Origin of the sequence: Empedobacter sp. UBA7248 (genome assembly GCF_002472945.1) — a bacterium.
Taxonomy (GTDB): Bacteria; Bacteroidota; Bacteroidia; order Flavobacteriales; family Weeksellaceae; genus Empedobacter; species Empedobacter falsenii_C.
Window position 1 is genome coordinate 115,344 of the sequence record NZ_DKSU01000002.1, and the last position, 57,671, is coordinate 173,014.

Here is a 57,671-nt window from a genome sequence, read left to right on the forward strand (position 1 = left end):
TGGTGGAATAGATGACGATATGTACGAAGTAAAACGTTCTGCAAAAGTAAAAGTATATGATTACGCAAACGGAAGCGATGCATCGGAATCTACCTTTTTAACGTCGAAAAATTTTGTCAACGATTACGAGGTTAATACATACGATTACAAACAACCAATGTATAATTTCTTTACTATGTTACCTAATATTGGCTACAATCCTGATGACGGAATAAAAATTGGTTTATCGCCAACCTACACTGTCAATGGTTTTGATCGTAAACCATATTCGCAACGTCACAATTTGCAATTAAGTTATTATTTTGCGACAGGCGGTTGGGATGCCAAATACAAAGGAACGTTTACAAAAGCGTTGGGTAAATGGAATTTAGATCTTAATGCAGCTTACACTAGTCCGACTTATAGTACAAATTTCTTTGGTTTAGGAAACGAAACCGTGAATAATCAAGAAGAAATTGGAATGGATTATAACCGTGTTCGATTAGAAAGTTATAGTATTGGACCGTCTATTTTCAAAATTATGAATAACAATGGTCGTTTAGATTTTTCTGCGATTTATAGTTACAAAAAAATTGAAGAGAATAAAGATCGTATCGTCGAAGATTTACCATCAATTAATAGAGACGTTTTCAAAGGACAACATTTCGGAGAAATTGGAGCCAAATATTTGTTCAAAAATTACGATAACGAATCATTACCAAAATTAGGCATGACATTTTTAGCTAATGCGAAATGGATTTCTAACTTGACAGATTTTGAACGTAATCATTTTTACACAGAACTTAATTTAGGTTTTACGCACAAAATTTCTGCAAATGGAAGATTAACAGTTGCTTCTATGCTAAAAGGTAAAGTAGTTTGGGGTAATTTTATGGAATTCTACCAAATGGCTAATTTAGGTGGAGATCAAGATTTACGTGGTTATCGATTAGGTCGTTTTGCAGGAGACAAAGTTTTCTTACAAACGTCTGATTTACGATTTGATGCTTTACGTTTCAAAGCCGTTGTTCCATTGCGATTAGGCGTTTTTGTTGGAGCTGATTATGGACGAGTTTGGTTAAACGGAGAAGACTCAAATAAATGGCATTCATCTATGGGTGGCGGACTTTGGATAAACGGAGCACAATCTATTACCGCAACAGTTTCATACTTTAAAGGTGAAGATCCAGGGCGAATCGTTTTTGGATTGAATTTCGGATTTTAACATACAAAAAAAATAACCTTCAANNTTGAAGGTTATTTTTTTTGTACATATTTCTTAATTGCTTGCATCATATTTATCCACACATTTTCTGAATGTGAGCGTTCAAAATCATCCGCAAAATCTTTTCCTTCAATTGATAGATAAGTAAAATTACCTGAGGATTTTAGATTAAAAATCACTTCAATCTCATGGTTTGTATTTTGTTTTTTATAATTATATCGCAAACGTTCATTCTCCATAATAGATGTAATCAAAGCTTCATCTACCAACGTTTCATTATTTTTTTGCGATACAAACTTTATCTTCTCTCCTACTTTCCATTCGTTACAAGTCATTTTTATGTTTTCAAAACATTCATTAAACGCTTGTTCATCTGTCAAAACTTTCCAAATATTTTCGGCAGTACTATCTATCGAAATATTAAGCAATACATCATCTTTTTCCATTCTTTATTCTTCTATTTTAGTATATTTTTCGAGTTTATTTTTATAATTAATCGAAACTCTAATTGCTTGCAAACCACTTATACCTTGCAAATCATCAATTTCCAGATATTCAACATCTTTTTTCAAAAAGTTCTTATCAATTAATAAATTGATATAATTTGTATATTCTTCTTTTAGAATATCTTCGGTATAAATAATACAAATTTTGTGTGGCAAATTGATTCGTTCATTTGTTCCCTTCACAAAAGCTTTACTCAATCTTTTCTTAATTATTTCATATTTTGCATTGTTATATCCATTAACATCAAAACGTTTCTCATCTAATTTGAATAAAATATCTAAAGTTGTATTCGTTGCAAAAACCAACGAAGCAACCTCAACTTTTAGCGGTGTTTTTTTCTGAATTTCTTTGTACGATTGTTCCATCGAAATCATCGCCTGTAGTTGCCAATATCTAATTTCACGAATATTTTGATAAGAAAATTTCTTGAAAGGCGCAATACTCCGTCCTACGTACAAATTATAATCAATTCCATCTGTCTTGAAACGCTCATAGTAATGCGGAAATACATCTTGAGCATCTTTCTGAAAAGTATCTAATTTGTTCGACAAAAGTGAATTTGTCATTACAATTGTTTGGTCAAATTTTTTACGTTCTACGTAAAACAATCCCGTTGTAGAATCTAATTTTTTTAGATATTCTTCGATAATTGATTTCTCATCCTCCTTTACATATTTGGGAATTTCAGGATGAATATGCAACGTAATGTAATCAAATAATTCGCTTTCGAAATAGATTTTATCTACATTATCTATTCGTTGCAAAAAATCAGTCAAATCGTCAATATAATCCAAAAATTTATTCTTTTTTGTACGATTATATAACTCGTTACAAATCAAAATCAAGTAATTAATCTGATTCGTGTAATCCTTTTTTAAACATTGATTTCGAATCACTGACGAATTTCTCACATCCAATTCACCATAAATTGGATATACATTTTGAAAAGAAATCTGCGATTTTTGTTTTGTGTTTCCCGGATGCAATATATGTTCGCGAGCTTTTTCTCTAAATTTCCAATCTACACTTGGATGCAACGACGTATATTCGGTTTGTATATAAGCATTGATTTGATTCTCAAATTCTACTGTATATCGATAAATAGATTCTTCTAAAAGAGGCGTGATTTCGCGTAAAAGGTTTGCATTAATTCGATTGAAAACTCCAGCTTCTTTCGAGCCTATTTCTAAAATACCTAAATGAGATTTTCCGTTTTTCAATGGATAAAGAATCAAACTTTTCAGACCAGATTCATTTGCCATTCTCAACATTTTATCTTGCGGAAACTTCTCCAAAGCTGCGTCAATATTAGAAACAACATAATAATCTGATTTCGATATTTTGTTCTCTAAATCAGCACAAAAAACTTCATTCAGTTTTATTTTTTTATGATTATCAATCAGTAAACTATCATTCAATTGTAATAAATGACTAATTTCTAATTGATTTTTATCCGAATTATAAGCTGAAAAACCGACTTCTAAATTATTGATTCTAAAAATAGATTTTAATGCAGAAATAATATCATTTCGAACAATATTAAAAGGTTCTCCATAAGATAATAATTTAGATTTTAAGTTAGAAAGTGCAATTTCAGTCGTATTATCAAAAAATGAAACAAGATTAAATCCTTTTGCAATCCAAGATCCAATTGGAATTTTTCTCATCCACAAAGCTGTATCTTCATAATTATTCAACAACTCTTCAATTTCATCTTCAGTCAATTTAAATTTATCTTCAGATGGATAAATACGAAAATAATCATGGTTTATATCAGTACCAAGATAAGTTCTGTAGCCATTTTGATTGTCTATCACCAACTGATTTGATAGATTAAAATCTAAATTTTTATGATAATATTTTGATAAGATGAAGCAACAACAAAACTTATATAATGTATCATAATCTAAATCTTCGAAATTGAATTTTAATCGCGATTCATTATTATTAATCAATTCTTTAAGTCGATCTGTTGCAAAAATAAATTTATCTGAAAAGGGAAAAGTTATCGCTTTTAAATTATATTTTACAAATGGTTTTGGAATAATTTTCTCAATAATTGGCTCAACATCTTTGATAATTTTCTGAAAATCTTCAAATGTTTCAACACCATCAATCAACTCTGGTCGAGTAGCTTTCAGGTATTCTATAAAAGCTTTAAACTCTCCAAAATTGTATTCAGATCGTTCTAATTCTTCAATCAGAGATTGGAACGAGTAAATAATTTTGATGGGTAATTTATCGATAAAATTTTCTTTCATATATTATTTAAAAATAACAAAAGACTACTAATAAAGCAGTCTTCGAGTTATTATTTTTTTTAGTCATTATCTTGTAAATACCAAAATTTCTTCGGTAGAAAGGTTCTCATCAAAACGATAACCATCCACGTCAAATGCTTTCACTTGATCCAAAGTTTCAACTTTATTTTCTGCACAATAACGCGCCATTGCACCACGAGCATGTTTAAAATACATCATGATTTTTTTCAATTCACCGTTCTTGTAATCTTGAAACTCTACATCAATCATCGGAACTTTTAACGATTTTCTATCCAAAACTTTTGCATATTCATTGCTTGCTAAATTTAAGATAAACTCGCCTTTCTTCAATTTTGAATTTAGAAAAGGTGTCAAAATTTCTTTCCAAAAACCATACAAATTTTTCGAACCATGAACATCTAATTTAGAACCCATTTCCAAACGATACAACATTACTTTATCAGAAGGACGCAACATCCCATAAAGTCCAGATAACAAAAATGCATGTTTATTAAAGTAATCAAATGCTTCATCATCTAAAGTTTCAGCATTCAAACCTCTATAAACTTCACCTTTGAAAGCTAAAGCTGCTGGAATAGCTTGTTTCGCAGTAGGTTTAACATTCCAAACCTGATTACGCTCCACATTCATTTCTGCAATGTCTTTCGAAATTTTCATTAATTTTTCAAGATCAGTTGTACTCATTTCTTTCATAACATCCATAATTTCTTTCGAATGTTCCAAAAATTGAGGTGTCGTTGCTCTCCATTTAGCATTCGTTTCCAAATTCATCATCTTCGCTGGAGAAAGTAATATTTTCATTTATCAAAAAATCTTAATTAAAAAAAAAAGTATTCTGTTAGAATAAAATCTAATTCAACTTTTCTTTAACAAAGATAAGAATTGTTTGCTTTAGAAAAAGTGTAATTATATTGATTAAAAATATTCATAGATTACAAATAACTATTACTTAATATCAAAAAGGATTTAATTAAATTTTCGGTTTTCTTCGTCAATCATTTTTTCGAAATCTGACTGATTTATCTCTTTTCCTCTACTTGGTTTATTTATTCTGTTATAAAATTTTACTATAAAGTTAATCTTTATCTACTCCTTGATATTCATTCGAACTTTGTTGGTTATAATCAGCTTTCAGCTTTTCAAATTCTGCTTTAGAAATTTCCTTAGCCTTGAATAATTTCTTAAATTCTAAATGATCTTTTGTTGTAACAGAAGTTGCTTTTAAAGAATAAGATGGATCAATAATTCCATTTCGAATAGATTCTACTTTTAATACCAAACCTGGAAGATTAATAAATTCTTTTGGACCAAAACGTTTGGGTAAACTTGGTGCATACCAAATAATTGATTTGTTATTATCATCATATTTTACAACTGCTTGTTTAACATCAAAACCCAAATAAGTAGATTTTACTTGCGTTAACTCGTATTTATAATGCGTAGAAATGGTATCCGAAACAATAAATTTCTTATGTTCTATCATCCATTCTTGTTTCATTTTATTTTGATTAAAATCTAATGAAATATTATAAGAAAGTAATCCAAGCATAATTACAGATTCTAATCCTTGTTCATTATTCACTCTTTCTATCAATGTAAAAACACTTTTGCCCTTATTTATTTGTAGCAAATAATTCTTGGGAAGTGCAAAAACTTTCACAACCTCAGAAGAAAGACTTTCTTCCTTTCCATCTTTTCCTATTATTCGTGGAATAGAAACTTCTTCGTATTCAATCTCTAGAGCTTCTTGTGCTTGAACTAAACTACAAAAAAAACTAATGAAAATTACTAAATATTTCATGTTTATTGGTTTACTTACGATCCACTTTATTTGACAATTCTTCATTAATTTGTTTACGTTTATCAGACTTAATCTGATCAAACTCTTGAGGACTTATAATCTTTACATTTGTATCTGGTTTTACAATAACATCTTTTTTCTTTGGACTATAAATCTTATCTACTACAAAAACATGGTAGGTATTAGTTACATTTCCAAGAGGATAATAAGCTTCAAGTATTAGACCTGGCAAACCATTAATCAAACGTGGACCTCCTTGAAAAGGCAAATCAGGAGCATACCAAGCAGTTAGCTTTTTACCTTTCAAAAAAGCAATTGCTTTTATTACTTTATAATCTTTTATAGTTTTTGTTTCATCAGTAATTTGCCAATCGTACTTTTTCAAACTATCTTTTATTACATAATGCCCAAAAATCGAGTTTGTTTCATCTAAGTAATAATTCTCTACATAGTTTTTGTAATAGATATTTTTACTATCTCCAATACTAATTGTGTTTTGATTTCCTTGATTGACCAATCTAGGGACTGGATATGAGGTAGATTCGTTTTTAGTTACAATCATTTTCATCAAAACAGGTATTGATTCCATTTTAAAACTACTTTGTTTCCCTTCTGATTTTCTTATTGAATCTAATTTTTCATAATTTAACCTTGCTTCATATAAATACTCAACAACAATTGACTCTTGTGCAAAACTAAAATTCGAAAAAAGTAAAAATCCGTAAAGTAAAATTTGTTTCATGTTGTTTTATTTTTTGTCCACTCCTATCAAAAAAGATTCTCTCATTTTTTGACGAGATTCATCTTGCAATTTTTTAAACTCTTCTTGTGTTATTTCTTCACCTTTTATAGGTTTAGTTTTAGACATTTTCTTAGGGTTTAAGGTAATTTTATCCGCTTCATAAGTCATAATCGAACCAAATTTACCACCCGTTTCGCTCACCGTTTTCAGAATCAAACCTGGTAATCCATTCACTTGATTTGGCCCTGCATCAACCTTAATGTCTGGCGCAAACCAAGCTGCTATTTGCTTACCTTTATCATTACCAATAGCTTTTTTTACTTTGTGACCCAAAATCGTATCTTCAATATCTGTAATTTTCCATTCATAATCTTTATATGGCGTAACCACAATAAAACTTTGTTTATCTAAAACGACTTCTTGACGAAAGGCTTTCTTACTTGTTTCATTAATCAGATCTTTATATTCTCCTCCAATATTAATTGAAAAAGTACTCATAGAATTACCATTTTGATCATTATTAATGGTTTCTATTTTTTTGTAAATAGACTGATGATCACTATATTCTAATTGATAATAAATATTTGGAGACCCTCCAATTTTTATTGTACCTCCTCCTTTTTGTGCTTGCTCTCTTTCAAACTCCTTTATTTTTTCTTCATCATGCTTTATATCGTATTTATAATCGACAATAAACTTTTCTTGCCCAAAACCAAAATTCGAAAAAAGTAAAAATCCAGCTAGTAATAATTGTTTCATTATGTTGTAGTTTAAAATTAATACTCTAAAATAATTTTTATTTTTTAATTCTACAATAATAGAATACATAATTAACACAACATTGTGAAAAGAAAAAAATTCAACTAAATGGTTGAACTTTTATATAACTCCTAGTAAATGCTTATACTCCCAATTCCAAATAAGTGATATAATTAAGAATTAAATTTAGTTTCCTTGATAAATCATTTCACTCAAAATGAAAAACGATTAAATAAATATCAATCTTTTTATATTATAGGTTTAACAAATCATCTTTCCTTTTATCTCCTAAAATAATATCATATCTTACATTAATACCTGTTGTTCATTTGGATAATTTTAGCAATTAAACCGTCAATTCGAGTGAAATTCTGTAAGAATTTTTATTCATTTCATTTCTAAAAATCACTCGAATTGACGAATTTTAATTCAAAATGCACAACAAGTACATTAATTTATTTCTCTATAAATGGATCTTCTAACAATTGTAAGTTTTGTGTTAAATAACATAGCAATTGTTCTCTATCTAAATAGTAATCAAATAAAATCCCTATACGTAAATTACTCTTCAAAAGTAAAAAAAAATTAGACTGTACTTTACCAAAACGATCTTTAGTGTAATGAATAAAATAACCTGAAATTTCGTGATTATAGATTTTTTGCTTCTTAAAACCAAACCTACTAATTAACTCGAAATAATTATGGTAGATATTAATTTTATAAATTTTTTCAAAAATCAAAAAATAAAATAATATCATAATAGATATTGGTAATGAGATAAATAGTTTTATGAAAAAATTTTCTCCTTTAAGTTCTAAAAGAAAATATACACCAGCCCCTAATGAAGCAATAATAATTAAAATTGCCAGTAATATACTGGCTAAATTAAATTTGGTTATGTAAATTGGTTTCATTGTAGATTTTATAGCTTTCTAAATTATCTCAAAGTGTTTCAGCGCATTCCATATTCCGTGATTATCCGCAGAAGTTGTATAATAATCAGCGGCTTCACGAACATTCTCCTTCGCATCGCCCATTGCTACACCAATTTTGCAGCCTTTCAACATACTAATATCGTTACCGCCATCACCAAAAGCCATTGTTTTAGATAAATCTAAATTATCGCGATCAGCCATTCGTTCTATTCCGCGCATTTTACTAATATCTTTCGGATTTATATCGGCGAAATATTCTATCCAACGTGTTCCTACACTGTTTGTCAACACATTTTTCATCAAATAATCTTCTTGTTCTTCGTTCACAAAAAAGTTCATTTGCATAATATTATCTTTCGGTAAAGTTCGAGGATCAACAACTTCTGGGACTTGCATTCCGAAATAAGCAAACGATTTTTCTACATTATCATTCACACGATTAATACTAAACGCTTCTTTCGTCATATACGAAAATGAAAATGGATTTTCATCATCATATTGCAACAAAGCCTCTATATCATTAGGATTAATGTAATCTACAAAAAATGATTGACGATTTTCATCCGAGCACATTCCACCATTATTATTGATATAACCATCAAAACCGTAATCAAAAATATGTTCGGGCATATCCACCATATTTCGTCCAGTTGCGATGTATATTTTTTTATTTTTTTGTTTTAATAATTTCAACGCTTCGATTGTCGAATCACTGATTTCGTGGTTTTCAAAACCTTGTAATGTTCCGTCAAAATCGAAGAAAAAAGAATCTATCATACTTTAGTTTTATCTTTTACAAAATTAAAAAAGCAACCTTTGTTTGGTTGCTTTTGCTGTTTATTTTAACGCTAATTTAATAATTTCTATTGCTTTATTGGTATCTTCTTCAGAAATATTGAGATGAGGGCGCATTCGCACAGAGTTTTCACCACAAGGAAGAATAATCATGTGATTTTCGAAACATGTTTTGATGAACTCTGAACGATCCAAATCTGATGAAAAATCAAACGCAATGAACAATCCCAAACCACGAACCGAATGAATTTTCTTCGTTTCTTTTGCGATTTCATTCAATTTTGATAAAATATATTTTCCTTTTTCTGCCGCATTTTCTACTAATTTTTCTTGTTCGATCACTTCTAAAATTAATTTGAAACGCAACATATCAATATAATTTCCACCAAAAGTCGAATTAATACGGCTTGATTCCTTGAAAACATTATTCGGAATTTGATCTAACTTTTCTTTATTCGCTAAAATTCCACAAACTTGCGTTTTCTTTCCAAACGAAATCACATCAGGAATCACATCATAATGCTGAAAAGCCCACATTTTACCAGTCATTCCCATTCCTGTTTGTACCTCATCAAAAATCAATAAAATCTCTTCTCGATCACAAATTTCTCTCAATTTCTGAAAGAATTCTTTTCGAAAATAATTATCTCCTCCTTCACCTTGAATCGGCTCAATAATAATACAAGCAACTTTATTTTTGCGTGTTTCTAAAGCATTTTCAATTTGTTCAATCGCTCGTTTTTCAGCCTCAACAACCTTGCATAAATTATCTTCTGTAACAGGATAAATTCGTTTTGGATTTTCAATTCTTGGCCAATCAAATTTTGGAAAATATTCGTATTTACGAGGATCTTTCGTATTCGTCAGCGATAATGTATAACCAGAACGCCCATGAAACGCTTGCTTAAAATGAATGACATCACTTGCTTCTTTTTCAATTCCTTTCAAAAAATTTAATCTTGTTTTCCAATCAAAAGCCGTTTTCAATGCATTTTCTACTGCTAATGTTCCTCCAGAAATAAAGAATAAATATTGCAATTCTTTCGGCATCGCAACACGCTCAAATGTATCAATTAAATCTGCATAATCTTTTGTATAAATGTCTGACATCGCAGGTTTATTAACTGCATTTCGACCTAAAAAATCAATTTTCGCCATCAAATGTGGATGATTATAACCAATCGCCGTCGAAGCAAACATTGAAAATAAATCCAAATATTCAACACCATTTTCGTCTACAACATAGGAACCATGCGACTTATCCATATCCATTACAATCGGATATCCATCTGCCAATATATGTTTTGCTAATCTTTCGTGTACTGTACTCATCTCTGTAATTTTTTAAAAATCAAACTTAATTCCTTGCGCCAATGGCACTTCTGTCGAATAATTAATTGTATTCGTTTGTCGTCGCATATACGCTTTCCAAGCATCCGAACCCGACTCACGTCCACCTCCAGTTTCCTTTTCTCCACCGAAAGCTCCACCAATTTCAGCACCAGAAGTTCCGATATTTACATTTGCAATTCCACAATCAGAACCTTGTTGACTCAAGAATAATTCAGCTTCGCGAAGATTATTTGTCATGATAGAAGACGATAAACCTTGCGCTACATTATTCTGAATTTCGATGGCATTTAACACATCTCCAGAATATTTGATTAAATATAAAATTGGAGCAAAAGTTTCGTGTTGAACAATTTTATAATGATTCTCAACCTCAGCAATTACAGGTTTTACATAACAACCACTTTCAAAACCATTTCCTTCTAAAACTCCTCCTTCAACAATAATACTTCCTCCTTCTTGATTGATTTTATCTAAAGCATTTGAGTACATTTCAACCGCATATTTATCGATTAATGGGCCAACATGATTTGCTGTATCCAACGGATTACCTATTTTAATTTGTTTGTAAGCATTTACCAACGATTCTTTTACTTTATCGTAAATCGATTCGTGAACAATCAAACGTCTTGTTGTTGTACAACGCTGTCCAGCCGTACCAACCGCACCAAAAACAGCTGAAGTTAACATAATTTTTAAATCTGCATCAGGTGTGACAATAATTGCATTATTTCCACCTAATTCTAAAATTGTTTTACCCAAACGTGCTGCAACAACTTTATTCACTTCGATTCCCATTCGCGTAGAACCTGTTGCAGAAACCAAAGCCACACGAGCATCTTGCGCAATTAATTCACCAATTGCTTTATCTCCCATTACCAAAGAAGAAACACCTTCTAAAACATTATTTGCTTTTAAAACTTCTGCTAAAATATGTTGACACGCAACCGCACACAAAGGTGTTTTTTCACTTGGTTTCCAAATAACAACATCACCGCAAACCATCGCTAAACACGTATTCCAAGACCAAACCGCAACTGGAAAATTGAACGCAGAAATCACGCCTACAATTCCGAGCGGATGATATTGATCGTACATCCGATGCAAAGGTCTTTCAGAATGAATTGTCGAACCATATAATTGACGAGATAATCCAACCGCAAAATCACAGATATCGATCATTTCTTGCACTTCACCTAAACCTTCTTGATAAGATTTTCCCATTTCATATGAAACTAATTTTCCCAAAGAAGCCTTTTTCTCACGAAGTTTCTCTCCAAATTGACGCACAATCTCTCCTCGTTTCGGAGCAGGAATCATTCGCCATTCTTTGAAAGCAACTTGTGATTTTTTTATCACTTCTTCATAATCATCTTTGGTTGATGACTTAACTTTTCCAATCAATTTTCCGTCTACTGGCGAGTAAGAAGAAAGCTCTTCACCTTTTCCAAACCAAGTATTTCCTGTCGATGTTCCGAGATTTTCGGAAGAAATACCTAATTCTTTTAATTCGTTTTCTATCATTTTTTTGTGTTATTTTGTGTTTTTAACTTTTACCTAAATTAGTCAAAAGTTTCATAAATTAAAATTTTTAATAAATATTATTCAGAATAATTTTTAATTTAGTGAATAATCGTTAGATTTAATAAAATAAAACCGCATAAAATGAATTCAACTACAGATTATTTTAAGATTGATGATTTATTAACCGAAGAACATAAATTAATTCGTCAATCTGTTCGAGATTTTGTGGACAACGAAATAAAACCTGTTATAGATGATGCTGCGCAACATCACAAAGACATTCCAGATTTAATGAAAAAATTAGGTGCAATTGGCGCTTTAGGACCTTATATTCCTGAAGAATATGGAGGCGCTGGTTTAGATCAAATGTCGTATGGATTAATCATGCAAGAATTAGAACGCGGCGATTCGGCTGTTCGTTCTGCTGCATCTGTACAATCTTCGTTAGTGATGTATCCAATTTTTTCTTTTGGATCAGAAGAACAAAAACGCAAATATTTACCAAAATTAGCTTCAGGAGAATTTGTAGGAAGTTTCGGATTAACTGAACCAAATCACGGTTCAAATCCTGGCGGAATGGAAACTCGTTTGACTAAAAATGGTGATCATTATATCTTAAATGGAGCAAAAATGTGGATTACAAATTCACCAATTTGTGATATTGCAGTTGTTTGGGCAAGAGATGAAGAAGGAAAAATTCGTGGTGTAATTGTAGAACGCGATATGCAAGGTTTTACAACACCAGAAACTTTGAATAAATGGTCATTAAGAGCTTCAAAAACAGGTGAATTAGTTTTCGAAAATGTGAAGATCGAAGAATCTCATATTTTACCAGAAGTAAGTAGTTTACGTGGACCTTTATCGTGTTTAAATTCGGCTCGATACGGAATTTCTTGGGGTGTAATTGGTGCTGCAATTGATTGTTATGAATCTGCTTTGAAATATTCATTAGAACGAACACAATTTGGAAAACCGATTGCTTCTTATCAATTACAGCAGAAAAAATTAGCTGAATTTATTACAGAAATTACGAAAGCTCAGTTGTTATGTTGGCGATTAGGAACGTTGAAAAACGAAAATAAAGCAACTCCTGAACAAATTTCTATGGCAAAACGCAACAATGTAAAAATGGCTATTGATATTGCGAGAGAATCTCGTCAAATTATTGGAGCAATGGGAATTGTAGGCGATTTCCCTATGATGCGACATGCTGCAAATCTTGAATCTGTAATTACATACGAAGGAACGCATGATGTCCATTTATTGATTACTGGAGCAGATGTGACAGGAATTAATGCTTTTGTATAAGATATTTTTTCATACAATCAGATATTTTTATAGGTTTACAATTCGTTTGTAAACCTTTTTTATTTATCACACATGAAATTGAAATCAATTCTACTTATCATTTTTTGTATTCAGGCTATTTTTCTTGATGCACAAGAAACCTATAAAATTACGTATGAACGCTTTTCGAATGGAAAGAAAGTCGAAGAAAATAACCCCATACAAGTTATTGCGAATACAAAAGAAACCGTTATTGGAAAGCAACAAAGTTTTAGTAATTCTTCAAATTATCCTGATGAAATGTTTTATTATACCAAAACAAATCCATCAATTATTTCCTTGATTACACAATTTGACCCGACTAATTCTATTATTACAAATGATTCTGTCGCGTTTAATAAATCTGTTTTCACGATTTCTAAAGAAACAAAACGAATTTTAGGTTTACGTTGTAAAAAAGCAACAACAAATATTAATTCGAATACAATAGACGTTTGGTTTGTTGACAATATGGAATTGAATGCCTCTCCAACAATGGTTGGAATGAATTTAGGTTTTGTGTTAGAACTTACACGAAATAATAATTCAACGATTCGAGCTTCGAAAATAGAACGCGAAAAAGATTTGATTCCAAGTCAATTTATCCAAAAAGAATTGCATCAAAATAGAGTTGATTTGTTGACATATAAAGACATTATTTGGAAAAGTAAATTCGTTGATATTCCACTTTTATCACATCAACAAGTTAATTTTAGTAAAGATTTTTCTTCAAATGATTCAATTTATCGTTTTGCAAATGGAACTGTTGTAGTTCGAAAAATTAAAATTCCTCAAATTAAAGTAGGAAGCCAAGTTTTCTTAAATGTTTCGCAACAATCAAATGGTGATGCTTACGACAGAACAGGTTCTGTTTTTTTGATCCCGCGTGATTCTAAAATTACATTTATGGATGGTTTGCAAAAAGGAATCAATGAATTACCAATTTATACATCAGCAAATAACAAGAAATACCAAGGTTATTTTTTGACAGAAAATTATTCGCCAACGATAGAATTAATGCGATTTTTCACACCTTTTGGAATTAATAAATTCAATCATATTCAATTAAAAAATCAAACTTGGGAAACCGAAGCAAAATATCGTCAAGAAATCACAGAATTCCAAGGTTTATTATCTAATCAAGAAGTTTTGATTGGTTTCTTCATTGGAAATTATGATCAAGGTGGACATATTATTTCTGCCAATATTTCTGTTCATCCATCAGGTTCTACAACAATGCCAATTAAAAAGGCTTTACCAATTTTCAATACTGCAAATGTGATGGAAATGGCTGGACAAGAATACCCTACTTTGTTCGAAAATCCGAATGATTTTACAGTAGAATTCACGTTGAAAGAAGATTACAATAATGCTAAATTACGTTTTACAACAACTGGACATGGTGGTTGGGAAAATGGAGATGAATTTGTGCCGAAAGAAAATAGTATTTTTCTTGATGGACAAAAAGTATTTAATATAGTTCCTTGGAGACAAGATTGTGGTTCTTATCGCGCTTACAATCCAGCTTCTGGTAATTTTGACAATGGTTTATCATCATCTGATTATAGTCGTTCTAATTGGTGTCCAGGAACAATTACAAATCCTTATTTTATAGATTTGGGCAATTTAAAAGCCGGAAAACATAGTATACAAGTAAAAATTCCGCAAGGAAAACCTGAAGGAAATAGTTTCAGTTATTGGAATGTTTCTGGTGTTCTTTTAGGAGAATAATTTTTTTGGAGCAAAAAGATTTATTAAATGTCTTTTTGCTCTATTTTTTTATGATTTATCAAAACCGTTAACCAATCTACAATATCTTGATATACTTCATCTTTGATAGATTCATTCAATATTTCATGTCTCAAGTTTGGATATAGTTTCATTGTTACATATTGAAATCCATTTTGCTTTAAATCTTTATACGATTGCAAAACTCCTTTACCAAAATCACCAATTGGATCATCTGCTCCACTCACAAAATAAATAGGTAAAGATTGAGGTATATCTTTTGCCCAATTCTTTTTTGTTGCTTGTATATTTAAATTAATCAAAGTATAAAAACCGTTAACAGTGAAAGGTATTCCGCAAAGAGGATCTTTCAGAAAATTTAAACGATTTAACTCATCTAAACTAAGCCAATTAGTCTCATGAAAATTTTCTTCATTTTGAAAATGTTTATTATTCGATTTTGAAAAAATAGTATTAAGTAATTGACTTCTTTTATGAGGAATCAATTTATTTAGAAGACTTAAAAAACTACTCAATAATTTAATTCCAGGAATTCTACCTCCTGTTCCCATAATTATAGCACCATCAAAGTGATTTCCATATTCTTGAAGTAGGCAACGTGTTATAAACGATCCCATTGAATGCCCCAAAATAAAATGTGGTAATAAAGGGTATTCATTCTCTAACAAATTAGCTAACTCTTTTGCCGTCTTTATTAAATTTTCTTTTGGATTATCTAAGCAGAAAAAACTGTAATCTTCTTCTATTTTAGCTGTTTTTCCATGTCCTAAATGATCATATAACAAAACTAGAATTCCTTTGTCAGCTAAATACTTTGCAAAATTTTCATATCGCCCACTATGTTCTTGCATACCATGGACAATAAGTAAAGTAGCTTTAATCTCATCTTCTGGAAGAATTACTCTATAATAAACATTCTCTGGTATTGACATTTTTATTAAGATTTAATTATTAAATTACAGTTTTACTTATTCAAAATAAACATTTTTATAAATAAACCATTGACTTTTTCAACAAATTTCAAGCCGATAAATAAGATCTAAAATTTCTAATTTTTATAACTAAAAAAACGAGGTAAATAAAAATTAACCTCGTTTTTTTTATGATGTATGATAATTTTACTTTTTCGTTTTAATTGTATTCTTATAAATCTGACCATCTTTAATAATCACTAAAAAGTTTTTATCAGGATTAGCTATTAATGATAAATCTTTCAACGGATTTCCATCAACCAAAATCAAATCTGCTAAAGCTTGTTCTTCTACAACTCCTAATTTCCCTGGATATGGACTTCTTAAACCAGATAATTGCAACAGTTCTCCATTATCTTGTGTTATCATTTTCAGAATTTCAGCATTTGTAAACCATTTTTGAAGACGTAAAATATAACTATTTTGCTCATCATTCAACTCAGGTTCAAACAAGAAATCCGTTCCCCATGCGAGCTTCACACCAAGTTTTTTTGCTAATGGCCAAACTTTATCTTGACCATCCAAAACTGGTTTACGTTTTTCTTTTCGCTTCTCGTCCATGTTTTCATTATTATCCATCAAATTTTGAAGGCTTAACCAAACACCTTTTTTAGCAAGAATTTTCAATGTTTCTTCATCTAACATTTGACCATGTTCAATTGACTTCACTCCTGCTTCCACAGCACGTTGAACAGCTCTTGGCGTATAAGCATGTACCATTACATACGTTCCCCAATCTTCAGCAGCATCAACTGCAGCTTTCATTTCGTCAAAAGTATATTGCGTAACATCAATCGGATCATAAGCAGAAGATGTTCCACCACCTGCCATTAATTTGATTTGACTCGCACCAAAGCGTAAATTTTCTCTTGTTGCTGTCAAAACTTCATCTCTTCCATCAGCAATAAAAGTAGCTCCTAATTCCTCTGCTCGAGATGCTTTTCCAAAAAAACGACGCGAACGTTCATCAGGAGTTCTAAAATCTCCGTGACCAGCCGTTTGACTAATCGTTGCTCCTGAAGGCCAAATTCTAGGTCCTGCAACTTTACCTTTATCAATGGCTAGTTTCAAAGGAAAAATTGGTCCTCCAGCATCACGAACACTCGTAAAACCACGCATCAACATTTTGTGGGAAGCTTCGCCAACTTTATTCATTAACATTTCTTCTGACATATCTGGCGACATCATTTGCGCCATCGTCAATGAACCAAATACCATGTGTACATGAACATCGATTAAACCTGGCATCAACGTTTTTCCTCCTCCATTAATTTTAACAACATCTTGATTAGGTGAAGAAATTTTTGCAGAACTAATTTTTTCAATTTTTTGACCAGAAACCAAAACATTCATCGGTGATGTTAATGCTTGAGTTTCATGATCTAAAATTCTAACATTTTCAATCAGAATCTGTTTTGTTTGAGCAAAAGTAAAAGTGGTAGCGAGAAAAAAAAGTGCTATTATCGACTTTATTTTCATAATTTATTGTTTAATTGCCCTAAAGATACATTTAATCGTGTAATTTGAGGATAAAGTTTAGATTAAAAATATATTCCTTAAATCATTCAAACAATAACCAAATTTCCATTTTATTAAAAGAAAATACTATATTTGTTGACAACCAAAAGGTTTTAACTTAATTTTCCTTGCTGATAAAGATTTTCAACTATTTTGAATTAAAATAGACAAAATCTTGTTTTACGGTTTATCTTCTTCCGACTATAACCGTTTTTTAAGGAATAAAATTTAATAAAAAATTAGCAATCAATACACCTTTTCTACCCAAATAATCGGATAGAATTTTGTAAATTTGTAACCAATACATTAGAAAATTTAATGGAATATAATACACTTCGTTCGCAATTGATTATTCCAGAATATGGTCGTCATATTCAAGAAATGGTAAATCATTGCAAAACAATAACAGACGAAACAGAACGCAACGGATTTGCCGAAATTATAATTGAAGTAATGGGAGAATTAAATCCTCACTTGCGTGATGTACCAGATTTTCAACACAAACTTTGGGATCAACTTTTTATCATGGCAGAATTTGATTTGGATGTAAAATCTCCTTATCCAATTCCGACAAAAAAAGATACGGTAAATAGTAAACCAAATAAAGTAGAATATCCAAAAAGTATCTATAAATACAGATATTACGGAAATAATATTCGTAAAATGATTGATGTTGCTGTAACGTGGGAAGAAGGCGAAAAACGCGAAGGTTTGTACTTTGCTATTGCCAATCATATGAAAAAATGTTATTTACTTTGGAATAAAGATACAGTTGATGATCAAGTTATTTTTAATCATTTGTACGAATTATCTGATGGTAAAGTTGATTTGAGAAAAGTTGATGATCATTTGGTTTCACCTGATCGTTTGAATTCGAATAATAATCATTCAAACAATAATCAAAACAATAGAAGTTACCAAAACAATAATCGTAATCATCAAAATAACAACAATCGAAATAATAACCAAAATTCGAATAATCGTCAAAACAACAATAACCGAAATAATCAAAATAACAACAATCGAAACCAAAACGTTCGAAACAATAAAGGTTAAATCAAAACTATTTAATACAACTAAATGGCTACATTTCAAATAAAGGGAGGGAAACCTTTGAAAGGAGAAATTACTCCGCAAGGTGCTAAAAATGAAGTACTACAAATTTTATGTGCGGTTTTATTAACCAATGAACAAGTTCGTGTTAAAAATATTCCAGACATCCGTGATGTCAATCGTTTGATTGAAATTTTGGGTGATTTAGGCGTAAAAACACAAAAAAATGGAAAAGGAGATTTCACTTTTCAAGCTGACGAATTACGATTAGATTATTTAAAAGGAAAACAATTTCGCAAAGATGGTGCTGCATTACGTGGATCAATCATGTTAATGGGACCACTTTTAGCTCGTTTCGGAGAAGCTTTTATGCCAAAACCAGGAGGAGATAAAATTGGACGTCGTCGTTTAGATACGCACTTCGAAGGTTTCTTTGCTTTAGGAGCAAAATATCGCTTCAATCCAGACGAAGATTTCTACGGTGTAGAAGTGGACGAAAACGGATTGCAAGGTTCTTATATGTTATTAGAAGAAGCTTCTGTAACAGGAACTGCAAATATTATTATGGCTGCAGTTTTGGCGAAAGGAACAACAACTATTTACAACGCTGCATGCGAGCCTTACATTCAACAATTGTGTAAAATGTTGAACAGAATGGGTGCTAAAATCTCTGGAATTTCTTCGAATCTTTTAACGATTGAAGGAGTTGATAAATTAGGTGGAACTGAACATACATGTTTACCAGATATGATCGAAATTGGATCTTGGATTGGTTTAGCAGCAATGACAAAATCTGAATTAACAATCAAAAATGTTTCGTGGGAAAATTTAGGTGTTATTCCAGATGTTTTCAGAAAATTAGGAATCAAATTAGAACGACGCGATGACGATATTTATATTCCAGCTCAAGAACATTACGAAATCGAGCGTTTTATTGACGGTTCTATTTTAACTATTTCTGATGCGCCATGGCCAGGATTTACGCCAGATTTATTGTCAATTATTTTGGTAATTGCAACACAGGCAAAAGGAAGTGTTTTGATTCACCAAAAAATGTTCGAATCTCGTTTATTCTTCGTTGATAAATTAATCGATATGGGTGCGCAAATTATTTTATGTGATCCGCACCGTGCAACAGTAATTGGTCTTAATCACGAAACACCGTTGAAAGGAGCTGAATTAACTTCGCCAGATATTCGTGCCGGTATGTCTTTATTGATTGCTGCACTTTCTGCGAAAGGAAAAACTGTTATTCATAATATCGATCAAATTGACCGTGGTTACGAAGATATCGATGTACGTTTACGTGCTATTGGAGCTGATATAATTAGAGCTTAAAAAATAAAAAATGCAATCTATTATTGAGTTTATCACCAATTTTGTTCAACGCCCAGACAAGGTATTAATGGACATTATCAATAATTACGGTTATTGGATATATGTTATTTTATTCCTGATAATTTTCGCCGAAACTGGTTTAATTATCATGTCATTTTTAATGCCTTTTTTACCTGGAGATGCACTAATCTTTTCGATTGGAATGATTGCAGCAAGCGATGACCAAAACCATTTGCATATCGAATATATTATTCCGTTACTGATGGTTGCAGCAATTCTTGGTGATAACGTAAATTATTATGTTGGACGCAAATTTGGCGGTTGGATTTTAGGACGAAAAGACTCATGGTTTCTTAAAAAGAAGCATATCGAAAAAGCAACAGAATTTTTTAACGAAAATGGTAAAAAAGCAATTATTATTGCTCGTTTTATGCCTGTTGTTCGTACTATAATTCCGTTTATTTGTGGTGTTACAAACCTTAATTATCGCACATTTATTACCTATAGTTTTATAGGCGCGGTGCTTTGGGTTGGCGTTATTTCGCTTTTGGGACACACATTAGGTCAGTTTGACATTGTAAAAAATAATTTAGAGAAATTCATTTTCGGAATTATATTATTGGCGAATATGCCGTTGATCATCCGAATCATGAAAGCTCAATTCAATAAAAATAAAACAGAAGAATGAGACAATTTGGATTAATCGGAAGAAATATTTCTTATTCATTTTCTAAATCTTATTTTGCTGAAAAATTTAAAAACGAGAACATTGTAGACGCTGTCTACAATGTTTTTGATTTACAGCAAATCGATGAAGTAGAAAAAGTATTCGAAACCGAAGGTTTAGTGGGCTTTAATGTCACAATTCCTTACAAACAAGAAATCATTCCATTTTTGGACGAATTATCGCCAGAAGCCAAAGCAATTGGTGCGGTAAATACGGTTTTAATAAAAGATGGAAAACGAATCGGACATAATACAGATTGTTACGGTTTTCATCATTCGATAGAACCTCTTTTAGAACCTCATCACAAAAAAGCGTTGGTTTTAGGAAATGGAGGCGCTGCAAAAGCGGTTTTTTATATTCTTGATTTATTGAAAATTGACTATAAAATTGTTTCGAGAACAAAAACCGAAAATCATTATTCTTATGATGAATTAAATAAAGAAATCATTCATAATCATCAAATTATTGTGAATTGTTCGCCAGTTGGTACTTTTCCAACTATTGAAAACGCTCCACTTCTACCCTATCAATTTATTAACGAAAATCATCTATTGTACGACTTGATTTACAATCCACCATTGACAAAATTTTTAGAAAATGGTCAACAAAACGGAGCCAAAATAAAAAATGGCCACGAAATGTTGGTTCTACAAGCCGAAAAATCTTGGAAAATTTGGAATAATCGTACAAAATAGACTTGATATTGTCCTCAAATTTTATTAGATTTGAGAAACAAAACTTAATTTCTTATGAATACTGAAATGGATAACCTGCAAAATGCAGACGGAGAACAATTACCTAAACCTGCAACTACAAACGACTCTAACACGGAATCTTATAAAACGGAAGAGTTAACGAACCAAGAAAAAATAAGCGATATTTCGTTCAAAGATTACGAAACATTTAGTTTTGATGTTTTGATTAACGAAGCAAAAAATCTATTAAGTAAATATGATGTTCAAGAGATTCGCGAGCATTTTAATCAAATTCGTGATGCATTCAAAGCTAAATTAGAAGAAGATGAAGCTGCGAAAAAAGAAGCTTTCTTAAGTGAAGGTGGTGATGAATTAGATTTTAAATACGAAACATCTTTTAGAGCAAAATTTAACGCTGTTTACAACGATTTTAAAAATCAATTAGCAGTTTTTCATAAAGAAAACGAAAAAAAGGAATCTGATAATTTAAAAGAACGTTTAGAAATTATTGACGAATTGAAAGCCTTGTATCAAGAACCAAGTGATTCTTCGGCGGCAATGTTCAAGAAATTTCGTGAGTTAAAAACTCGTTGGCACAATGCAGGAAGAATTCCGAGCAAAAATGCTGAAAATGTATTCAAAAATTATTTTTTCCACTTAGATAATTTCTACACATATTTGGATATGAATAAGGAATTGCAAACATTGGATTATGCACATAATCTGGAAGTTCGTCAATCGATTATCAAACGTGCAGAAGAATTAATTGGAGAGCAAAACGTGCAAAAAGCCTTGAATGAATTGCAATATTTGCATCGTTTATGGAAAGAAGAAGCCGTTCCTGTACAAGAAGATTTGCGCGAACCAACGTGGCAAAAATTCAAAGAATTAACAAATAAAATTCATGACCGTAAAGGTGAATTGAATGAAAAAATAAAACAAGAGCAAAAAGATAATTTAGAAAAGAAGAATCAAATTATCGCTCGTATCAAAGAAATTTCTGAGCAAGCAACAACAAAATCGCATGGCGATTGGCAAAAAGCTATTTCTGAAATAAACTCTTTGCGTGAGAACTTTATCACAATTGGACGTGTTCCGAAAGATAAAAATTCTGCAACTTGGGAAGCTTTCAAAGAAGTGACAAGACAATTTAATCACATCAAAAATGATTTCTATAAAAATCTAAAATCAGAACAACAACTGAATCTTGAAAAGAAATTGGCTTTGTTAGAAATCGCAAAACAACATACGGAAAGCACAGACTGGAATGCTTCTGTACAAGTGATTAAAAAAATCCAAAATGATTGGAAAAAAATTGGTCATGTTCCGAGAAAAAATTCAGATAAAATCTGGAAAGAATTCAAAGATACATGTAATCAATTCTTTGATCGTTACAAAAAACGTCACGAACAAGCGAATCAAAAATTGGAACTAAATTTCGAAAAGAAACAAGCTTTCTTAAACGATTTCAAAAATCAAACGATTTCTGAAGACAAAGATGAGGCGTTGAAACAATTAGAAGAAATTCAACATAATTGGACAAATTTAGGAAAAGTTCCATCAGAAAAAATTTCAATCAATCAAGAATTTACAGATGTTTACCACAAAAAATTAGATGCTTTAAATCTTTCTAAAAATGAATTGAGCGATTATAAGTTGAAATCATTTGTCAATAAAGTAAAATCTGGAAATAATGGAAATTTATTGGATGATGAGATTAGAAAAACACGTAAAATAATTGAGGATTTAGAAAAAGAGATTAATCAATTGGATAATAATGTACATTTCTTTTCGAATGCAAATGAGAACAATCCTTTATTAAAAGATGTTTACAAGCAAATTGACGATAAACGTAAAAAATTAATTGAAGCAGAAATCAAACTGAAAACATTATTCAATATTGATTTTAATGCATAATTTTTGGGCATGACACAACAATCTATCGATGAGCAATATATGGCTCGTTGTATACAAATTGCAACAAACGGGTTAGGAACAACATATCCTAATCCGTTTGTTGGTTCTATTATTGTACATAACAACAAAATTATAGGCGAAGGTTTTACGTCAGAATATGGTGGACCACACGCCGAAGTGAACGCAATTAATTCGGTTAAAAATCAAGAATTATTAAAAGAATCTACGTTATATGTTACGTTAGAACCTTGTTCACATCACGGAAAAACGCCTCCTTGTGCGGATTTGATTATAGAAAAAGAAATTCCCAAAGTCGTAATCGGAACTCTAGATCCTTTTGCGAAAGTAAATGGACAAGGTTATTTGCGTTTGCTGAAAAATGGTGTTGATGTAACTTTAGGCGTTTTGGAAAAAGAATGCATCAAACTTAATAAACGTTTTATCACTTTTCATCAGAAAAAACGTCCGTATATTATCTTAAAATGGGCGCAAACTGAAGATGGATATATGGGGCGTGATGATGTACAATTGTGGATTACAAACCAATATACAAAACAGTTAGTGCATAAATGGCGAACAGAAGAACAAGCTATTTTGGTTGGAAAAAACACAGCTTTAATTGATAATCCGCAGCTTAACACGCGATTATGGGAAGGAAATAATCCGTTAAGAATTGCTATTGACAAAAACTTAGCTATTCCGAGAAGTTTCCATTTGTTTGATCAAACGCAACCTACTGTAATTTTCAATTCGATTGAAAATTGTTCTGAAGAAAATTTAGAACTTGTTCAATTAGATTTTACGCAAAAAATATTGCCGCAAGTAATGGATTATTTGTACGAAAACAATATTCAATCCTTGATTATTGAAGGTGGAAGTGATACCATACAACATTTTATTGATGCTGATTTGTGGGATGAAGCACGAATTTTGAGTTCGGATACTATTTGGAATGAAGGTATTTTAGCTCCTCGACTGAAAGGAACTCGAACTGAAAAGCATCGTTTTTTGAATGACGAATTAAATATTTTCGAAAATAGAATAGAAATTGAAGAACCTTAGATTTTAAGGTTCTTTTTTACATAATTAACTTATCCAAATTAAGATTTTTTCTTTAATCTTCCATTTTCCATTCACTTTTTCAAAAATATAAACTGAACTTTCTCCACATAACATTTCGCAATGTTCTGTTATTTTGATAAGTGCTAAATCAGAATTTGAGGATAAAATTGGTTCAGAAACTGAATAATAAAAAGTTGTTTTTTGATTCTTATTAGAGAGATTCTTAAACGCATTTCTACTTTTGTAATTTACCAATTCTTTTAAATTTGAAAATAGTAATTGTGTATAAACAGAAGGCTTGTCAATTAATGGAAATGATTTTAAATATTCTGAATCAAATTCTATATTATCTTCAGCCTCTGCTATATTATAACCAGAAATAATATTTGTATCAACCAAAATTTGCTTTATGACTGCATTTTTTTCATGATCAGAATGATATTGAAAAACCGAGTACGCCAATCCAATTAATAGAATTGCTAAAATAATTTTTATTGATTTTGAAAGTTTATTCTTTTTCATCACTCATAAATATAAAACCTTTTTTCTTTAAAAGTAGTATTTAAACTATCTTTGCGGTACTTTTCAATACAACATGACGGACAATTATCGTACAATCGAGAAAGCGGTGGAAGATGTAATTTTCAAAGAATTGGGTAGTAAGTTTATTAATTTTGCTTATCCAGTTGAAAATGAAGATGACATCAAAATTTATTTGGATCAATTGCACGAAATACATCCCGACGCCAATCATCATTGTTACGCGTACGCACTTGGAATTGATGGTAAAAATCATCGTGCAAATGATGATGGAGAACCAAGCGGTTCGGCTGGTTTACCTATTTATAATCAAATTTTATCAAGTGAAATCACCAATATTTTGATTGTTTCTGTACGTTATTTTGGCGGAACAAAATTGGGAATTCCTGGTTTGGTAAAAGCCTATAAATATGCAGCGCAAGTTGTGTTAGAAGAAGCGAATATTGTAGAAAAATTTGTTTCGAAGCGTGTAAAAATGGTTTTCAATTATGATCAACAAGGAATTGTAGAGCGCAATGTCGATCGTATTTCTGGAGAAATTAAAGACAAACATTTTTCTGATAAATGTATGTTTACAATTTCGGTAAGAGAAAGTAAATTGGACGAATTTATTCGCATGTTTGACGAATATTATCAAATGGAAATTAAAATTATTGACTGATGCTAAACAGCTTAACTTCTTTACGTTTTTTCTTTGCTTTTGTCGTTTTTTTAAGCCATTTAACGTTTGTAAAAACCGATTTAGCTTGGTATAATTATCTAAAAAATAACGTCTTTTTCGAAGGTTATCTTGGTGTTGGTTTTTTCTTTATTTTGAGCGGATTTGTTTTGGCGCTTAATTACGAAAAGAAAGTCATCGACAATCCAAATTTTGACAAAAAGAAGTTTTATATCGCGCGAATTGCTCGTATTTATCCGCTTCATGTCCTAACCTTTTGTGTTATGTTGCCGTTTGTTATCATCAATGTTTGGCAAGGTTATTTTCATTGGGATATTGCAGGTGCAAACTTATTTTTATTACAATCTTACATTCCGGTAAAAGACTTTTATTTCTCTATTAATAACGTTTCATGGAGTATTTCGACCGAATTATTTTTCTATTTAATGTTTCCTTTTTATGTGATTTGGTTGCATAAATTTCCGAAACTGAAATATATTTTATTACTAATTATTCCGATTATCATTTTTGCAGAACCTTATTTCAAAACAAATATGAAGTTGGAAAAAGCAATTTTTTACATCAATCCAATTGTTCGCAGTTTCGATTTTATTTTAGGAATTATTACCTGTCAAATCTATAAAAAGATAAAAGATACGCCTATCAATTTTTCAAAAGGAACTTTAATAGAAATCATTGCAATTACAGTTTTGGCAATCTTTTTTTACTTCCACAATGATGTTGCGAGAGCTTTTCGTTACGGAATTTATTATTGGATTCCGATGGTTGGAATTGTTCTAATTTTTGCATTACAAAAAGGTTTCTTTTCGAGAATTCTTCAACACAAAACCTTGGTTTATTTAGGTGAAATCAGTTTTGCGTTTTACATGATTCATATGATTGTGATAAAATATGGAAATCAATATTTACCTAAAATCAATGATTTTCAGAAAATTGGAATTTATTTTGTAATTGCTTTAATTCTAAGTGCATTAACGTTTGAATATTTTGAGAAACCCGTTGCGAAGTGGATCAAAAGTAAAGTGAAGTAGTAGCGAGCATTTCTAGAAAATTAATTTAAATAGTTAATTATAATTGAAATTGTAACAATGATAATTGAAACAACAATCAAAATATCTAAGTAATTTATTTTTTTCGAACCAAAATTTGTTGTTCGTTTGCGTTTTCGTGAATACACTATTTCTTTGTTCATTTTTTTAAAAGAAAATAAGCCGCGAGTTACCACGACTTATTTGTCAAATAATTAATAGTACATTATATAGTTAAAAGTTTTTAGTAATTCTATTATTGGTACTTGTAACAGCTTCCTGTTTTCTTTGCCGATTTACCTGTCATTTTATCAGATAATAATAGAATAAATGGACATCTAACTTCTGCAGCTTGTTGTTTCAAAACTTTTTCTGCACGTTCATCTTTTCCATTTCCAGTTCTGAAGTTAATCATACCTGTTTTAGATTTTAAATCATCTCCTTTTTTCAAACCTGCAACCAAAGATTTATCTTCCAAAATAATCACTTTCCCCCAATCTTTATCGTCAGTAATTTCAATTTTATCAGAAACATCTTCAATACGTGTACTTTTCCCGTAAAATACTTTATTAACAGAATATTTACTCAAAGACTGTATAGCATCTTCTCCATCATACGTATACTCTACCGTAAATTCTCCTACACGCTTAATCTGACCTTCGATAATCTCACCAGAATGTTTGTAAATTTTATCTACTTGTCCAAATGCTAGCGAAGCCATAAGACCTAATCCTAAAATAAAAATGTTTTTCATTGTTAATTGTTTTAAATATTGACTTAATTTTAATTGATTTCTAAAATACTTTCAGTTTCGTTGATTGTAATTGTGGTTTTTAGAGGACTAGATTCCAGTAAACCATAATTTTCTTTTAGATTGGTGGTCGGTTTTTTCAATAAATCAATTAAGTGATCAATTGATTCTTGATAGATTTTCTTTTTTGTTGAGCTCTTAACTAAAGAAATATAATACGTCTTATAGTTTTTCTTAATTGGAGCTTCTTTTTCTATTTCTTCTGCAATATTTTTAAAGAAACTAGTTCTATTTTCAGAATTTTTGACCACAATACGTTTTATATTTTTACCTTCAGTTTCTACCTCAATATTCAACGTATATGGTTCAATTTTTACTGAGTTGTACATTACTTTTTGATTTCCAAAATTATCTTCAACAGATGCAGAAGAAACTTTATAAAAATCCTCTAACTCATTTACTCGATTTCCAATAAATTGTTTTAAATTTTTATAATCCAAATTTTGAGAGAAACCTATACTACACAACAATAGTAATAAAGTAGATAAAATAATCTTCATTTTTATAAATAATTAGCTATTAACACTAGATTTATGTGTAAATAAATTCTTTGCAAATTTTAGGATTCAGTACTTAAATTCCTACTTTTGCAGGAGTAGTTATGAGGTAGTTTAATGATTACTACCTATGGGTAGTTGAGTTACTTTACTAAATATCAGTTATATAATAAAAATGAATAACAAAACACTTTTAATATTCTTTACTCTATTTTTCACCCAGGTAGGGATAGGAAATACAATAAATTCCGAAATTCTAAAAAAAGAAATTTCATCTTATAATGAAATCGGTTCATTTGATAAATCAATTATCAAATTAGATAGTATTATACATTCTAAAAACGTAACGAATTACGATTTATATAATCTGTATTTGTTAAAATATCTTACATATAAAACATTATTAAATTATCCAGAAGCAGAAGAAAATTTAAACGTTGCTGAAAAATATGGTTTAAAGAGTGCTAAATACAAATCCGAAGTTGAGACAAGAGTTTTGATTGAACGAATCTTTATCCAATTTGATTATTTAAAATATGATAAGGTTGAGGAATTGCTCCAAAAAGTAAATAAATCTAATTTAAAATATTTGGATGCCGAAACGTATGGCTTTTATATTTCTGTTCTAGGCACAATGAATAGTATAAATAAAAATTATATCCAGGCAGAAAAAGATTATTTGGAAGGTATAGAAATTTTGAAGCAAAAATCTCCCAAACATTTACCTAATATTTATAGAAAGCTTTTACACTTATATACAGAAACAAAAGACAATAAGAAGGCTTTAGAAGCTTTTAGCAAAGGGTTATATTATGCAAAACATTTTGGTATAAAACTTTATATTTTGAATATGTATGAATCTCTTACTTGGTATTATGCTCAGAATGAAGATTGGGAAAAAGCATATAAAACAAGATTAATTGTGAATGATCTTGCAACCGATTATGATGCAATTAATCAAAGTGGAAAATTGCAAAATTTAGAAAGAGAAATCATTAACAAACGAAACGATTTAGAAGTTCGAAATCAGAAAAATATCCGACTATTTCTGGTTATTATTTCTGCAATTTTGATCATATTATTAATTGTTCTTTATAAATTCTACAAGATAAACATCGAAAAAAGAAAACTTGTTGAAAATGAAAATGAACGGATGAGAAATAAACTTTCTAATTTGATTAATCATTCAAATAATGCAAATCAAGTTGAAAAGAAAATTATTTTAAGTGATTATAATCTTTCGGAAAGGCAATTGGATATCATCGAATTAGTAAAAAAAGGATTTACAAATAAAGAAATTGCAACTGAACTCTATATTTCTGAGAATACAGTGAAATATCATTTGAAGGTTATTTACAATACTCTGGGAATAGAGAGTCGTAATTCGTTGTAAATAAAAAAGTCTACTCATATAAAGTGAGTAGACTTTTTGTTAATTAATTATAATGCTATTTTATTATTTCTTTATAATTTTTTTAGTTTCAATACCATTTTCTGTTTCGATTTGAACAATATAAATACCAGATTTCAATCCTTTCATTCCAATTGTTGATTGATTGTTCACTTGTTTTACAACTTGTCCTAAAGTATTTAAAACCGTAACTTTATTAATCTTATTATTCAAATTAGTTCTCACCTCAAATTTATCTTGAACTGGATTTGGATAAATAGAAATATTCGAATTAGTGATGCTAACTTCTGATGTCATCAGATTTTCTTTTTCAAATTCAGTTTTGATATAATATAAGTTAGCCGTATCGCCTTTTGTAATTTTATTTTCACCAATAGGAACGTCATTTATAATTACAATACCATCTTTTGCCACATAATTTACGCTATTAAGCTTTATCTTACCATTAAAACTTGGATCAAGAACCAATGTTAAAGTTGATTTCTTTTTAGTCGTATAACTAATAACTGTTGCAGATTCTATTTTCAGACGTTTTGTAAAAGTCAACTCATCATAAGTAGCCGTTCCATCTGTCGAATTAATATTAGCCGTTCCAGAAAATGTATAAAACTTACTTGACAAACCGTTTATTGTAAAGTTATGTGTTTCTACACTTGCACTTGTTTCATCTGTATCAATTGTAATGGTACCTGTTGCTGAAATTGGTGTTCCTGTACCAATGGTTTTAACTGTAAAACTTGTATCTGAAGTTGGTGTACCAAATACCGATAATGTTTTTTTCGAAATATCTTTCGTAAAATCTACTCCATTTGCAGGAAGTCCAACTATTTCTATATCGCTAGCTGTTCCTCCCCAAACAAAATTCATTGGTTCTATTGCTGTATTCGGTTTTACTGTCTGATCATTATTAGTTGGTATTACTAATGTGTGCGTACTTACAGGTGTATAATCGATACCTTGAACATAAACTAATGAAGATTTGTAATTTTTCAACAAGCTCATCAATGCCTGATTTACTGCGTACGATTTATCATCAACAGAATTATCAAACGTAAATTTTATATCTCCTCCTTCTACTCGACCTGCGTATTTCATAATTTTATCTTTTGCTATACTTGGTTCATCAACTATCAAATTCTTTACATAAAATGAAGAATTAGTATCAAAATTATTATAAACCGAAGCTCCTTTCAAAGCTTTAATAGAAGAACTTAATACTTCATCTCTTGTTTTTGAAACATAAGCATCAAACTGAATAGGATTTGAAGATGCATCGTAAGGCAAAAATGAATTAGCTCCTTCTATATAATTATTAAATGCTTTTATAATTCCGCCATCTTCATTAGAAAAAGTTCCTGTTGAATTAGATGCGATATCACTTCCTTGCTTAGAAATCAACATAGGATATTTTGAATTCCTGAAATAATTGCCTTCTGCAAAAATAGAAGCACCCATAGTCGTTCCAATACCATATTTAGAATTACCATCGTAATAATTATTATAAATGTGAGTTGTATAAGTTCTTACACGAGGATGTCTAGAATCTGAATGATCAAACCAATTGTGATGATAAGTTGCATAAGCATTAACTGTATTCGCTTCGCTCAAACCAAGCAGACTTGATTTACCATTATCCCAAAAATGATTATACGAAAAAGTGATATAGCCAGACTTTTTTGCATCTAAAGCTCCATCTCCTTTTTCTTGATCTGCATCTTTTCCAGGAAAACCATAAAATAGGTCATTATTATGTACCCAGATATAATCATTGGACTGTTGCAAGCTTATATTATCTCCTTCAGCTGCATCAGTTAACATAAAACCTAGATTACGAATTTCTACATTTGAAGCATTTTTAATTCGTACTCCCCATCCATTTGCTACAGCATCTATTCCAACACCTTCAAATGTGATATAACTTCCACTATTATTATTATTTTCTATAACAATATCTCCATTCAACATGTATGAAAAATCAGTTAAATTTCCTAAAAGACGTACAACAAGAGGTCTAGTATCTTTTCCTTTCTTAAAACCATCTAAGATATTTTGTAAACCAACACAAGGATTACTATTTGCCCCAGTAACATTCAAACTTATAGAGTTCTTGTTATCCTCTGAAACATACAAAACAACAGCATCATTTTTTAATGTTCCGTCAAAATTATACGCTCCTGGTGCTCTATTGTTACTATGTGCAAAACCTTTACGGTCATAAGGTAATACAGTTACATTACTTGTGACAACATTCTCTTTTTCAAGACCATTTACAACTGATACTATTTTAAATGTATATTCTCCAGAAGCCAATCCTAAAATATCAGCTCTGAAAAAAGATCCGTAATTCCTTATTAATTGAGTATCTATTTTTTTATTATTGATTCCGTTCCCTGAATAATATACATTGTAACTGTCAACAGCTTCAGAAGGAGGATTCCATTTAACATAAGCAGATTCTAACCACCCTGCTGATTCTGTAACATTAACTTTTTGAGCGGATAAATTAATTATACCTAAAACTCCAAAAGCATTTAATAAAATTTTTTTCATAAATAGTGTTTTAATTGTAATCGATTACATTACTTTATCTAAATTTTAACTTTCACACAAAAATACATCGTGTATTATATACAATATTAATAATTATTTTAAAATATTTCTTAAAAATAGTTGAAAACAATCATCTTATTAATCAATAACTTATATAATTATTAACACATTTATTTCAAAGCGTCATATTTACATTATAAAGTGTATTTTTTTTGATAAATTGAACAATAAGATTAACTTTATGCAAACGATTACATTAATATAAATCACAAAAAAAATTGAAATTATGAAGAAATCTTTAATCTTTTCGGCATTATCTTTAACGATAATGTCACTTAGTGTTAATGCTCAAACATTAACTAAATCATGGGACTTTAGTACATGGAATAATGAATCAACTGGTTATTCTGAAACTAAAATTATTGATAACCTAGGCTTATTTGCTGGCGCAAGTGTTACAAATATGGGAGTTGTTGAAAGCAATAATGCTACATTTCCAGACACATGGAAAGGAAGCAAACGATTAAAATTAAACGGAGGAAGTTACGAAACTACTGAAACTTCTTATATATCTCCATCGAAAAGATATTTATTCTTTTCTGTAACAGAACCAGTTAAAATAAAAGTTTGGTTTAAATCAGGAAGCTCTTCTGGAACGAGAACATTATATATAACTGATGGAAAAGAAGTTATTAGTAAAGTTGATGTAAATGGTAATGATAATATCGCAACCGATTACATTGAGTATAAAGGAGGTGCAGGAACTATTTATTTAGGAGGCGATCAAGCTTTAAACATTTATAAAATAGAAGTTTATGACGGAAAACTAGGAACAACCTCTACCCTATCTACAAAAAACGTATCTACAAAAAATTCTGTAAAAGTTATAAGTTCTAATGGAAAGATTTTTATTTCCAACTTAAAAAACACGAATATTAAAATTAATGTCTATACTTATTCAGGAAATTTAATTAAATCTTTAAATGCTACTCAAGATATTAATTTTGATTTAAATAATGGAAATTATATAGTTAATATTCAATCTGATGATGAAGTTACCTCAACAAAAGTTATTGTAAAAAAATAATCTCACAAAAAAATCTCGCAATTGCGAGATTTTTTTATTTATTCATTTGTTTCAATATACTTAATGTTTTTTTATCGACTTGATCTGCATAAAAAAACTTCAAAACGTCTTTAATAATTTTTTCTTTCGGAACTATAAAGTTGAATAATGTCAAACTTGATTTCAGTTTCATCGCATCATTTTTTCCGAAAATTAATTGCGGAATTACGCCTTTATGTTGCATTAATAATACAGATAAAACTTCTAAATAATTTCCCCAAAGTTCTTCATCTTTCACAAAAGCTCTCGCCTCTTCTTTCGAAGAAATCGAAAATTCTAATGACGAATCACTCGAACCTAATCCTACTAATTGAGGAAACATAAAAACAATCCAATTCGTTTGTTTTTTTCCTGCATGAACTTCCATTAAGATTTCATCATACACAAAACTTTGCGCATCGTGAAATCGTTTCAAATTAAATTTATCGTGAGGATCTTTTTGTTTCAGTAAATCTCCTATTTTCATATTGTAAAGTTAAAAAAATACCTCACCAAATTGATGAGGCATTTTATTTATTTTATAAGTCAATTACATTCTTTCCGGAACACCAATTCCTAACAAGCGTAACGAATTCTGAATTGTATTTGCAACCCATTGAGAAAGATACAAACGGAAGTTTTTCACGTTTTCATCTTCATTTTTTAAGATTGGATTATTTTGGTAGAATGAATTAAATAGTTTCACCAATTCGTACACATAATTTGCAATCAAAGCTGGACTCATTTCTGTTGCTGCTTTTTCTATCGTATCTTCGAAATCATATAATGCTCGAATAATTTCTTTTTCAGCATCATTCAATTCAATTGCATTTGCATCAAATTCTTTTGGAGATTCTTTTCTCAATAATGACTGAATACGCGCAAAAGTGTATTGAATAAATGGTCCTGTATTTCCATTAAAATCGACAGATTCTTTCGGATCGAATAAAATACGTTTCTTAGGATCTACTTTCAAAATGTAATATTTCAAAGCACCCATCGCAATTGTTTCGTACAATTCAGCTTTTTCATCATCAGACATTCCGTCTAATTTTCCTAATTCTTCAGAAATCTCTTTTGCTGTATTGTAAACTTCTTGCATCAAATCATCTGCATCTACAACTGTTCCTTCACGAGATTTCATTTTTCCGTTTGGTAAATCAACCATTCCGTAAGACAAGTGATGTAAAGCATCAGCCCAAGAATAACCTAACTTTTTCAAGATTAAGAACAAAACTTTGAAGTGATAATCTTGCTCATTTCCTACAACATACGTTAATTCTTCTAACATTGGATTATTTTTGAAACGCTCTACTGCAGTTCCTAAATCTTGTGTGATATAAACCGAAGTTCCGTCAGAACGTAAAACTAATTTTTCATCCAAACCTTCTGCAGTCAAATCAATCCAAACAGAACCATCTTCTCTTTTGTAGAAAACACCTTTGTTTAAACCTTCTTCAACAATATCTTTTCCTAAAATATAGGTATTTGATTCGTATAAATATTCGTCAAAAGCAACACCAAGACGTTTGTACGTTTTCGCGAAACCATCATACACCCAACCGTTCATTTTTTGCCAAAGCTCAATAACTTTTGGTTCATGTGCTTCCCATTGACGCAACATTTCTTGTGCTTCTAAGAAAATTGGAGCTTCTTTTTTCGCTTCATCTTCCGTTTTTCCTTGTGCTTCTAATTCTTTGATTTCTTGACGATAATGTTTGTCAAATTCCACATAATATTTTCCTACCAAATGGTCGCCTTTCATATTTGCAGATTCTGGCGTTTCACCATTTCCAAATTTTTCCCAAGCAATCATCGATTTACAAATGTGAATACCACGATCGTTGATAATTTGTGTTTTAATCACATTATTTCCTGCTGCTTCAATGATTTGAGAAACCGAAAATCCTAACAAATTATTACGAACATGTCCTAAATGCAAAGGTTTGTTTGTATTTGGCGATGAATATTCTACCATTACCGTTCTCGAATTTTCATCAACTTTTGTAATTCCAAAAGTTGAATTTTGTGCATTTTGAGTAAAATTTTCTAAAAATTCTACTGAACTTAAACTCATATTCAAGAAACCTTTTACAACATTAAACGCTGTAATTTTATTATTTTCAACCAAATTTTCACCGATTTTAGCACCGATTTCTTCTGGTTTACCTTTCAAAGTTCTGATTAATGGGAAAACAACCAATGTATAATCACCTTCAAACTCTTTCCTTGTAAACTGAATTTCAACAGATTCAGGGTTAATTTGATAAACGTTTTGAATCGCTTCTAAAACATTCTGCGTGATGTATTGTTTTAAACTCATTTTTATTCCTTTTTACTTAATCGAAATGCAAAAGTACGAAGTTTCAACGAATTTGAACGGATTGCACATTGAGTTTTTAAGAAGTCATCAAGAAAACTTATCTTTGCAAAATGAAAGCTACATTTGCGGATTTCGAATTAACAAAACAATTGAGTTCGGCTTTAGAAAAGTTGAATATCACAACCCCTACTCCAATTCAAGAAAAATCATTCAAACCGATTCTTTCTGGACGAGATATAATGGGAATTGCCCAAACAGGTACAGGTAAAACAATGGCTTATTTATTGCCTTTGTTAAATACATATCAATACTCTAAAACGAATCAACCAAAGATTGTTATTTTGGTTCCGACACGCGAATTAGTTGTTCAGGTTACCGATATTTTAGAGCAATTAACAGAATTTATCAATGTTCGTGTTTTAGGAATTTATGGTGGTGTAAACATCAATACACAAAAATTATTGGTGTATGAAGGCGTTGATATTTTGGTTGGAACACCAGGTCGTGTCTTAGATTTGGCGATTGACAATGTTTTATCATTCAAAGAAATGAAAAAATTAGTAGTTGACGAATTTGACGAAATGTTGAGTTTAGGTTTTCGTCCGCAACTGATTCATTTATTTACAATGATGAGCGATAAACGTCAAAACATTTTATTTTCTGCAACGATGACAGATCAGGTTGATGATATGTTGCACGAATATTTCAAAAATCCTATTGAAATTTCGTTGGCTCGTTCGGGAACTCCTTTAGAAAAAATTTCTCAATCAGCTATTTCTGTTGAGAATTTCAATACAAAATTGAATTTAATTGTTCATCAATTAGATGATAAAGCTAAATTTGAGAAAGTTTTAATTTTCGCAAACAATAAAAAACACGCTGATTTAATTTTCAATCATTTAGATGAAATTTATCCAGATGAATTTGGTGTAATTCATTCTAATAAATCTCAAAATTATCGTTTGAGAACAATGGAAGCCTTTACCAGAGATGAATACCGAGGAATTATTACAACTGATATTATGGCTCGTGGTTTAGATATTCCAGATGTTACACATGTAATCAATTTCGAGATTCCAGATATTCCAGAACAATATATTCACCGAATTGGACGTACAGGACGTGCGGATAAAAAAGGTGAAGCAATTTCTTATTTTTCTGAAAAAGAAATTGAGCGTTTAGATGATATCGAAGCCTTGATGGATAAAGAGATTGAAGAGATTCCTTTCCCTGAAGATGAAGTAAAAATCAATCCTGTAAAACGTGAATTCGAGAAAGATGTTGTAAAAATGAAACAGCTTACAACTGTAAAAATTGAAGAACGTGGTGCAGCATTTCACGAGAAAAAAGATAAAAATAAAAAGGTGAATTTGGGAGGTCCTACAAAACGTAAACCACCAAAATCTAAACCTAAAAACCGTGGTCAGCAAAAACAAAAAGCGAAAGCACGCAAAAAAGGAAAATAAAATGAAAGCGACCAATTGGTCGCTTTTCTTATTTTAAAATCTGTTTGAATTTAGATTTAAATTTTGCAATTTTTGGCCCAACAACTGCCGAACAATATGGCTGATCCGGATTTTCATTGTAATAACCTTGATGATAATCTTCGGCTGGCCAAAATTTATCTAAAGGCTCTATTGTTGTAACGAATTTATCTTCATACAAAGTTCCGTTATCAAATTTTTTTAAAGATTCTTCCGCTTGCTTTTTTTGTTCTTCTGATGTGTAAAAAATACTCGAACGATATTGTGTACCAACATCGTTTCCTTGTCTATTTATCTGTGTTGGATTATGAATATTCCAAAAAATTTCTAATAATTCTTTGTACGATATCACTTCATTGTCAAAAGTAATTTCAACAACTTCCGCATGATTTGTATCTGTATCACAAACCTGACGATAAGTAGGATTTTCTACATTACCTCCTGCAAATCCAGAGATAGCTTGTTCTACTCCATTTATCGAATTAAAAATTCCTTCCACACACCAAAAACAACCAGCTCCTAAAACTGCTATTTCCTTGCTCATGTCTTCTCTATTTTTACTTATTCAATCAAAAAAAATTCTAATTTATCAGAACCATTCTTATATTTTTATACCAATTGGAAAGCGGTATCATCTTTTACATCACCAATAACAAAAGTACTGTGAGTACTACCAATTACCTTTATTGTTGTTAGTTTATTTACCATAAAATCTCTGTATTCGTCCATATTTTCGAAAGACATTTTGATAATGTAATCGTAATCACCACTTACATGATAACTCGCCTGAACTTCTTTTAAATTCACAATTTCGTTTTCGAAAATCTTGATGTTATCAGCAGAATGTTGTTGTAACTTAATATGGCTAAATACCAAAAGCTCTCTGTTAATTAATCTTCTATTTACAAGCGCAACATATTTAGAAATAATTCCTGACTTTTCTAATTTCTTAATTCTTTCATGAATTGCGGTTGACGATAAATTTAACTTATCAGATAATTCTTTATAGGTAATTTTACTGTTTTCTTGTAGATACATTAGCAGTTGTTGATCGAGAGTGTCAAATTTCATTTCAATTAATTTTTTTCTAAAGTAACAATATTATTTTGAATAATTATCTATATAGAGCAAAAAAAATAAACGTTTACAGAAAATATATTTATAATTTATTAAAACACACCGTTTTTGTTCTATTCTAAAAAAGATAAAAAGTTAAACTCTATAATTTTTATATACTAATAAATGTTAAATATCTTTCATTATTCATATTATTCATTGTATATTTGAGCTCGAAAAAAATCGAGAGGAATGATTTGACTGATTGCAACCTCATAAAACAATTGCTAAAACAGGACTTCAGTTTTCTCCTTCCCTCTATCATTTAAAAAAAGTATAGAAATGTCATATTTATTTACGTCAGAATCAGTTTCTGAGGGGCATCCTGATAAAATTGCCGATCAAATTTCTGATTCAATTCTTGACCACTTTTTAGCATTTGATGCAAAAAGTAAAGTAGCTTGTGAAACTTTAGTAACAACTGGACAAGTTGTTTTAGCAGGTGAAGTAAAATCTAATTCTTACATTGATTTACAACGTGTAGCAAGAGAAACAATTGCTGAAATTGGTTACACGAAAAGTGAATATATGTTTGATGCAAATTCTTGTGGAATTTTATCTGCAATTCACGAGCAATCTCCAGATATTAACCAAGGTGTAGACAGACAATCTGACGAAGAGCAAGGTGCTGGTGACCAAGGAATGATGTTTGGTTATGCTACAAATGAAACTGAAAACTATATGCCTTTGGCGTTAGATTTATCGCACAGATTATTGAAAGAATTAGCGCATATCCGTAAATACGAGAAAGATTTATTGCCATATTTACGTCCTGATGCTAAATCTCAGGTAACAATTGAATATGATAATGACAACAAACCTGTTCGTATCGATACAATTGTAATTTCTACTCAACATGATGACTTCGCAAACGAAGAAGCTATGAGAGATAAAATTACAAATGACTTAGTAAGTATTTTAATTCCTCGTGTTAAAGCGCAACTACCTGTTCATTTACGCGATTTATTTACAGATAGTATTACTTACCATATCAATCCTACAGGAAAATTCGTTATTGGAGGACCTCATGGAGATACAGGTTTGACTGGTCGTAAAATTATTGTAGATACTTATGGTGGTAAAGGTGCTCACGGAGGTGGTGCTTTCTCAGGAAAAGATCCATCAAAAGTTGACCGTTCTGCTGCTTATGCTGCGCGTCATATTGCAAAAAACTTAGTTGCAGCTGGTGTTGCTGACGAAGTTTTAGTACAAGTTTCTTATGCAATTGGTGTCGCTGCTCCAGTTTCTTTATTAGTAAATACTTTCGGAACTCAAAAAGTTGAGTTAACAGAAGGAGAAATTTCTACAAAAGTTTCTGAAATCTTTGATATGAAGCCTTTCGCTATCGAGCAAAGATTAAAATTAAGAAATCCTATTTACAAAGAAACTGCATCTTACGGACACTTAGGTAGAGATCCAAAAACGGTTTCAAAACGTTTTGAATCTGCTAATGGTCAAGATGTTGTTGAAGTTGAAGTTGAATTATTCACTTGGGAAAAATTAGACTTCGTAGATCAAATTAAAACAGCTTTCGGATTATAATCTGAAATTTTAAATCATACTAAAAAATCCACTCAATATTGAGTGGATTTTTTTATGATTAATTTTTACTAATCGAATTGACTAACCAATATCGTTTTCCTTCTTTATAAGAAATATTGATACTATCTCTAGAAAGCATAATCAGTTTTGTTGGTGTCCAACCCACATTTCTTAACGAATTGCTTCCTGTCATTTCCATTTGAATATTTTCTATCGGATCAATTTTTTGAGATGTGATAAAATCAAATTTATATAAATTCTTAGATTGAGAAACTTGCACTACTCCACTATCTTGTACAATTCCTCCTAAAGAATCTTGAAAAATAATAAATCGTCTTTCATATTTTTCTTTATAAATAGTATTCTGGCTATCATCCTCATTATTACAAGAAAATATCATCATTAATAATGAAGCAAAACATACAATCGTTCTCATAAAACATCATTTTATATTTAACAATTTTCAGCTCAAAATATTGTATAAAAAAAGACGCTCACTACTGAACGTCTTTTCTATTATTATTCCTAAAAATTATCTTGTTGCATTTGCAGTCCAAGTTTTACCGTCTTTTGTGTAAAGAATTGTCAATTTAGCATTATCAATTCTAATATAAGATAATTCATCTGCTCCAACACTCACCAAAGTATTGTCACCTTTCTTTTCAAACTCAACACCGTTTAAATCTGGAATTTTATCAGAAAAAGCAAAATTATACTTTGTTCCGCTTGCAATTTTTGTTACAAATACACTACCACTTTGAGTTGATAATGAATTATTCGCGTCTTTATAACTTAAACTACCTTTGTAAGTTCCTGCAAAAAAATCGTTATTTGCTGGATCGTCATCATCATTACAAGCTGTGAATACAAATAAGGCGAAAAATGTTACCGCCAAAAATTTCAATAGATTCTTCATGTTTTTATTTTTTTATTGGTTATAACAATCAATATTTTCAATTATAATACCATAAAATGTTAAATAAAATTGATAAAGTATTTTTTAACATTTTTAACTCTCACAAAAAATCGTATTTTTGAAGCAATATATAATACCTATAAACATGAATTTATTGCAAGGTAAAACAGCAATCGTTACAGGCGCAACTCGCGGTATTGGAAAAAGTATTGCTGAAGTTTTTGTAAAAAATGGCGCTAACGTTGCCTTTACTTATGCTTCTTCTGTAGAAAAAGCTAAAGCTTTGGAAGAAGAATTGGGACAATTCGGTAAAGTAAAAGGATATCAATCTGATGCTTCTGATTACGAAGCTGCTCAAAAATTAGTAGAAGATGTAATTGCTGAGTTTGGTCAAGTTGATATTGTAATTAATAATGCTGGAATTACGAAAGATAATTTGTTGATGAGAATGTCTGCAGAGGATTTCGAAAAAGTAATTCAAACAAATTTAAATTCGGCTTTCAACTTAACAAAAGCAGTGATCAAACCAATGATGAAACAACGTTCTGGATCTATCGTGAACATGTCATCTATTGTTGGAATCAAGGGAAATGCAGGACAAGCAAATTATGCTGCATCTAAAGCTGGTTTAATTGGTTTCTCTAAATCTGTTGCGTTAGAATTAGGTTCTCGTAACATTCGTTGTAATGCAATTGCACCAGGTTTTATCGAAACTGAAATGACAGAAGTTTTAGATCAAAAAGTGGTTGAAGAATGGCGCAATGGAATTCCATTAAAACGTGGAGGACAGCCAGAAGACGTTGCAAATGCATGTTTATTCTTAGCTTCAGATTTATCAAGTTATGTAACAGGACAAGTTTTGAGTGTAGACGGAGGTTTACATACTTAATTCTTAAAAATATCATACTTTTTGAAAGGTTTTGTTTAGTAAATTTGCTAATCAAAACCTTTTATAATTTAAGACAACTACGTTGAGAAAAATATCAAATAAATTAAATGTTCAATTGATTGCCGAAACTTTTTTGGCTTTCGGAATTGATCATATCGTATTATCGCCAGGATCTCGAAACGGAGCATTAACGATGCAATTTGCGAATGACAAACGTTTCAAAACTTATAGTGTAATCGACGAGCGTTCGGCTGGATTTGTCGCTTTGGGAATGGCTCAGCAAATTCAGAAACCTGTTGTGGTTTGTTGTACTTCTGGTTCGGCAACGGCAAATTATTACCCAGCAATTACGGAAGCTTTTTTTCAAAATGTTCCTGTAATCGTTCTTTCTGCCGATCGTCCCGAACATTTAGTTGATAATTTTGATGGACAGACCATTCGTCAAAATAATTTATTCGAACAACATTCGGTTCACAATGTTCAGCTTTCCGAAAGTGAAGAAACAGATGATTTAACGCGAAATATGTTGTTGACGAAATATGCGTTGATTGATTGTATGCACAAATCTGCGCCAATTCATATCAATATGCCTTTTTCTGAACCTTTGTACGAATCTGTAACAACGCCAGATATTGAAATTGATTCAATTACAATTCCTGCAAAAGATTATCCAGAAATTGATGTGATTGATTTGATGAAACGCTGGAATGCTTCGACGCGTAAAATGATTTTGGTCGGATTACATCATCCTGATGCCGAATTTGATCATTTTGCAAAACAATTAGCTCAAGATGATTCGGTTGTTGTGTTGACAGAAGTAACGTCAAATATTCATGATGAGCGATTTTTCAATAAAATAGATCAAGTTATTTTTCCTTATTCGGAAGAAGAATTAGAAGCGTTGAAACCTGATATTTTATTGACAATTGGGCAAAATGTTGTTTCAAAAAAGATTAAAAAATTCTTACGTGATCAAAAACCAACACAACATTGGCATTTGGACGAATATTGGCAACCAGATACTTTCCAAGCATTAACAGATAAAATAGAAACGAAACCTGAATTATTTTTAGAACAGTTTGTCCCGTTTGTCAATCCAAAAGAATCTGAATATTACAACACATGGAATTCGACAAGAGAAGCAAATAATATCAAACACAAAAATTACATCAATATGATTCCGTTTTGTGATTTGAAAGCATTTGATTCTATTATCAGAAATTATCCAGAAAATTGGCAAATTCAGTACGGAAATTCGACAGTTATTCGTTACGGATTATTATTCGATCACAACAATTCGAATCCTGTTTTTTGCAATCGCGGAACAAGTGGAATTGATGGTTCTACGTCGACAGCGATTGGTGCTTGTATCGCTTCTGGTCAAAATACGGTAATGATTACGGGAGATATTTCATTTTTCTATGATTCGAATGCATTGTGGAATGTCAATATGCCGAATAATTTCAGAATTATTTTGATTAATAATGGAGGCGGAAATATTTTCAAATTTATTCCTGGTCCTTCTGAAACCGATGTTGTTGAAGATTATTTTGAAACAAAACACCATTTCACTGCCGAACATTTGGCTAAAATGTATGATTTTGAATATAATGTTGTTTCGAATTTAACAGATTTAGAAAATTCATTCAACGATTTTTATGCAGAAAGTAATCGTCCGAAGATTTTAGAAATTGATACACGAAATTCTGCTAACGATGCTATTTTAAGAGGATATTTTAGTAGTTTGAAGTAAAAATATTAGAAGAGAAATCAATTTGTTTGGTTTCTCCTTTTTTTATTCAAATTATCTCAATTTTCTCTCCTAAAAACTTTGGTTGAATACCAAAAAAACTATCAATAAAAACTTTCGTTCGAGCAAAATATTCGCGAATATTTGTTTTTAATCCAGCATGTTTATTGACATCTTTTGCATTGTAACCATATGCATTAATTCCGTTTTGACGTGCAATGTAAACCGCTCGTTGATTGTGAAATTCTTGCGAAACTACAATAAATTCATTCTGACCAAAAATTTCTTTTGCACGAATCATCGAATCTAAAGTTCTAAAACCTGCATAATCCAAATAAATCACATTTTCTGGAACTCCATTTTTTATCAACGCTTGTTTCATCGCTTCAGGTTCATTGTAATTTTTTCGTCCATGATCTCCACTCAAAATAAAATGCGTCACTTTCCCCGAGTGGTACAACTTTGTTGCAGCTTCTATACGATACGTAAAATAATAATTTTGATAACCACTCACCAAATTTGGCGCAGTTCCTAATACAACCGCAACTTTTGTTTTAGGTAAAATTTCTAATTTATCTGTAACAAATTCTTCTGTTGAGCTTTCTATTTTATAATTCGCAAAAGCTGTAAACAAAAGACTTACAATTCCTAAAATAAGTAAAGTGTAAAAAGATTTTTTCAGAAACTTTTTGGTTTTAATTTTCATAGTTGGTTCAAGATTATTTCTTGTCTTAAAAATACAATATATTCTTCAGTTTTATAATGATTTAAGAATTTCGATCTGATAATAAATATTTAAAAGCAAAATTTCATTAAAAAAATCCATATTACTATATTGCGTATTATTTTTTCAAAACACAACTATGAGAGCAAAATTATTCGTTCTAGCCACCACTCTATTTACAGTTTCAATTCTATCTGCACAAAAATTTGACATTGATACCTTGCAATATCAAGGAAGTGATAAAAACATTATCAACCTTGTTGTTTTGGCTGATGGTTATACAAAAGATGAGTTAAAATATTACAAAGAAGATGCGAAAAGGTTTACAGATTATTTTTTCAAAACGGAGCCGTTAAATCAATATACCAATTACTTTAATGTGTTTGTTGTAAATAGTATTTCTGAAGAATCTGGTGCAATTCATCCGTATTCTACCAAAGAATGTCCTACAGAAAAAGTGGATTGGGATCAATTACCTGAACGCTATAATAAATTTGTAAAGAAATATGAAGTTCCGAAAACTAATCCAAATACAATTTTCGGAAGTAGTTTTGATATTTCTGGAATTCATCGTTTGGTTGTGCCAACGAAAAATGAAAAAGTATTACAAGTTCTGAAAGATAACATCCCTAATTATAGTCAAGTTGTAATTCTTGTTAATTCTCCTTTTTATGGTGGTTCTGGAGGAGAATTTGCGACGACAACAGTTAATTTTAAAAGTAATGATATTGCTGTTCACGAAATTGGACATTCTTTTGCAAAGTTGTCTGACGAATATTGGTCTGGTCCGTTGTATACGGTTCCTGGTCCAAATAAAACGCAAAATATGCAAGATGTTCCTTGGAAAAATTGGATTGGGACAAATGGAATTGGAATTTATGCGTATGGTGAAAAAGATGCAAGAGCACAATGGTTTCGTCCGCACGAATTCTGTAAAATGCAGTATTTAATTGCACCTTTTTGTAATGTTTGTCAAGAAGAATTTATTGAAATAATTCATCAAAAAACAAATCCAATTATTTCTACAAAACCTGCTGTTGATATTCCTCTTAACACAGAAAACATGAATGCTTTTACACTTAATTTAGTTAAACCTATTCCAAATACATTGAAAGTAAAATGGATTTTGAATAATAAACTGATTGCAGAAAATTTGGATTCTATTCATCTAAATAGAGGTCAATTCAACCTTGAGAAAAATATTTTGAGAGCAGAAGTAACTGATACAACGCAATTGGTGAGAAAAGAAAGTCATACGAATCATATGTACGCAACGCAATGGGAAATTTCAAAACCTAATAATGTGAATTTAACTTCACCAATTTTGGCATGGGGCGAAAATCAAGAAAGTTGTTACAATGGACATCAGGCTTTAACGGTAAAAAATCCAGAAGCGGAAGTTGAATATTTTTGGTATGATGAGCTAAATTCTACACAACCATTTGCAAAAGGAAATAACATTATTAGTCCAACTATTACTGAGAATAAGACTTATTACGTAGAAAGTAATTGGAACAACAAAAAATCTGAAGGAAAAGCGATTCAAATTTCTGTTTTAGAAAAAATTAATCTTTCTGAAAAAGTTAGTGTCAAACAGAATAAAAAAGACGGAACAATTATACTTTCTTTAAAAAATACTGACGATAAAAAATATAAATTCGAATGGTTGGATGAAAAAGGAAATAGACTTTATAATTTCGATCCAAAAGAGAATAAAACGATTTATAAAGGTAGTGATTCATCATCAATCACAATCAAAAATGAATTCTTAGGTTCTACAATTTATGTCAAGAAAATAGATAAAGAAACCACATGTTCTAGTGAAAAAATTGCAATAAAATTGTAATAAATAAAGCGACCAAAAGGTCGCTTTATTTATTTATATTTCAGAATATATTATTCTTTAATTCTTTCTACATAAGAACCATCTTCTGTGTTAATTTTTACTTTATCACCTTCGTTGATGAATAAAGGAACACGGATTTCAGCACCAGTTTCTGTCGTTGCAGGTTTTGTAGCATTTGTAGCTGTATCACCTTTAAGACCTGGCTCTGTGTATGTAATTTCCATTACAACTGTAGTTGGTAACTCAGCTGCTAAAGCTGTTTCATCAGAAGCACGGAACAAGATTTTTACTTCGTCACCAGCTTTCATAAATTGTGAATTATCAATCAAATCTTTGTTTAAATAAACTTGAGAGAAATCATCATTATTCATGAAGTGGAAACCATTATCATCTTCATATAAATATTGGTAGTTACGTGTTTCTACACGAACTTCTTCAATTTTATGACCAGCAGAAAATGTATTGTCTAATACTTTCCCGTTAGTTAATGATTTTAATTTTGTACGAACGAAAGCAGGTCCTTTACCTGGTTTTACGTGTAAAAATTCGATAATTTTATACGTATCATTATTAAAAATAATACATAAACCTTTTCTGATATCAGAAGTTGTTGCCATTTATTCTATTGTTATTTTATTAAACTCCCGAGCTATATCCTTTCATAATTCCACGATCACTTGTATTGATAAAATCAAGGATTACTTCACGATAATGTGAATCTGGGAATTTTTCTAAGATTTGTTCTACAGCCTGAGATACGTTATTTTTTTGTTGATATAAGATTCTGTAAATACCTTGAATTTCGAAGATTTCTTCTGATGTGAAACCTTTTCTTCTCAATCCAATTGCATTAACTCCCGCATAAGCAACAGGATTTTTTGCTGCTTTAACGTACGGAGGAACATCTTTACGAATTTGTGTCGCACCAGCTACAAAAGCATGTTCTCCAATTTTTGTAAATTGATGAACCGCACTATAACCACCAATAAAAGCGAAATCTCCAACTTCTATATGTCCTGCTAAACCAACCGCATTTACGATTACGACATTATTTCCTACAACACAATCGTGCGCGATATGCGCAGTTGCCATAATCAAACAATTGTCACCAATTTTAGTATAACCTAATGCATTAGTTCCTTTGTTTACAGTAACACATTCACGAATCGTTGTATTGTCACCAATATATGTTAAAGTTTTTTCACCTTCGTACTTCAAATCTTGAGGCTCACCAGAAATTACTGTACCTGGATAAATTTTACAATTTTTCCCAATACGCGCTCCTGACATAATTGTTACATTAGGACCAATCCATGTTCCATCACCAATTTCTACATCTTCGTAAACAGAAGAGAAAGGGCTGATTGTAACATTTTCACCTATTATTGCAGTTGGATGAACATATGCCATCGGATGATTCATAACTTCCATTTCTTTAATTATTCTTTTGTAATAACTGCCATCATTTCTGCTTCCACAGCAATTTGATTGTTCACATATCCAATTCCTTGCATATGAACAATTCCTCTTCTAATTGGTTCAACCAACTCTAATTTAAACACCAATGTATCACCTGGAATAATTTTACGTTTAAATTTAGCACTTTCAATTTTCATGAAATAAGTTGAATAATCTTGAGGATTTTCTAATTCTCCTAAAATTAATAGACCTCCTAATTGCGCCATTGCTTCAATTTGCAATACACCTGGCATTACAGGTTCTTTAGGAAAATGTCCAACAAAGAAAGGCTCGTTCATCGTTACATTTTTCACACCGATTAAACCTGTTGCGCTTTTTGAAATTACCTTGTCAATCAATAAAAATGGTGGACGATGTGGTAATAACTTCATGATATCATTAATATCATAAACTGGTTCTGCTGTCAAATCAAATTCTGGCACTTTGTTACGTTGCGCTAATTTAATTTGTTTGCTTAATTTCTTTGCAAAATTTGTATTGGTATGATGTCCAGGCTTTGTTGCAATAATTTTAGCCTTCAATTTTTTACCTACTAAAGCCAAATCTCCCACAACATCTAATAATTTGTGACGAGCAGCTTCGTTTGGATAATGTAAAGTCAAGTGATCTAAAATTCCATTCGGACGAATAGAAACATCATCTCTATTGAATGCTTTACATAATTTTTCTTTTGTTTCTGGCGTAATTTCTTTGTCAACATAAACAATTGCATTGTCTAAATCTCCACCTTTTACTAAACCAGCTTCCAACAATTGCTCTAACTCATGTAAGAAACAAAATGTTCTTGCTTGAGAGATATCTTGTTTGAAGTTTTTGATAGATGTTAAAGTTGCATTTTGAGTTCCCAAAACTTTCGTTCCGAAATCTACCATTGCTGTAACTTGGTATTCATCTGCAGGAATCGCAGTGATTTCTGATCCTGTTTCTGGATCTACGTACGTTACAATTTCTTTAATTCTATAATATTCTCTGTCTTTATCTTGCTCTACAATTCCAGCAGATTCTATTGCTTCAACGAAAAAACGAGAAGAACCGTCCATAATTGGTGGTTCCGCATTGTCAATTTCAATGTAACAATTATCAATATCCATACCTACCAAAGCCGCTAAAACGTGCTCTGTTGTATGTACTTTAACTCCTTTCTTCTCTAAAGTTGTTCCTCGAGCTGTACTCACAACATATTGTGCATCAGCTTCTACTTGAGGTTGACCTTCTAAATCTGTTCTAACAAATACAAATCCTGTATCTGATTCAGCTGGTTTAAATGTTAAGGTAACAAATTTACCTGTATGTAAGCCAACACCTTTTAGAACGGCTTCATTCGCTAAAGTTTTTTGTTTATCAGACATTAACTTTTACTTTTGTTTGTTCTCTTTTTCTAATTTATCGATTCGTTTCACAATTTCTGGAAACTTTCTAAAATGTACGTACGATTTTCTAAAGCTTGACGCTTCCATTGCTGGCGAACCATACAATTGCGTTTTACTTTCTACATCACCATTAATACCACTCTGAGCTTGTACTTGTACAAAATCTCCGATTGTCAAATGACCTGCGATACCAACTTGACCTCCAATCATACAATTGCGTCCAATTTTTGTAGAACCTGCTACTCCACTTTGCGAAGCAATAACAGTATTCTCACCAATTTGAACGTTGTGAGCAATTTGAATTTGGTTATCTAATTTTACTCCTTTACGAATAATTGTAGATCCCATTGTTGCTCTATCAATTGTTGATCCTGCTCCAATTTCAACATTATCTTCAATCAAAACATTTCCTATTTGAGGAATTTTTTCGAAAGAACCATCTGGATTTGGCGCAAAACCAAAACCATCAGCACCAATCACAACATTAGAATGAATGATACAATTTTGACCAATTTCACACTCTTCATACACTTGTACGCCCGAATGTAAAACGGTATTATCACCAATCTTAGCATGATCGCCAATCGTTACATTTGGATATATTTTTACATTATTCCCAATCGAAACGTTAGCTCCAATATAAGAAAAACTTCCAACATATACATTATCTCCTAGTTGCGCAGTAGAATTTACTTTCGTATATTCTTCTATCCCAACTTTATTATTTTTTATCGTATTGTAATACTGCAATAGCTGTGTAAAGGCTTGATATGCATCTTCAACCACAATCAATGTAGACGAAATAGAATCTGTTGCCACAAAATCCTTACTCACAATCACAATAGAAGCGTTTGTTGTATAGATAAAATGCTCGTATTTCGGATTAGCCAAAAACGAAATCGAACCTTCTTTTCCTTCCTCTATCTTCGATAATGTGGAAACCTCTACATTTGCATCACCTTTTACGGTTCCTTGCAATAATTGCGCAATCTCTGCAGCTTTAAATTTCATAGTCTGCAAAACTAATAATTATTCTTAAATTTATAAAATGATTATTTAAGTTATTTAACTTTTTTGTCAAATTCTTCAAATCACTATTTAAACGCTGTGGTAATGATATTTTGTAATTTCTTGTTGCAAAAATTGCGTTAACAAACTTTTTTCTGAACTCGAAATTTCTTTTACCTCACCATTTTTATATAAAACCTTTATCGGACTTTTTGATTTCTCGTACGGAACAATTTTTATCGTTGTTTGCTCCACAAAATAACTTGCATCATCAATTCCTAAAGCTTTTTCTACTCTATTTTTTTCTACCAAAATTTCTTCTTCAGATAATTTTGTATCCATCAAATATGATTTTGGTAATATACGCTGAATAATATTTTTTGATAATTTACTCAAAATTAAATCATCATGAAACTGCCATTCTTTTATCGCTGATAAAACATCCGAATCGTCTAAACGAGTAAAAATTTCTAAACCTTCTTTTGATAAACTTCCTGCTTCATTTTCTTCTAAAAAGTATTTAAAAGCAAACGTAGCAAAAAGATTTTCTCCCGCTTTTGTCAATTCTTTAGCTCTTCTCAAAACGCTAATCAAAAAATTCTCTGCTGTAAACGACTTCTTGTGCATATACACTTGCATGTACATAAACATACGCGCCATCAAAAATTTCTCGACCGACGAAATTCCCTTCGCTTCTATCACCAACTCATCATTCGAGACATTCATCATCGAGATAATTCGTTCTGGATTGATATTTCCTTCTACCACTCCTGTGTAAAAACTATCGCGTTTCAAGTAATCCATTCTATCACAATCCAACTGACTCGAAACCAATTGCGACAAGAATTTTTTCGGATAATTCCCTTTAAAAATCTGAATAGCTAAAGCTAATCGATTATCAAAAATTTGATTCAATTCTTCCATCAAACGAAGCGAAATTTCTTCGTGATGCGAACCATTAATGATAGAATGTTCAAGAGAATGAGAAAAAGGACCATGTCCCAAATCGTGTAATAAAATTGCAATTAAAGCTCCATTTTCTTCTTCTGGAGTGATATCGACGTTTTTTCTTTTGAGAATATTTAAGGCTTTTTGCATCAAATGCATACAACCTAAAGCGTGATGAAAACGAGAATGTCTCGCTCCTGGATAAACTAATTCTGTTAAACCCGTTTGCGAAATCCTACGAAGTCGTTGAAAATATGGATGTTGAATAATCTGATAAATAAGCTCGTTTGGAATCGTAATAAATCCATGAACTGGATCATTTACTATCTTCAACTTATTATTGTTTAATGGATTCAAACGTACTATTTTATCAGCAAAGATAAGAATTTTTACTCATTCTGCGCGTTACTTTTTTGATTAAGAATGGTTTTTATAAAATATTTTAGATAAAAATCATTTTTGGAATTATTTATGCTAAATAATCATCGCAAATTTTGGGAAAACTACAATTTTGTTTAACATACAATTTTGATTTTAACATTTCCGTTATCGCTATATTTGGAATAATTCTAAAATGTAGAAATCAAGATAAAAAAATAAAAATATAACAAATGGCTATAAAAATTTTATGGATTGATGATGAAATCGATTTATTGAAACCACACCAGCTTTTTTTAGAGAAAAAAGGATACGATACAACAATGATAAATAATGCGACTGATGCATTAGAAGAAATAGAAAAAGAAAACTTTGCAGCGGTTTTAATCGACGAAAATATGCCAGGTTTAAGTGGATTGGAAGCCTTACCAAAAATTAAGGAATTGCGTCCAAACCTTCCTGTTATTATGGTCACAAAAAGTGAGGAAGAGCATATCATGGAAGACGCAATTGGTTCGCATATAGCAGATTACTTGATTAAACCAGTTAATCCAAATCAGATTTTATTGAGTTTGAAAAAGATTTTGGATGCTTCGAAAATTATTTCAGAAAAAACAGTTATCAATTATCAACAGGAATTCAGAAATATCACAATGGATATGATGAATGCGCGCGATTATGAGGATTGGCAAGAGATTTATAAAAAATTAGTTTTTTGGGAACTTGAGCTTGAAAATATCGAAGATACAGCTCTTTCTCAAATCATCGAAAATCAAAAAAGTGAAGCAAATGCAGCTTTCTTCAAATTTATAGAACGTAATTATGAAGATTGGTTGCATGAAGACGAAGATCGTCCCGTTTTATCGCACACAATTTTCAATCAATTAGTTCGACCTCATCTTGGAAAAGATAAAAATGTCTTATTGATTATGGTTGATAATTTACGCTACGATCAATGGAAAGTTATTGAGCCAATTTTCAATCGTTATTATAATTCGGAAGCCGAAAATTTATATTATAGTATTTTACCTTCGGCAACTCAATATGCTAGAAATGCGTTCTTTTCGGGTTTAATGCCTTTAGAAATTGAGAAAAAATATCCTGAATATTGGTTGAATGATACCGACGAAGGAAATAAAAATATGTATGAAAAAGAATTGTTAGGAGAACAATTAAAACGTCTTGGTTTTGGCGATTTATCGTATAATTATTTCAAAATTTTAAATTCTGATTTCGAGAAAAAAATTGCAGATGATTTTAATAATTACAAAAAGAACAATCTAAATGTAATTGTCTACAACTTTATCGATATTCTTTCGCATGCGAAAACGGACAACAAAATTGTTGGTGAAATTATTCGTGATGATAAAACGTATCGTTCGATCACAAAACATTGGTTTGAGAATTCATATTTAATGGAAATTGTGAAAAAAGCGGCGCAAGAAAAAATGAAAATTATTGTAACAACCGATCACGGAACAATTTACGTAAAGGAACCTACAAAAGTGATTGGCGATAAAGAAGCGAGTACAAATTTGCGTTATAAATTGGGGAAACAATTGCAATACGATCCGAAAGATGTTTTGGCAGTTGAACAACCTGAAAAATTCCTTTTACCTAAGGTTAATGTTACGTCAAAGTATATCTTTGCAAAAGAAAATTTATTTTTAACGTATCCAAAAAATTACAATCATTTCGTTAATTATTACAAAAATACTTACCAACACGGTGGAATTTCGTTGGAGGAAATAATTATCCCAATGGTTGTTTTAACACCAAAAAATTAAATGGAATTTATCATCAATAATTTAGACGAATTACCAGAAGTTGCTCAAAAAATAATCGATCAACTTCAACATAAATTAATCACTTTCGAAGGAGAAATGGGAGCTGGAAAAACAACTTTTATCAAAGAGTTTGTAAAAGCTTTGGGAACAAATGATGAAGTTTCGAGTCCTACTTTTTCGATTGTAAATGAATATGAAACAGATAAAGGAAAAGTTTATCATTTCGATTTTTATCGTCTAAATCACGAAGATGAAGCCTTAGATTTTGGGATTGAAGAATATTTATATTCTAATCAATATTGTTTAATGGAATGGCCAAATAAAATTGCTAACTTTATACCAGATGAGCACCATACAATTACATTGGAAAATGTAGATGGCGTTCGTCATTTAAATTTTAGTTAATCGTATATGGACGGAAAAAATATTTTCACGCCTTTTTCTCAAGAAGATCTTATTCCTCAACCCGAGCGTTTAGAGATTCCTCATAAGAAAGAACGCTTTGATATTGGAATTCCAAAAGAAACAAATAATCAAGAAAAAAGAATTTGTCTTTCTCCTGATGCAGTCGAAATTTTAGTCAATAATGGACATCAAGTTACGATAGAAACTGGAGCAGGAGAAGGTGCAAATTATTCGGATAAAGAATATTCGGAAGCTGGTGCGCAAATTTCTTACAATACGCAAGCTGTTTTCGAGAAACCTATTATTCTAAAAGTTGGCCCACTTACTTTAGATGAAATTGATTGGGTAAAACCAAATGCGTTGATTATTTCATCTGTTCCTACAAATACTTTAAGACGCGAATATTTTCAGAAATTAATTACAAAACGTATAAACGCAGTTGGATTTGAATTTATTCGTGATGAACAAAATCATTTACCAGTCGTTCGTTTATTAAGTGAAATTGCAGGAACAACGGCAATTTTGGTCGCGAGCGAATTGATGTCTTCTACAAACGGAGGAAACGGAATTTTGATGGGCGGCGTAACAGGCGTTCGACCAACAGAAGTTGTGATTCTTGGAGCTGGAACGGTTGCAGAAAATGCGACAAGAACAGCTTTAGGTTTAGGTGCTTCGGTTCGTGTTTTTGATAATTCATTAACAAGATTAAGACGATTACAACAAAATATAGGACAACGAGTTTCTACTTCTACATTAGACCCAAAAGAATTAGGAAAAGCTTTGCGACGTTGCGATTTAGCAATTGGAGCACTTCGTGGAGAAACACGTACACCTTGCGTTGTAACTGAGATGATGGTACAGAATATGAAAGCTGGCGCTGTGATTATTGATGTAAGTATTGATCAAGGTGGATGTTTCGAAACATCTGAATTAACAACTCACGATCACCCTATCATTATTAAGAATGATATAATTCATTATGCGGTTTCTAACATCACTTCTCGCGTCGCACGTACCTCTACCAAAGCGTTGAGCAATTATTTCTTGTCGTATTTATTCCAAATTTCAGAAGAATCTGGTTTTGCGAATGTGGTACAATCGGATAAAACTATAAGAAATGGCGTATATTTGTACAAAGGAAGAATTGTAAAAAAGAACTTATGTGATTGGTTTGATTTACCATTTCACGACATTAATTTATTGATCATATGACGTTTACGCAAAGATTTATGAAGTATTTGATGGGAGTTGGAATTGGGTTAGTTTTCGTCGCTATGGCGTTTGGACCTCGTGCTTTCTCATGTAATTACTTTCCAAATGCAAGAGTTTTGGATGAAGCTTTTTCAAAAAGATTAGCTATTTCACCAGAAGCTCAAGCATTTTTAAAAGCAGAAAATTTAGATTCTACATTCTTGAAAAAAGAATTATTCAAAAGAAGTAAAGTTGATTTTGATCACTCGAAAAAAGATCAAGTTCCTTGTAGAGAATATTTGGCAAACTATAAAAGCAAAGACAATACGAAAGATTATGATTTTGTATTAGAAATTTGTAAAGAAGATTCGAAATTAGTTTCCATCAAAAAGAAATAAAACAAAAAAAACCACTTCGTTTGAAGTGGTTTTTTTTGTTTTATGATTAATTTATAAATTTCAAAATTACTAAAACAATTACGAAGATTAATATTGCGACAATAATTACATCTTTAAATTGTACTTTTTTAGTTCCGAACTCTACGTTTCGGTTTAAACTTTTTCTTTTTTTATTGGCTTGCATGGGTTGATATTAGACTGCAAATTTATTAAATATTATCAAATATCAAACCTTTATTTTATTCTAAGATATTTAATTTACAATAAGATATCTTAAATTCCAATTTCTATCTGAAAACGCGCGTACCAGTTGTTTTTCTTTTCCAAATTATAGAATTTTTGTTGTTCGTACGTGAACTCTGCTTGTAATTTGAACGCATGTTCCCAAATATATTTTGTCAAACCTAATGTGAATTGGTTTGTATTTGGCGTAAACTCAAAAATATCTTTATCTACTGTTTGAGTTGAATAACGTCCTATCACTTCCCAATGTTTCGGAAATGTGTACGAACCTTGAAAATCCATCCCTTCTCCATTATAAATATAATTAAAATCAGAAATATCCGCAGGGTTATAAAATAATACATTATCCGAATTACGATTCATATAAGAATACATCAAATTCCATCCACGATATTTTAACATCGCATCCAAAAACAATGATTTTATATTAGCTGTTCCTCCACCTACAATATCATCTCCTAACATTCCCGCCGTTCTATGCGCTCTATCATTATAACTATAAGCTCCCGAAAGCATCAATTTTGGTGTTTGTTCATGAACTAAATCACCTTCATAATTGCTCCCTCCTTTTGTAAATTCTCCAAGTGGAAACAACTCAACTTTTCCTGTATAAGCTAAACCAGTATCTTTAAAATTTGTCCAGTTTCGTCCTTCACCAGTAGAAATCGCGCCTCTCAAAATATATGAGAATTTTTCTTGATTTCTTTTATTGTATAAGACCTGAAATCCAAAATCGCGATCAATATTAAAATCTGCATTATTGATAGATCGATCCGTTAATTGTAATGCTCCAGAAGAATTAACACGTTGCCTATTTCCTGGAAGTTTTGTTTGACCAAATCCTAAACTCCAATGTTTATTTGGGTAATAGAAAATCATCGCATCACGAATAATATTCGTATTCTTCCCCTCTTCTGCTTTTCCTACATCACCTGCTGCAAAAGATAATTGCATCGAATAACCAAATTTTGGATCTCCGATATATCCATCAAAACGCAATCTTAAACGACGAATTTGTCCATCAATATTATCTTCTTCTCCATCATTATGATTATAACTAATGCGATTTTGCATACGAAATCTAATGTTGACCTGATAAAGACTATCTGGAGAAGTAATTCCCAATCCGTTACCATAGCTATAATAGGGCGACATCATATTCTTAAAATCCTGTACAGTTTTCTTTTTAGATTCTGTAGAATCTTTTACTTGCGCATACGAACTGATTGAAAATACAATAAGTATTAATATTAAAAATTGCCTCATGTTTATTTGTTTCTTGATTCGTGTGCAAAAATGCAGTTAATAAAATTAAATAATTGTAAAGCGTAAATTAAATTAACGTTAACAATGACTCGAAGTTACGTATTCGATGATTGTCATCAATTTCTATGATTTTGATTTGTTGTGGAAAAATATTTTGTTGAATTTCGAAGAAAGTTTTTAGTTTTTCATAATCCAAAACTTCGTCATGCACAGAAAGAAAAACCGTTGTATTTTCGAAACGATTCATATCGACTAAATACTGCGAAAGATTTTCAGGAAAATTATTTTCGACTTTCATTGAAACATCAACCAAAGGATTTAACAAAATTAATTCACTCGATTTTCCATTTTCCTTTAATTTTTGTTGCAATTGCCAACCAAAATTTCCTCCAGTAGAACTTCCTATAATTGTCAAATCATTTACCAAACCTTTTAAATGTTCGTAAGCTTCAAATAAAATAGTTGCAATATTCTCCTCCTTTTTCCATTCAATACAAATCGCTGAAGGATATTTTTTTAGAATAGTTTTGAATTTAGTTGAATTTGCCGAACTATTTAGTCCATGGATATAAACAATTTGTCGATTATTTGTATTCATACTTAGTGCAATTAAACCTTTAAATTAAACTTTTTCAATAAGTTAATCAAAATGAATTGTAAATTTAACAATATAATTGTGTTGTAAGAAATTCTTTTGACAAAAAAAGCGACCAAATAAATTTGATCGCTTTTACTATTTAGTCTGCTTATTTCTCAAGATCTAAGCCCCAATCAACTCCCTTAGAAATTGCAGGAACTCCTTCTGTCATCCATTTTGGAGCAGGTTTATCTTTCAGATAATGATCAAAAAATTGCACTTGACGTTGTTGAATATCATTTTTATTTGCACGTTTTAATAAGTTATGGTCATCACCATTATAATTTAACATCCAAACTGGTTTTTGTAAACGACGCAATGCCATAAACATCTCAATTCCTTGGTACCAAGGAACAGCACCATCTTCGTCGTTATGCATGATTACAACTGGCGTCGTAACTTTTGGCATATTGAACAAAGGCGAATTTTCGATGTATAATTCTGGCGCTTCCCACAAGGTTTTACCAATTCTACTTTGCGTTTGTTCGTATTGAAATTGACGACTCATACCCGTTCCCCAACGAATTCCACCATAAGCAGAAGTCATATTAACAACAGGCGCACCCGTCCAAGCAGCAGCATACATATTGGTTGCTGTAATCAAATGTGCCACTTGATATCCTCCCCAACTTTGTCCTTGTATGGCAATTTTACTACCATTTACCCACGTATTTTTCTTCAATGCTTCTACTCCAGAATTGATATAATCTTCGGCAGATTTCCCAGGATGACCAATCGTATACGAAATATCTGGTGTAAACACAATATAATCGTTACTTACAAAATACGTATGATTTATACGAGAAGGCGTTGGCGCAGGCGCTTGATAACGATTTAAATTATCCGAAAGTTTTTCGTAGAAATAAACAATCATTGGATATTTTTTATTTGGATCAAAATTCTCTGGTTTGTATACAACTCCAGTTGCATCTTTACCCGAATACGTTTTCCACGTTACCAATTCACCGTTCCCCCATAAATAATCTTTTTGTTGCGGATTGATTGCAGATATCTTTTTTTCATCTTTAAAATTCGTTGAAACATATACATCAGGCGAATTTCGGAACGATTCTTTTGTATAAATAAATTCGTTCG

53 protein-coding genes (2 of these 53 cut by a window edge) are annotated in these 57,671 nt (G+C 30.9%); 22 read left to right on the top strand and 31 right to left on the bottom strand.

The features are described 5' to 3' along the window. Positions 1 to 1,204 carry the 3' portion of a metallophosphoesterase gene (locus tag B4A23_RS00675; protein WP_291115696.1) on the top strand. It extends 2,519 nt beyond the left edge of the window, so only the last 1,204 of its 3,723 coding nucleotides appear in the window; the start codon falls outside the window, past its left edge; the stop codon is at positions 1,202 to 1,204. Between the two features lie 32 nt (positions 1,205 to 1,236). Here the strand turns inward: B4A23_RS00675 and B4A23_RS00680 are convergent, their stop codons facing one another. The 10 genes from B4A23_RS00680 to B4A23_RS00725 all read right to left on the bottom strand — a co-directional run bounded on the left by B4A23_RS00680 (position 1,237) and on the right by B4A23_RS00725 (position 11,899). Continuing rightward, positions 1,237 to 1,650, bottom strand: coding sequence for an SRPBCC domain-containing protein (locus tag B4A23_RS00680; RefSeq protein ID WP_291115699.1), 414 nt, complete (start codon positions 1,648 to 1,650; stop codon positions 1,237 to 1,239). 3 nt (positions 1,651 to 1,653) lie between these two features. Beyond that, on the bottom strand, positions 1,654 to 3,972 hold the full coding sequence (locus B4A23_RS00685) for a hypothetical protein (protein ID WP_291115702.1): 2,319 nt from the start codon (positions 3,970 to 3,972) through the stop codon (positions 1,654 to 1,656). Between the two features lie 66 nt (positions 3,973 to 4,038). Next, positions 4,039 to 4,794 carry a peroxide stress protein YaaA gene (yaaA, locus tag B4A23_RS00690; protein WP_291115705.1) on the bottom strand — a complete coding sequence of 252 codons (756 nt, stop codon included), beginning with the start codon at positions 4,792 to 4,794 and terminating at the stop codon, positions 4,039 to 4,041. Between the two features lie 274 nt (positions 4,795 to 5,068). Beyond that, complete coding sequence (locus B4A23_RS00695) at positions 5,069 to 5,794, bottom strand: GLPGLI family protein (protein ID WP_291115708.1); 726 nt, start codon at positions 5,792 to 5,794, stop codon at positions 5,069 to 5,071. 10 nt (positions 5,795 to 5,804) lie between these two features. Continuing rightward, a complete protein-coding gene (locus tag B4A23_RS00700) occupies positions 5,805 to 6,536 on the bottom strand; it encodes a GLPGLI family protein (RefSeq protein WP_286500721.1) in 732 nt (243 codons plus the stop codon). Positions 6,537 to 6,542: 6 nt separating this feature from the next. Beyond that, complete coding sequence (locus tag B4A23_RS00705) at positions 6,543 to 7,295, bottom strand: GLPGLI family protein (RefSeq protein ID WP_291115712.1); 753 nt, start codon at positions 7,293 to 7,295, stop codon at positions 6,543 to 6,545. Positions 7,296 to 7,750: 455 nt separating this feature from the next. After that, positions 7,751 to 8,209 (bottom strand): hypothetical protein, encoded by a 459-nt coding sequence (locus tag B4A23_RS00710; protein WP_291115716.1) that lies wholly within the window; start codon positions 8,207 to 8,209, stop codon positions 7,751 to 7,753. Positions 8,210 to 8,227: 18 nt separating this feature from the next. Further along, positions 8,228 to 9,007: an HAD family hydrolase gene (locus B4A23_RS00715; protein WP_291115719.1), complete on the bottom strand. Its 780-nt coding sequence runs from the start codon at positions 9,005 to 9,007 to the stop codon at positions 8,228 to 8,230. Between the two features lie 60 nt (positions 9,008 to 9,067). Continuing rightward, entirely contained in the window at positions 9,068 to 10,357 is a 1,290-nt protein-coding gene (lat, locus tag B4A23_RS00720) for an L-lysine 6-transaminase (RefSeq protein WP_180904632.1), read from the bottom strand. 12 nt (positions 10,358 to 10,369) lie between these two features. Continuing rightward, entirely contained in the window at positions 10,370 to 11,899 is a 1,530-nt protein-coding gene (locus B4A23_RS00725) for an aldehyde dehydrogenase family protein (RefSeq protein ID WP_291115722.1), read from the bottom strand. A gap of 141 nt (positions 11,900 to 12,040) precedes the next feature. Here B4A23_RS00725 and B4A23_RS00730 point away from each other — a divergent pair, with 141 nt between their 5' ends. Next, a complete protein-coding gene (locus B4A23_RS00730; protein ID WP_291115725.1) occupies positions 12,041 to 13,207 on the top strand; it encodes an acyl-CoA dehydrogenase family protein in 1,167 nt (388 codons plus the stop codon). A gap of 72 nt (positions 13,208 to 13,279) precedes the next feature. Then, positions 13,280 to 14,956, top strand: a complete 1,677-nt coding sequence (locus B4A23_RS00735; RefSeq protein ID WP_291115729.1) for a PNGase F N-terminal domain-containing protein — start codon at positions 13,280 to 13,282, stop codon at positions 14,954 to 14,956. A gap of 23 nt (positions 14,957 to 14,979) precedes the next feature. Here B4A23_RS00735 and B4A23_RS00740 read toward each other — a convergent pair whose 3' ends face one another. After that, positions 14,980 to 15,906, bottom strand: coding sequence for an alpha/beta fold hydrolase (locus B4A23_RS00740; protein WP_291115732.1), 927 nt, complete (start codon positions 15,904 to 15,906; stop codon positions 14,980 to 14,982). Positions 15,907 to 16,092: 186 nt separating this feature from the next. After that, on the bottom strand, positions 16,093 to 17,424 hold the full coding sequence (locus tag B4A23_RS00745) for a metal-dependent hydrolase family protein (RefSeq protein WP_291115735.1): 1,332 nt from the start codon (positions 17,422 to 17,424) through the stop codon (positions 16,093 to 16,095). Between the two features lie 357 nt (positions 17,425 to 17,781). Here B4A23_RS00745 and B4A23_RS00750 point away from each other — a divergent pair, with 357 nt between their 5' ends. The 6 genes from B4A23_RS00750 to ribD are packed head-to-tail and all read left to right on the top strand — an operon-like array spanning position 17,782 to position 24,255. Continuing rightward, a complete protein-coding gene (locus B4A23_RS00750) occupies positions 17,782 to 18,519 on the top strand; it encodes a DUF4290 domain-containing protein (RefSeq protein WP_291115738.1) in 738 nt (245 codons plus the stop codon). A gap of 24 nt (positions 18,520 to 18,543) precedes the next feature. Continuing rightward, on the top strand, positions 18,544 to 19,854 hold the full coding sequence (gene murA / locus B4A23_RS00755) for a UDP-N-acetylglucosamine 1-carboxyvinyltransferase (RefSeq protein ID WP_180906395.1): 1,311 nt from the start codon (positions 18,544 to 18,546) through the stop codon (positions 19,852 to 19,854). Between the two features lie 10 nt (positions 19,855 to 19,864). Further along, the gene (locus tag B4A23_RS00760) at positions 19,865 to 20,542 is read left to right on the top strand and encodes a DedA family protein (RefSeq protein WP_291115742.1); all 678 of its coding nucleotides are present in this window, start codon (positions 19,865 to 19,867) and stop codon (positions 20,540 to 20,542) included. After that, on the top strand, positions 20,539 to 21,276 hold the full coding sequence (locus tag B4A23_RS00765; RefSeq protein WP_291115745.1) for a shikimate dehydrogenase family protein: 738 nt from the start codon (positions 20,539 to 20,541) through the stop codon (positions 21,274 to 21,276). Before B4A23_RS00760 ends, B4A23_RS00765 begins: the two co-directional genes overlap by 4 nt. A gap of 54 nt (positions 21,277 to 21,330) precedes the next feature. Then, the gene (locus tag B4A23_RS00770; protein ID WP_291115748.1) at positions 21,331 to 23,193 is read left to right on the top strand and encodes a DUF349 domain-containing protein; all 1,863 of its coding nucleotides are present in this window, start codon (positions 21,331 to 21,333) and stop codon (positions 23,191 to 23,193) included. 9 nt (positions 23,194 to 23,202) lie between these two features. Continuing rightward, on the top strand, positions 23,203 to 24,255 hold the full coding sequence (gene ribD, locus B4A23_RS00775) for a bifunctional diaminohydroxyphosphoribosylaminopyrimidine deaminase/5-amino-6-(5-phosphoribosylamino)uracil reductase RibD (protein WP_280036294.1): 1,053 nt from the start codon (positions 23,203 to 23,205) through the stop codon (positions 24,253 to 24,255). A gap of 24 nt (positions 24,256 to 24,279) precedes the next feature. Here the strand turns inward: ribD and B4A23_RS00780 are convergent, their stop codons facing one another. Further along, positions 24,280 to 24,777 (bottom strand): hypothetical protein, encoded by a 498-nt coding sequence (locus B4A23_RS00780; protein ID WP_286500733.1) that lies wholly within the window; start codon positions 24,775 to 24,777, stop codon positions 24,280 to 24,282. Positions 24,778 to 24,850: 73 nt separating this feature from the next. On the opposite strand from B4A23_RS00780, the gene B4A23_RS00785 reads away from it, so the two are divergent. Then, positions 24,851 to 25,456, top strand: coding sequence for an IMPACT family protein (locus B4A23_RS00785; RefSeq protein WP_291115752.1), 606 nt, complete (start codon positions 24,851 to 24,853; stop codon positions 25,454 to 25,456). Then, positions 25,456 to 26,505 carry an acyltransferase family protein gene (locus B4A23_RS00790; RefSeq protein ID WP_291115755.1) on the top strand — a complete coding sequence of 350 codons (1,050 nt, stop codon included), beginning with the start codon at positions 25,456 to 25,458 and terminating at the stop codon, positions 26,503 to 26,505. Before B4A23_RS00785 ends, B4A23_RS00790 begins: the two co-directional genes overlap by 1 nt. A 253-nt stretch (positions 26,506 to 26,758) precedes the next feature. Here B4A23_RS00790 and B4A23_RS00795 read toward each other — a convergent pair whose 3' ends face one another. Together B4A23_RS00795 and B4A23_RS00800 are read right to left on the bottom strand one after the other, a co-directional pair. Further along, on the bottom strand, positions 26,759 to 27,256 hold the full coding sequence (locus tag B4A23_RS00795; protein ID WP_244957947.1) for a hypothetical protein: 498 nt from the start codon (positions 27,254 to 27,256) through the stop codon (positions 26,759 to 26,761). Between the two features lie 29 nt (positions 27,257 to 27,285). After that, entirely contained in the window at positions 27,286 to 27,813 is a 528-nt protein-coding gene (locus B4A23_RS00800) for a hypothetical protein (RefSeq protein WP_291115758.1), read from the bottom strand. Positions 27,814 to 27,985: 172 nt separating this feature from the next. On the opposite strand from B4A23_RS00800, the gene B4A23_RS00805 reads away from it, so the two are divergent. Next, positions 27,986 to 29,203 (top strand): LuxR C-terminal-related transcriptional regulator, encoded by a 1,218-nt coding sequence (locus B4A23_RS00805; protein ID WP_291115761.1) that lies wholly within the window; start codon positions 27,986 to 27,988, stop codon positions 29,201 to 29,203. A gap of 63 nt (positions 29,204 to 29,266) precedes the next feature. Here the strand turns inward: B4A23_RS00805 and B4A23_RS00810 are convergent, their stop codons facing one another. Continuing rightward, entirely contained in the window at positions 29,267 to 31,771 is a 2,505-nt protein-coding gene (locus tag B4A23_RS00810) for a T9SS type A sorting domain-containing protein (protein ID WP_291115764.1), read from the bottom strand. A 286-nt stretch (positions 31,772 to 32,057) separates the two neighbouring features. Here B4A23_RS00810 and B4A23_RS00815 point away from each other — a divergent pair, with 286 nt between their 5' ends. Then, positions 32,058 to 32,858 carry a T9SS type A sorting domain-containing protein gene (locus tag B4A23_RS00815; protein ID WP_291115767.1) on the top strand — a complete coding sequence of 267 codons (801 nt, stop codon included), beginning with the start codon at positions 32,058 to 32,060 and terminating at the stop codon, positions 32,856 to 32,858. Positions 32,859 to 32,892: 34 nt separating this feature from the next. Here B4A23_RS00815 and B4A23_RS00820 read toward each other — a convergent pair whose 3' ends face one another. Both B4A23_RS00820 and argS read right to left on the bottom strand, forming a co-directional pair. Beyond that, a complete protein-coding gene (locus B4A23_RS00820; protein ID WP_135835150.1) occupies positions 32,893 to 33,363 on the bottom strand; it encodes a DUF1810 family protein in 471 nt (156 codons plus the stop codon). Positions 33,364 to 33,426: 63 nt separating this feature from the next. After that, entirely contained in the window at positions 33,427 to 35,199 is a 1,773-nt protein-coding gene (argS, locus tag B4A23_RS00825; RefSeq protein WP_291115770.1) for an arginine--tRNA ligase, read from the bottom strand. 110 nt (positions 35,200 to 35,309) lie between these two features. Between argS and B4A23_RS00830 the strand changes: the two genes are divergently transcribed. Then, entirely contained in the window at positions 35,310 to 36,665 is a 1,356-nt protein-coding gene (locus tag B4A23_RS00830) for a DEAD/DEAH box helicase (RefSeq protein WP_286511747.1), read from the top strand. A gap of 28 nt (positions 36,666 to 36,693) precedes the next feature. Here the strand turns inward: B4A23_RS00830 and msrA are convergent, their stop codons facing one another. Together msrA and B4A23_RS00840 are read right to left on the bottom strand one after the other, a co-directional pair. Continuing rightward, on the bottom strand, positions 36,694 to 37,227 hold the full coding sequence (msrA, locus tag B4A23_RS00835; protein ID WP_291115774.1) for a peptide-methionine (S)-S-oxide reductase MsrA: 534 nt from the start codon (positions 37,225 to 37,227) through the stop codon (positions 36,694 to 36,696). A 65-nt stretch (positions 37,228 to 37,292) separates the two neighbouring features. Beyond that, a complete protein-coding gene (locus tag B4A23_RS00840; protein WP_115001022.1) occupies positions 37,293 to 37,754 on the bottom strand; it encodes an Lrp/AsnC family transcriptional regulator in 462 nt (153 codons plus the stop codon). Between the two features lie 327 nt (positions 37,755 to 38,081). Here B4A23_RS00840 and metK point away from each other — a divergent pair, with 327 nt between their 5' ends. Then, positions 38,082 to 39,341, top strand: coding sequence for a methionine adenosyltransferase (gene metK, locus B4A23_RS00845; RefSeq protein ID WP_291115777.1), 1,260 nt, complete (start codon positions 38,082 to 38,084; stop codon positions 39,339 to 39,341). A 58-nt stretch (positions 39,342 to 39,399) separates the two neighbouring features. Here metK and B4A23_RS00850 read toward each other — a convergent pair whose 3' ends face one another. Together B4A23_RS00850 and B4A23_RS00855 are read right to left on the bottom strand one after the other, a co-directional pair. Continuing rightward, a complete protein-coding gene (locus B4A23_RS00850) occupies positions 39,400 to 39,777 on the bottom strand; it encodes a hypothetical protein (protein WP_286511746.1) in 378 nt (125 codons plus the stop codon). Between the two features lie 96 nt (positions 39,778 to 39,873). Next, positions 39,874 to 40,257, bottom strand: a complete 384-nt coding sequence (locus B4A23_RS00855; RefSeq protein ID WP_180904669.1) for a hypothetical protein — start codon at positions 40,255 to 40,257, stop codon at positions 39,874 to 39,876. Positions 40,258 to 40,402: 145 nt separating this feature from the next. On the opposite strand from B4A23_RS00855, the gene fabG reads away from it, so the two are divergent. Further along, a complete protein-coding gene (gene fabG, locus B4A23_RS00860) occupies positions 40,403 to 41,146 on the top strand; it encodes a 3-oxoacyl-[acyl-carrier-protein] reductase (RefSeq protein WP_038336119.1) in 744 nt (247 codons plus the stop codon). Between the two features lie 82 nt (positions 41,147 to 41,228). Beyond that, positions 41,229 to 42,899 (top strand): 2-succinyl-5-enolpyruvyl-6-hydroxy-3-cyclohexene-1-carboxylic-acid synthase, encoded by a 1,671-nt coding sequence (gene menD / locus B4A23_RS00865; protein ID WP_291115780.1) that lies wholly within the window; start codon positions 41,229 to 41,231, stop codon positions 42,897 to 42,899. 46 nt (positions 42,900 to 42,945) lie between these two features. Here menD and B4A23_RS00870 read toward each other — a convergent pair whose 3' ends face one another. Beyond that, positions 42,946 to 43,602, bottom strand: a complete 657-nt coding sequence (locus B4A23_RS00870; protein WP_291115783.1) for a SanA/YdcF family protein — start codon at positions 43,600 to 43,602, stop codon at positions 42,946 to 42,948. Positions 43,603 to 43,759: 157 nt separating this feature from the next. Here B4A23_RS00870 and B4A23_RS00875 point away from each other — a divergent pair, with 157 nt between their 5' ends. Then, positions 43,760 to 45,466, top strand: a complete 1,707-nt coding sequence (locus B4A23_RS00875) for a M64 family metallopeptidase (RefSeq protein ID WP_291115786.1) — start codon at positions 43,760 to 43,762, stop codon at positions 45,464 to 45,466. A gap of 50 nt (positions 45,467 to 45,516) precedes the next feature. Here the strand turns inward: B4A23_RS00875 and efp are convergent, their stop codons facing one another. The 5 genes from efp to B4A23_RS00900 all read right to left on the bottom strand — a co-directional run bounded on the left by efp (position 45,517) and on the right by B4A23_RS00900 (position 50,604). Then, positions 45,517 to 46,083 (bottom strand): elongation factor P, encoded by a 567-nt coding sequence (efp, locus tag B4A23_RS00880; protein WP_038336113.1) that lies wholly within the window; start codon positions 46,081 to 46,083, stop codon positions 45,517 to 45,519. 19 nt (positions 46,084 to 46,102) lie between these two features. Next, positions 46,103 to 46,888: an acyl-ACP--UDP-N-acetylglucosamine O-acyltransferase gene (gene lpxA / locus B4A23_RS00885; RefSeq protein ID WP_115002092.1), complete on the bottom strand. Its 786-nt coding sequence runs from the start codon at positions 46,886 to 46,888 to the stop codon at positions 46,103 to 46,105. Positions 46,889 to 46,905: 17 nt separating this feature from the next. After that, positions 46,906 to 48,294, bottom strand: a complete 1,389-nt coding sequence (locus B4A23_RS00890) for a bifunctional UDP-3-O-[3-hydroxymyristoyl] N-acetylglucosamine deacetylase/3-hydroxyacyl-ACP dehydratase (protein ID WP_291115788.1) — start codon at positions 48,292 to 48,294, stop codon at positions 46,906 to 46,908. Positions 48,295 to 48,300: 6 nt separating this feature from the next. Next, on the bottom strand, positions 48,301 to 49,326 hold the full coding sequence (gene lpxD / locus B4A23_RS00895) for a UDP-3-O-(3-hydroxymyristoyl)glucosamine N-acyltransferase (protein WP_038336109.1): 1,026 nt from the start codon (positions 49,324 to 49,326) through the stop codon (positions 48,301 to 48,303). Positions 49,327 to 49,413: 87 nt separating this feature from the next. After that, on the bottom strand, positions 49,414 to 50,604 hold the full coding sequence (locus B4A23_RS00900) for an HD domain-containing protein (RefSeq protein WP_291115791.1): 1,191 nt from the start codon (positions 50,602 to 50,604) through the stop codon (positions 49,414 to 49,416). A gap of 278 nt (positions 50,605 to 50,882) precedes the next feature. Between B4A23_RS00900 and B4A23_RS00905 the strand changes: the two genes are divergently transcribed. The 4 genes from B4A23_RS00905 to B4A23_RS00920 are packed head-to-tail and all read left to right on the top strand — an operon-like array spanning position 50,883 to position 54,430. Beyond that, a complete protein-coding gene (locus B4A23_RS00905; protein WP_291115794.1) occupies positions 50,883 to 52,436 on the top strand; it encodes a bifunctional response regulator/alkaline phosphatase family protein in 1,554 nt (517 codons plus the stop codon). Continuing rightward, positions 52,437 to 52,841 (top strand): tRNA (adenosine(37)-N6)-threonylcarbamoyltransferase complex ATPase subunit type 1 TsaE, encoded by a 405-nt coding sequence (tsaE, locus tag B4A23_RS00910; protein WP_180904675.1) that lies wholly within the window; start codon positions 52,437 to 52,439, stop codon positions 52,839 to 52,841. A gap of 6 nt (positions 52,842 to 52,847) precedes the next feature. Continuing rightward, positions 52,848 to 54,053 carry an alanine dehydrogenase gene (locus B4A23_RS00915; RefSeq protein WP_291115797.1) on the top strand — a complete coding sequence of 402 codons (1,206 nt, stop codon included), beginning with the start codon at positions 52,848 to 52,850 and terminating at the stop codon, positions 54,051 to 54,053. A 17-nt stretch (positions 54,054 to 54,070) separates the two neighbouring features. Then, positions 54,071 to 54,430 carry a hypothetical protein gene (locus B4A23_RS00920; RefSeq protein ID WP_147280013.1) on the top strand — a complete coding sequence of 120 codons (360 nt, stop codon included), beginning with the start codon at positions 54,071 to 54,073 and terminating at the stop codon, positions 54,428 to 54,430. 273 nt (positions 54,431 to 54,703) lie between these two features. On the opposite strand, the gene B4A23_RS00925 is transcribed toward B4A23_RS00920, so the two are convergent. From B4A23_RS00925 to B4A23_RS00935, 3 genes are all read right to left on the bottom strand, one after another. Next, positions 54,704 to 55,939 carry a porin gene (locus tag B4A23_RS00925; protein WP_180904677.1) on the bottom strand — a complete coding sequence of 412 codons (1,236 nt, stop codon included), beginning with the start codon at positions 55,937 to 55,939 and terminating at the stop codon, positions 54,704 to 54,706. Between the two features lie 67 nt (positions 55,940 to 56,006). Beyond that, positions 56,007 to 56,537 carry a YqiA/YcfP family alpha/beta fold hydrolase gene (locus B4A23_RS00930; RefSeq protein WP_291115800.1) on the bottom strand — a complete coding sequence of 177 codons (531 nt, stop codon included), beginning with the start codon at positions 56,535 to 56,537 and terminating at the stop codon, positions 56,007 to 56,009. Positions 56,538 to 56,685: 148 nt separating this feature from the next. Next, on the bottom strand, positions 56,686 to 57,671 hold the 3' portion of the coding sequence (locus tag B4A23_RS00935) for an alpha/beta hydrolase family protein (RefSeq protein WP_291115803.1). 1,891 nt of this gene lie beyond the right edge of the window; only the last 986 of its 2,877 coding nucleotides appear in the window; the start codon falls outside the window, past its right edge — the gene reads right to left on this strand; it ends in the stop codon at positions 56,686 to 56,688.

What these genes read in the sequence shown, in the direction of transcription:
- B4A23_RS00820 (WP_135835150.1), bottom strand. Translation starts at nt 33,363, where the DNA reads ATGAAAATAGGAGATTTACTGAAACAAAAAGATCCTCACGATAAATTT.
- metK (WP_291115777.1), top strand. Translation starts at nt 38,082, where the DNA reads ATGTCATATTTATTTACGTCAGAATCAGTTTCTGAGGGGCATCCTGAT.
- B4A23_RS00725 (WP_291115722.1), bottom strand. Translation starts at nt 11,899, where the DNA reads ATGATAGAAAACGAATTAAAAGAATTAGGTATTTCTTCCGAAAATCTC.
- lat (WP_180904632.1), bottom strand. Translation starts at nt 10,357, where the DNA reads ATGAGTACAGTACACGAAAGATTAGCAAAACATATATTGGCAGATGGA.
- B4A23_RS00710 (WP_291115716.1), bottom strand. Translation starts at nt 8,209, where the DNA reads ATGAAACCAATTTACATAACCAAATTTAATTTAGCCAGTATATTACTG.
- B4A23_RS00740 (WP_291115732.1), bottom strand. Translation starts at nt 15,906, where the DNA reads ATGTCAATACCAGAGAATGTTTATTATAGAGTAATTCTTCCAGAAGAT.
- B4A23_RS00695 (WP_291115708.1), bottom strand. Translation starts at nt 5,794, where the DNA reads ATGAAATATTTAGTAATTTTCATTAGTTTTTTTTGTAGTTTAGTTCAA.
- B4A23_RS00705 (WP_291115712.1), bottom strand. Translation starts at nt 7,295, where the DNA reads ATGAAACAATTATTACTAGCTGGATTTTTACTTTTTTCGAATTTTGGT.
- B4A23_RS00810 (WP_291115764.1), bottom strand. Translation starts at nt 31,771, where the DNA reads ATGAAAAAAATTTTATTAAATGCTTTTGGAGTTTTAGGTATAATTAAT.
- B4A23_RS00745 (WP_291115735.1), bottom strand. Translation starts at nt 17,424, where the DNA reads ATGAAAATAAAGTCGATAATAGCACTTTTTTTTCTCGCTACCACTTTT.
- B4A23_RS00805 (WP_291115761.1), top strand. Translation starts at nt 27,986, where the DNA reads ATGAATAACAAAACACTTTTAATATTCTTTACTCTATTTTTCACCCAG.
- B4A23_RS00870 (WP_291115783.1), bottom strand. Translation starts at nt 43,602, where the DNA reads ATGAAAATTAAAACCAAAAAGTTTCTGAAAAAATCTTTTTACACTTTA.
- ribD (WP_280036294.1), top strand. Translation starts at nt 23,203, where the DNA reads ATGACACAACAATCTATCGATGAGCAATATATGGCTCGTTGTATACAA.
- msrA (WP_291115774.1), bottom strand. Translation starts at nt 37,227, where the DNA reads ATGAGCAAGGAAATAGCAGTTTTAGGAGCTGGTTGTTTTTGGTGTGTG.
- argS (WP_291115770.1), bottom strand. Translation starts at nt 35,199, where the DNA reads ATGAGTTTAAAACAATACATCACGCAGAATGTTTTAGAAGCGATTCAA.
- B4A23_RS00700 (WP_286500721.1), bottom strand. Translation starts at nt 6,536, where the DNA reads ATGAAACAAATTTTACTTTACGGATTTTTACTTTTTTCGAATTTTAGT.
- B4A23_RS00890 (WP_291115788.1), bottom strand. Translation starts at nt 48,294, where the DNA reads ATGTCTGATAAACAAAAAACTTTAGCGAATGAAGCCGTTCTAAAAGGT.
- B4A23_RS00875 (WP_291115786.1), top strand. Translation starts at nt 43,760, where the DNA reads ATGAGAGCAAAATTATTCGTTCTAGCCACCACTCTATTTACAGTTTCA.
- B4A23_RS00785 (WP_291115752.1), top strand. Translation starts at nt 24,851, where the DNA reads ATGACGGACAATTATCGTACAATCGAGAAAGCGGTGGAAGATGTAATT.
- B4A23_RS00915 (WP_291115797.1), top strand. Translation starts at nt 52,848, where the DNA reads ATGGACGGAAAAAATATTTTCACGCCTTTTTCTCAAGAAGATCTTATT.
- B4A23_RS00795 (WP_244957947.1), bottom strand. Translation starts at nt 27,256, where the DNA reads ATGAAAAACATTTTTATTTTAGGATTAGGTCTTATGGCTTCGCTAGCA.
- B4A23_RS00830 (WP_286511747.1), top strand. Translation starts at nt 35,310, where the DNA reads ATGAAAGCTACATTTGCGGATTTCGAATTAACAAAACAATTGAGTTCG.
- B4A23_RS00680 (WP_291115699.1), bottom strand. Translation starts at nt 1,650, where the DNA reads ATGGAAAAAGATGATGTATTGCTTAATATTTCGATAGATAGTACTGCC.
- lpxA (WP_115002092.1), bottom strand. Translation starts at nt 46,888, where the DNA reads ATGAATCATCCGATGGCATATGTTCATCCAACTGCAATAATAGGTGAA.
- B4A23_RS00840 (WP_115001022.1), bottom strand. Translation starts at nt 37,754, where the DNA reads ATGAAATTTGACACTCTCGATCAACAACTGCTAATGTATCTACAAGAA.
- B4A23_RS00730 (WP_291115725.1), top strand. Translation starts at nt 12,041, where the DNA reads ATGAATTCAACTACAGATTATTTTAAGATTGATGATTTATTAACCGAA.
- efp (WP_038336113.1), bottom strand. Translation starts at nt 46,083, where the DNA reads ATGGCAACAACTTCTGATATCAGAAAAGGTTTATGTATTATTTTTAAT.
- B4A23_RS00815 (WP_291115767.1), top strand. Translation starts at nt 32,058, where the DNA reads ATGAAGAAATCTTTAATCTTTTCGGCATTATCTTTAACGATAATGTCA.
- B4A23_RS00685 (WP_291115702.1), bottom strand. Translation starts at nt 3,972, where the DNA reads ATGAAAGAAAATTTTATCGATAAATTACCCATCAAAATTATTTACTCG.
- B4A23_RS00800 (WP_291115758.1), bottom strand. Translation starts at nt 27,813, where the DNA reads ATGAAGATTATTTTATCTACTTTATTACTATTGTTGTGTAGTATAGGT.
- B4A23_RS00715 (WP_291115719.1), bottom strand. Translation starts at nt 9,007, where the DNA reads ATGATAGATTCTTTTTTCTTCGATTTTGACGGAACATTACAAGGTTTT.
- B4A23_RS00925 (WP_180904677.1), bottom strand. Translation starts at nt 55,939, where the DNA reads ATGAGGCAATTTTTAATATTAATACTTATTGTATTTTCAATCAGTTCG.
- B4A23_RS00850 (WP_286511746.1), bottom strand. Translation starts at nt 39,777, where the DNA reads ATGAGAACGATTGTATGTTTTGCTTCATTATTAATGATGATATTTTCT.
- B4A23_RS00855 (WP_180904669.1), bottom strand. Translation starts at nt 40,257, where the DNA reads ATGAAGAATCTATTGAAATTTTTGGCGGTAACATTTTTCGCCTTATTT.
- B4A23_RS00930 (WP_291115800.1), bottom strand. Translation starts at nt 56,537, where the DNA reads ATGAATACAAATAATCGACAAATTGTTTATATCCATGGACTAAATAGT.
- B4A23_RS00790 (WP_291115755.1), top strand. Translation starts at nt 25,456, where the DNA reads ATGCTAAACAGCTTAACTTCTTTACGTTTTTTCTTTGCTTTTGTCGTT.
- B4A23_RS00920 (WP_147280013.1), top strand. Translation starts at nt 54,071, where the DNA reads ATGAAGTATTTGATGGGAGTTGGAATTGGGTTAGTTTTCGTCGCTATG.
- fabG (WP_038336119.1), top strand. Translation starts at nt 40,403, where the DNA reads ATGAATTTATTGCAAGGTAAAACAGCAATCGTTACAGGCGCAACTCGC.
- B4A23_RS00750 (WP_291115738.1), top strand. Translation starts at nt 17,782, where the DNA reads ATGGAATATAATACACTTCGTTCGCAATTGATTATTCCAGAATATGGT.
- lpxD (WP_038336109.1), bottom strand. Translation starts at nt 49,326, where the DNA reads ATGAAATTTAAAGCTGCAGAGATTGCGCAATTATTGCAAGGAACCGTA.
- murA (WP_180906395.1), top strand. Translation starts at nt 18,544, where the DNA reads ATGGCTACATTTCAAATAAAGGGAGGGAAACCTTTGAAAGGAGAAATT.
- B4A23_RS00735 (WP_291115729.1), top strand. Translation starts at nt 13,280, where the DNA reads ATGAAATTGAAATCAATTCTACTTATCATTTTTTGTATTCAGGCTATT.
- yaaA (WP_291115705.1), bottom strand. Translation starts at nt 4,794, where the DNA reads ATGAAAATATTACTTTCTCCAGCGAAGATGATGAATTTGGAAACGAAT.
- B4A23_RS00760 (WP_291115742.1), top strand. Translation starts at nt 19,865, where the DNA reads ATGCAATCTATTATTGAGTTTATCACCAATTTTGTTCAACGCCCAGAC.
- B4A23_RS00780 (WP_286500733.1), bottom strand. Translation starts at nt 24,777, where the DNA reads ATGAAAAAGAATAAACTTTCAAAATCAATAAAAATTATTTTAGCAATT.
- B4A23_RS00770 (WP_291115748.1), top strand. Translation starts at nt 21,331, where the DNA reads ATGAATACTGAAATGGATAACCTGCAAAATGCAGACGGAGAACAATTA.
- B4A23_RS00765 (WP_291115745.1), top strand. Translation starts at nt 20,539, where the DNA reads ATGAGACAATTTGGATTAATCGGAAGAAATATTTCTTATTCATTTTCT.
- B4A23_RS00905 (WP_291115794.1), top strand. Translation starts at nt 50,883, where the DNA reads ATGGCTATAAAAATTTTATGGATTGATGATGAAATCGATTTATTGAAA.
- tsaE (WP_180904675.1), top strand. Translation starts at nt 52,437, where the DNA reads ATGGAATTTATCATCAATAATTTAGACGAATTACCAGAAGTTGCTCAA.